Annotated in this window: 54 protein-coding genes, 1 tRNA gene and 4 pseudogenes (2 of these 59 only partly in view); 32 read left to right on the plus strand and 27 right to left on the minus strand. The window is 59.8% G+C overall.

Translation table 11 applies throughout. From position 1 onward, the window contains the following. From AAE029_RS24845 to AAE029_RS24860, 4 genes are all read left to right on the plus strand, one after another. Positions 1–403 carry the 3' portion of an NAD(P)-dependent alcohol dehydrogenase gene (locus AAE029_RS24845; protein ID WP_371075579.1) on the plus strand. Its footprint begins 683 nt before the window's first position, so only the last 403 of its 1,086 coding nucleotides appear in the window; the start codon falls outside the window, past its left edge; the stop codon is at positions 401–403. Positions 404–526: 123 nt separating this feature from the next. Next, positions 527–1,243, plus strand: a complete 717-nt coding sequence (locus AAE029_RS24850; RefSeq protein ID WP_371075580.1) for a thermonuclease family protein — start codon at positions 527–529, stop codon at positions 1,241–1,243. A gap of 69 nt (positions 1,244–1,312) precedes the next feature. Beyond that, positions 1,313–1,576 (plus strand): hypothetical protein, encoded by a 264-nt coding sequence (locus AAE029_RS24855; RefSeq protein ID WP_371075581.1) that lies wholly within the window; start codon positions 1,313–1,315, stop codon positions 1,574–1,576. 129 nt (positions 1,577–1,705) lie between these two features. Continuing rightward, positions 1,706–2,641 (plus strand): D-2-hydroxyacid dehydrogenase, encoded by a 936-nt coding sequence (locus AAE029_RS24860; RefSeq protein ID WP_371075582.1) that lies wholly within the window; start codon positions 1,706–1,708, stop codon positions 2,639–2,641. Here the strand turns inward: AAE029_RS24860 and AAE029_RS24865 are convergent. Continuing rightward, positions 2,635–3,699 (minus strand): LacI family DNA-binding transcriptional regulator, encoded by a 1,065-nt coding sequence (locus AAE029_RS24865; RefSeq protein WP_371075583.1) that lies wholly within the window; start codon positions 3,697–3,699, stop codon positions 2,635–2,637. The genes AAE029_RS24860 and AAE029_RS24865 overlap by 7 nt on opposite strands. Before the next feature lie 194 nt (positions 3,700–3,893). Here AAE029_RS24865 and AAE029_RS24870 point away from each other — a divergent pair, with 194 nt between their 5' ends. The 5 genes from AAE029_RS24870 (at position 3,894) to AAE029_RS24890 (ending at position 11,232) form a co-directional block, all read left to right on the plus strand. After that, the gene (locus AAE029_RS24870) at positions 3,894–6,275 is read left to right on the plus strand and encodes a CaiB/BaiF CoA transferase family protein (RefSeq protein WP_371075584.1); all 2,382 of its coding nucleotides are present in this window, start codon (positions 3,894–3,896) and stop codon (positions 6,273–6,275) included. 4 nt (positions 6,276–6,279) lie between these two features. After that, entirely contained in the window at positions 6,280–7,113 is an 834-nt protein-coding gene (locus AAE029_RS24875; protein WP_371075585.1) for a hypothetical protein, read from the plus strand. 222 nt (positions 7,114–7,335) lie between these two features. Further along, positions 7,336–8,448 (plus strand): mandelate racemase/muconate lactonizing enzyme family protein, encoded by a 1,113-nt coding sequence (locus tag AAE029_RS24880; protein WP_371075586.1) that lies wholly within the window; start codon positions 7,336–7,338, stop codon positions 8,446–8,448. A gap of 27 nt (positions 8,449–8,475) precedes the next feature. After that, positions 8,476–10,074, plus strand: a complete 1,599-nt coding sequence (locus tag AAE029_RS24885) for an ABC transporter substrate-binding protein (protein ID WP_371075587.1) — start codon at positions 8,476–8,478, stop codon at positions 10,072–10,074. Positions 10,075–10,233: 159 nt separating this feature from the next. Continuing rightward, the gene (locus tag AAE029_RS24890; RefSeq protein WP_371075588.1) at positions 10,234–11,232 is read left to right on the plus strand and encodes an acryloyl-CoA reductase; all 999 of its coding nucleotides are present in this window, start codon (positions 10,234–10,236) and stop codon (positions 11,230–11,232) included. An 83-nt stretch (positions 11,233–11,315) separates the two neighbouring features. Here the strand turns inward: AAE029_RS24890 and AAE029_RS24895 are convergent, their stop codons facing one another. Continuing rightward, positions 11,316–11,615 (minus strand): hypothetical protein, encoded by a 300-nt coding sequence (locus AAE029_RS24895; protein WP_371075589.1) that lies wholly within the window; start codon positions 11,613–11,615, stop codon positions 11,316–11,318. 678 nt (positions 11,616–12,293) lie between these two features. Further along, positions 12,294–12,367, minus strand: a tRNA-Cys gene (locus AAE029_RS24900). A gap of 214 nt (positions 12,368–12,581) precedes the next feature. Between AAE029_RS24900 and AAE029_RS24905 the strand changes: the two genes are divergently transcribed. From AAE029_RS24905 to AAE029_RS24915, 3 genes and pseudogenes are all read left to right on the plus strand, one after another. Beyond that, positions 12,582–12,860: a lipocalin-like domain-containing protein gene (locus tag AAE029_RS24905; RefSeq protein ID WP_371075653.1), complete on the plus strand. Its 279-nt coding sequence runs from the start codon at positions 12,582–12,584 to the stop codon at positions 12,858–12,860. A 535-nt stretch (positions 12,861–13,395) separates the two neighbouring features. Continuing rightward, positions 13,396–14,304, plus strand: a complete 909-nt coding sequence (locus tag AAE029_RS24910; RefSeq protein ID WP_371075590.1) for an alpha/beta hydrolase — start codon at positions 13,396–13,398, stop codon at positions 14,302–14,304. Between the two features lie 101 nt (positions 14,305–14,405). Next, a pseudogene (locus tag AAE029_RS24915) lies at positions 14,406–14,684 on the plus strand (LysR substrate-binding domain-containing protein); the annotation flags it as partial. Positions 14,685–14,770: 86 nt separating this feature from the next. Here AAE029_RS24915 and AAE029_RS24920 read toward each other — a convergent pair. Beyond that, positions 14,771–15,031, minus strand: a pseudogene (locus AAE029_RS24920) (alpha/beta hydrolase); the annotation flags it as partial. Between the two features lie 1,086 nt (positions 15,032–16,117). Between AAE029_RS24920 and AAE029_RS24925 the strand changes: the two are divergent. Together AAE029_RS24925 and AAE029_RS24930 are read left to right on the plus strand one after the other, a co-directional pair. After that, positions 16,118–16,585: an Hsp20 family protein gene (locus tag AAE029_RS24925; RefSeq protein ID WP_371075591.1), complete on the plus strand. Its 468-nt coding sequence runs from the start codon at positions 16,118–16,120 to the stop codon at positions 16,583–16,585. An 85-nt stretch (positions 16,586–16,670) separates the two neighbouring features. Next, positions 16,671–16,895 carry a hypothetical protein gene (locus AAE029_RS24930; RefSeq protein ID WP_371075592.1) on the plus strand — a complete coding sequence of 75 codons (225 nt, stop codon included), beginning with the start codon at positions 16,671–16,673 and terminating at the stop codon, positions 16,893–16,895. Between the two features lie 356 nt (positions 16,896–17,251). Here AAE029_RS24930 and AAE029_RS24935 read toward each other — a convergent pair whose 3' ends face one another. The 3 genes from AAE029_RS24935 to AAE029_RS24945 form a co-directional block, all read right to left on the minus strand. After that, positions 17,252–17,434 carry a hypothetical protein gene (locus AAE029_RS24935; RefSeq protein WP_371075593.1) on the minus strand — a complete coding sequence of 61 codons (183 nt, stop codon included), beginning with the start codon at positions 17,432–17,434 and terminating at the stop codon, positions 17,252–17,254. A 403-nt stretch (positions 17,435–17,837) separates the two neighbouring features. Continuing rightward, the gene (locus tag AAE029_RS24940) at positions 17,838–18,326 is read right to left on the minus strand and encodes a sigma-70 family RNA polymerase sigma factor (RefSeq protein ID WP_371075594.1); all 489 of its coding nucleotides are present in this window, start codon (positions 18,324–18,326) and stop codon (positions 17,838–17,840) included. Between the two features lie 164 nt (positions 18,327–18,490). Continuing rightward, complete coding sequence (locus AAE029_RS24945) at positions 18,491–19,207, minus strand: Crp/Fnr family transcriptional regulator (RefSeq protein WP_371075595.1); 717 nt, start codon at positions 19,205–19,207, stop codon at positions 18,491–18,493. A gap of 464 nt (positions 19,208–19,671) precedes the next feature. On the opposite strand from AAE029_RS24945, the gene AAE029_RS24950 reads away from it, so the two are divergent. Continuing rightward, positions 19,672–19,968: a DUF982 domain-containing protein gene (locus AAE029_RS24950; protein ID WP_371075596.1), complete on the plus strand. Its 297-nt coding sequence runs from the start codon at positions 19,672–19,674 to the stop codon at positions 19,966–19,968. Positions 19,969–20,007: 39 nt separating this feature from the next. Here AAE029_RS24950 and AAE029_RS24955 read toward each other — a convergent pair whose 3' ends face one another. The 7 genes from AAE029_RS24955 to AAE029_RS24985 all read right to left on the minus strand — a co-directional run bounded on the left by AAE029_RS24955 (position 20,008) and on the right by AAE029_RS24985 (position 24,513). After that, positions 20,008–20,151: a hypothetical protein gene (locus AAE029_RS24955; RefSeq protein WP_371075597.1), complete on the minus strand. Its 144-nt coding sequence runs from the start codon at positions 20,149–20,151 to the stop codon at positions 20,008–20,010. 20 nt (positions 20,152–20,171) lie between these two features. Further along, positions 20,172–20,765, minus strand: a complete 594-nt coding sequence (locus tag AAE029_RS24960; RefSeq protein ID WP_371075598.1) for a general stress protein — start codon at positions 20,763–20,765, stop codon at positions 20,172–20,174. Positions 20,766–20,793: 28 nt separating this feature from the next. Beyond that, positions 20,794–21,111 carry a PepSY domain-containing protein gene (locus tag AAE029_RS24965; protein ID WP_371075599.1) on the minus strand — a complete coding sequence of 106 codons (318 nt, stop codon included), beginning with the start codon at positions 21,109–21,111 and terminating at the stop codon, positions 20,794–20,796. A gap of 898 nt (positions 21,112–22,009) precedes the next feature. After that, positions 22,010–22,324 carry a multiprotein-bridging factor 1 family protein gene (locus AAE029_RS24970; RefSeq protein ID WP_371075600.1) on the minus strand — a complete coding sequence of 105 codons (315 nt, stop codon included), beginning with the start codon at positions 22,322–22,324 and terminating at the stop codon, positions 22,010–22,012. 747 nt (positions 22,325–23,071) lie between these two features. Continuing rightward, a complete protein-coding gene (locus AAE029_RS24975) occupies positions 23,072–23,233 on the minus strand; it encodes a hypothetical protein (protein ID WP_371075601.1) in 162 nt (53 codons plus the stop codon). 338 nt (positions 23,234–23,571) lie between these two features. Beyond that, positions 23,572–23,721 carry a hypothetical protein gene (locus AAE029_RS24980; protein WP_371075602.1) on the minus strand — a complete coding sequence of 50 codons (150 nt, stop codon included), beginning with the start codon at positions 23,719–23,721 and terminating at the stop codon, positions 23,572–23,574. Between the two features lie 33 nt (positions 23,722–23,754). Next, positions 23,755–24,513 carry a hypothetical protein gene (locus tag AAE029_RS24985; protein WP_371075603.1) on the minus strand — a complete coding sequence of 253 codons (759 nt, stop codon included), beginning with the start codon at positions 24,511–24,513 and terminating at the stop codon, positions 23,755–23,757. Positions 24,514–24,661: 148 nt separating this feature from the next. On the opposite strand from AAE029_RS24985, the pseudogene AAE029_RS24990 reads away from it, so the two are divergent. The 5 genes and pseudogenes from AAE029_RS24990 to AAE029_RS25010 all read left to right on the plus strand — a co-directional run bounded on the left by AAE029_RS24990 (position 24,662) and on the right by AAE029_RS25010 (position 28,408). Beyond that, positions 24,662–26,323 (plus strand): annotated as a pseudogene (locus tag AAE029_RS24990) (alpha-amylase family protein). 201 nt (positions 26,324–26,524) lie between these two features. Beyond that, positions 26,525–26,797 (plus strand): hypothetical protein, encoded by a 273-nt coding sequence (locus AAE029_RS24995; RefSeq protein WP_371075604.1) that lies wholly within the window; start codon positions 26,525–26,527, stop codon positions 26,795–26,797. Positions 26,798–26,904: 107 nt separating this feature from the next. Next, on the plus strand, positions 26,905–27,180 hold the full coding sequence (locus AAE029_RS25000; RefSeq protein ID WP_371075605.1) for a DUF2934 domain-containing protein: 276 nt from the start codon (positions 26,905–26,907) through the stop codon (positions 27,178–27,180). A gap of 160 nt (positions 27,181–27,340) precedes the next feature. After that, the gene (locus AAE029_RS25005) at positions 27,341–27,874 is read left to right on the plus strand and encodes a DUF1003 domain-containing protein (RefSeq protein ID WP_371075606.1); all 534 of its coding nucleotides are present in this window, start codon (positions 27,341–27,343) and stop codon (positions 27,872–27,874) included. Between the two features lie 180 nt (positions 27,875–28,054). Further along, the gene (locus AAE029_RS25010; RefSeq protein WP_371075607.1) at positions 28,055–28,408 is read left to right on the plus strand and encodes a glutathione binding-like protein; all 354 of its coding nucleotides are present in this window, start codon (positions 28,055–28,057) and stop codon (positions 28,406–28,408) included. 656 nt (positions 28,409–29,064) lie between these two features. On the opposite strand, the gene AAE029_RS25015 is transcribed toward AAE029_RS25010, so the two are convergent. Then, the gene (locus tag AAE029_RS25015) at positions 29,065–29,613 is read right to left on the minus strand and encodes a phosphoenolpyruvate hydrolase family protein (RefSeq protein WP_371075608.1); all 549 of its coding nucleotides are present in this window, start codon (positions 29,611–29,613) and stop codon (positions 29,065–29,067) included. A 117-nt stretch (positions 29,614–29,730) separates the two neighbouring features. Here AAE029_RS25015 and AAE029_RS25020 point away from each other — a divergent pair, with 117 nt between their 5' ends. The 3 genes from AAE029_RS25020 to AAE029_RS25030 are packed head-to-tail and all read left to right on the plus strand — an operon-like array spanning position 29,731 to position 33,225. Then, a complete protein-coding gene (locus tag AAE029_RS25020; RefSeq protein ID WP_371075609.1) occupies positions 29,731–30,360 on the plus strand; it encodes a cupin domain-containing protein in 630 nt (209 codons plus the stop codon). Position 30,361: 1 nt separating this feature from the next. Then, the gene (locus AAE029_RS25025) at positions 30,362–31,426 is read left to right on the plus strand and encodes a Gfo/Idh/MocA family protein (protein ID WP_371075610.1); all 1,065 of its coding nucleotides are present in this window, start codon (positions 30,362–30,364) and stop codon (positions 31,424–31,426) included. Beyond that, positions 31,426–33,225 (plus strand): phosphoenolpyruvate hydrolase family protein, encoded by a 1,800-nt coding sequence (locus AAE029_RS25030; protein WP_371075611.1) that lies wholly within the window; start codon positions 31,426–31,428, stop codon positions 33,223–33,225. Before AAE029_RS25025 ends, AAE029_RS25030 begins: the two co-directional genes overlap by 1 nt. A gap of 63 nt (positions 33,226–33,288) precedes the next feature. Here AAE029_RS25030 and AAE029_RS25035 read toward each other — a convergent pair whose 3' ends face one another. The 11 genes from AAE029_RS25035 to AAE029_RS25085 all read right to left on the minus strand — a co-directional run bounded on the left by AAE029_RS25035 (position 33,289) and on the right by AAE029_RS25085 (position 44,657). Continuing rightward, a complete protein-coding gene (locus AAE029_RS25035; protein WP_371075612.1) occupies positions 33,289–33,729 on the minus strand; it encodes an SRPBCC family protein in 441 nt (146 codons plus the stop codon). A gap of 237 nt (positions 33,730–33,966) precedes the next feature. Continuing rightward, entirely contained in the window at positions 33,967–34,797 is an 831-nt protein-coding gene (locus AAE029_RS25040) for a phosphoenolpyruvate hydrolase family protein (RefSeq protein ID WP_371075613.1), read from the minus strand. A 1-nt stretch (position 34,798) separates the two neighbouring features. Then, the gene (locus AAE029_RS25045) at positions 34,799–36,001 is read right to left on the minus strand and encodes a Tm-1-like ATP-binding domain-containing protein (protein WP_371075654.1); all 1,203 of its coding nucleotides are present in this window, start codon (positions 35,999–36,001) and stop codon (positions 34,799–34,801) included. 28 nt (positions 36,002–36,029) lie between these two features. Then, entirely contained in the window at positions 36,030–37,082 is a 1,053-nt protein-coding gene (locus tag AAE029_RS25050) for an ABC transporter ATP-binding protein (protein WP_371075614.1), read from the minus strand. Positions 37,083–37,177: 95 nt separating this feature from the next. Beyond that, a complete protein-coding gene (locus AAE029_RS25055; protein ID WP_371075615.1) occupies positions 37,178–38,026 on the minus strand; it encodes a carbohydrate ABC transporter permease in 849 nt (282 codons plus the stop codon). Beyond that, positions 38,023–38,907, minus strand: a complete 885-nt coding sequence (locus AAE029_RS25060; protein ID WP_371075616.1) for a carbohydrate ABC transporter permease — start codon at positions 38,905–38,907, stop codon at positions 38,023–38,025. The genes AAE029_RS25055 and AAE029_RS25060 overlap by 4 nt, the downstream gene beginning before the upstream one ends. Before the next feature lie 93 nt (positions 38,908–39,000). Next, a complete protein-coding gene (locus tag AAE029_RS25065; RefSeq protein WP_371075617.1) occupies positions 39,001–40,233 on the minus strand; it encodes a sugar ABC transporter substrate-binding protein in 1,233 nt (410 codons plus the stop codon). Between the two features lie 358 nt (positions 40,234–40,591). Next, positions 40,592–41,875, minus strand: coding sequence for an extracellular solute-binding protein (locus AAE029_RS25070; protein ID WP_371075618.1), 1,284 nt, complete (start codon positions 41,873–41,875; stop codon positions 40,592–40,594). Between the two features lie 42 nt (positions 41,876–41,917). Further along, positions 41,918–42,745 (minus strand): carbohydrate ABC transporter permease, encoded by an 828-nt coding sequence (locus AAE029_RS25075; RefSeq protein ID WP_371075619.1) that lies wholly within the window; start codon positions 42,743–42,745, stop codon positions 41,918–41,920. Beyond that, entirely contained in the window at positions 42,745–43,644 is a 900-nt protein-coding gene (locus tag AAE029_RS25080; protein ID WP_371075620.1) for a carbohydrate ABC transporter permease, read from the minus strand. Before AAE029_RS25080 ends, AAE029_RS25075 begins: the two co-directional genes overlap by 1 nt. Beyond that, complete coding sequence (locus tag AAE029_RS25085; protein WP_371075655.1) at positions 43,641–44,657, minus strand: aldo/keto reductase; 1,017 nt, start codon at positions 44,655–44,657, stop codon at positions 43,641–43,643. Before AAE029_RS25085 ends, AAE029_RS25080 begins: the two co-directional genes overlap by 4 nt. Positions 44,658–45,114: 457 nt before the next feature. Here AAE029_RS25085 and AAE029_RS25090 point away from each other — a divergent pair, with 457 nt between their 5' ends. From AAE029_RS25090 to AAE029_RS25100, 3 genes and pseudogenes are all read left to right on the plus strand, one after another. Beyond that, positions 45,115–46,431 carry an extracellular solute-binding protein gene (locus tag AAE029_RS25090; RefSeq protein ID WP_371075621.1) on the plus strand — a complete coding sequence of 439 codons (1,317 nt, stop codon included), beginning with the start codon at positions 45,115–45,117 and terminating at the stop codon, positions 46,429–46,431. A gap of 92 nt (positions 46,432–46,523) precedes the next feature. Further along, positions 46,524–47,501, plus strand: a complete 978-nt coding sequence (locus AAE029_RS25095; RefSeq protein ID WP_371075622.1) for an aldo/keto reductase — start codon at positions 46,524–46,526, stop codon at positions 47,499–47,501. Positions 47,502–47,570: 69 nt separating this feature from the next. After that, positions 47,571–47,747: pseudogene (locus AAE029_RS25100) on the plus strand (LysR family transcriptional regulator); the annotation flags it as partial. Positions 47,748–47,814: 67 nt separating this feature from the next. Here the strand turns inward: AAE029_RS25100 and AAE029_RS25105 are convergent. Beyond that, a complete protein-coding gene (locus AAE029_RS25105) occupies positions 47,815–48,651 on the minus strand; it encodes an endonuclease/exonuclease/phosphatase family protein (RefSeq protein WP_371075623.1) in 837 nt (278 codons plus the stop codon). A 350-nt stretch (positions 48,652–49,001) separates the two neighbouring features. Here AAE029_RS25105 and AAE029_RS25110 point away from each other — a divergent pair, with 350 nt between their 5' ends. The 6 genes from AAE029_RS25110 to AAE029_RS25135 all read left to right on the plus strand — a co-directional run. Continuing rightward, a complete protein-coding gene (locus AAE029_RS25110) occupies positions 49,002–50,741 on the plus strand; it encodes an ABC transporter substrate-binding protein (protein WP_371075624.1) in 1,740 nt (579 codons plus the stop codon). Between the two features lie 144 nt (positions 50,742–50,885). Next, positions 50,886–52,739, plus strand: a complete 1,854-nt coding sequence (locus AAE029_RS25115) for an ABC transporter ATP-binding protein (protein WP_371075625.1) — start codon at positions 50,886–50,888, stop codon at positions 52,737–52,739. Beyond that, complete coding sequence (locus tag AAE029_RS25120; protein WP_371075626.1) at positions 52,736–53,701, plus strand: ABC transporter permease; 966 nt, start codon at positions 52,736–52,738, stop codon at positions 53,699–53,701. Before AAE029_RS25115 ends, AAE029_RS25120 begins: the two co-directional genes overlap by 4 nt. Further along, positions 53,698–54,654, plus strand: a complete 957-nt coding sequence (locus tag AAE029_RS25125; protein WP_371075627.1) for an ABC transporter permease — start codon at positions 53,698–53,700, stop codon at positions 54,652–54,654. Before AAE029_RS25120 ends, AAE029_RS25125 begins: the two co-directional genes overlap by 4 nt. Before the next feature lie 29 nt (positions 54,655–54,683). After that, positions 54,684–55,982 carry an alpha/beta fold hydrolase gene (locus tag AAE029_RS25130; RefSeq protein WP_371075656.1) on the plus strand — a complete coding sequence of 433 codons (1,299 nt, stop codon included), beginning with the start codon at positions 54,684–54,686 and terminating at the stop codon, positions 55,980–55,982. 20 nt (positions 55,983–56,002) lie between these two features. Next, positions 56,003–56,793, plus strand: partial view of an aminopeptidase P family protein gene (locus AAE029_RS25135; RefSeq protein WP_371075628.1) — the beginning only. The gene runs 1,060 nt beyond the window's last position; only the first 791 of its 1,851 coding nucleotides appear in the window; the start codon lies at positions 56,003–56,005; its stop codon lies beyond the right edge, outside the window.

Here is a 56,793-nt window from a genome sequence, read left to right on the forward strand (position 1 = left end):
CACCGTCGACGTCCGCAGCGAGAACCTCGGTGAGCGCGTGAAGGCGGAGACCGGTGGATGGGGCGCCGACGTGATCTTCGAATGCTCCGGCAGCGAACAGGCCTGCCGCCACATCTTCGAGCTCCTTTGCCCGGCGGGCACTGTCGTCTTCGTCGGCATACCGCTCCATCCGATCGCCTACGACGTCGCCGCGGCACAGATCAGGGAGGCTCGCGTCGAGCATGTCTTCCGCTATGCGCATGTCTTCGACCGCTGCGTCGAGATGCTTGCGTCTGGGGCTATCGATGTGACGCCACTGATTACACGGACCTTCGATTTTGCCGATAGCGTCAAAGCTTTCGAAATCGCGGCCTCCGCGCCTGCCGGCGAAGTGAAGATGCAGATCAGAATGCCTGAGCGTTGATCGCACACGATCACGAATAGCCCGCGCTAAAAGCTCGGGCTTTTTATTGCGACGACGAGGCGGTGTTTGCCAACCATTCGGAAACCTTTGCTCCTCGATAATGAGGCGAAAGGAATCGGTCCGATGGCAAAAGCAGCAGGCGGCGCCGGCAGACGGCGCAAATCTTCTGGTAATCACAGAAGCCGAAAACAGGGCGCCAGCATCGTCCCGTGGACAATGGTCGCGCTCCTGGTGGTCGGTGGAATCGTGATCCATGACAATTGGAAACGAATCCGGACGGCGCTTCCGGAATTGACGCAAAAGGTCTCGTCGAAACCCTCGCCAGGTCAGGCGATCCAGCCTCAAACGGCTCGAGCCCAAACGAATGGGTCTCAGACGGGTGGCGGCCAGACGGTCGGGACCAAAGCTGGCGAAAGACCGGTCGCGCTTGCCCCGGCGACGCCTCCGATGCCGGTTCCCGCTGTAAAGACGGTTTCACTTTCGCAAACCACTTCCGCTGCTTTCGGCTTTTGTGGCGAAGGGCCGCACACCAATTGTGTTCTTGATGGCGATACTTTCTGGCTCAAGGGCGTGAAGATCAAAATTGCGGATATAGAGACGCCGGAGCTCAGCTCGCCGCGCTGCGAGGACGAGCGGAGATTGGGGACTGCGGCGAAGGTGCGGCTTTTGAACTTGCTGAATGCCGGGCCTTTCGTCTTGAGGCCGGCCGATCGCGACGACGACAAAGACGGCCCCAAGCTTCGCGTCGTCTCGCGCGAAGGGCGATCGATCGGACAGCAGCTTGTCGCTGACGGTTTGGCGAGACCGTGGAGCGGACCCCGCAAGCCCTGGTGCGCGTAATCTCCCGCATATCGTGAAACTGAAATGTCATTTCAGCGTTATCTCATTTAAATAAAATGGGAGGCTTGAATGATATTCCGGTTCCAATCATCGGAAGGACGAGAGGATTGTGGCCGTGGTCGCAATTCCCTGGCCGTCAAGGTATCCGTCGAAACCGCTCTGGCATCGGCTTACGACATCGACACATCGGAAATGCGCATTTCCACACTCGGACCTTACGTCATTCTAGAGGGTTTTGTCCGGCAGGAGGCCGATCTCTGTCGCGCCATCGAAATTGCCGAAGATGTCGTTGGCAAGGGGTATGTCCGCAGTCGGGTTCTAAGAAGATACTGACCGTCTCGCCCTAAGCCTTTCCCGCCACCCTCCCGTTTCGGCAAAAGTGTTTTTCGCCTGTGTCTGCGTTGCAGCGGAGTGCGGTGCTGCTAGGATCGCCCCGACAACTCCATGGGAGGATGCGCGGCGATGAAGATCCTCATTCAGAGCGATGTGAACGAAGCGAGATTGGAACGTCTTCGCCATAGGGCACCGGAAGCCATATTCGAATTTTGCTCGGGAGAGGATAAGATCGAGGCGGCGATTCCCGATGCCGATGTCGTTGCGGGCTTCGTCTCGCCGTCGGCTCTCCTGCGTGCATCCCGTCTCAAGTGGGTGCACAGCTGGATGGCTGGTCCTGACCTTCAACTCTATCCCGAATTTGTCAAAAGCGACGTGGTGCTGACTTGCAGCAAGGGAAATGGAGCCATTCCCCTTGCCGAGCACGCCATGATGCTCATGCTGATGCTGAACCGAAATGCGCTGCGATGGCTGAAGGCGCAAGAGGAGCGCCACTGGGACCGCTTCGTCCATGGCGAATTGAACGGTCTCACCTGCGGCATCATCGGTGCAGGTTATTCGGGGCAGGATCTCGCCTTGAAGGCAAAAGCGTTCCACATGCGCGTGATCGGTCTTCGCCGTCATGATCGGCCGGCCCCCAATTTCGACAGGTTCTACAGCATCGCCGAGATCGAAGAATTCATGGGGGAAAGCGACTTCGTCGTCGTCACTGCACCGAAGACCATGGAGACGACAGGGATGCTGGGTGAACGCGCGTTTCAGGCGATGAAGAAGACTGCTTTTTACATCTGCTTTTCGCGCGGCGGAATTGCCGATGATGCCGCACTCCTGCGGGCGCTGAGCGAAGGCTGGATTGCCGGGGCCGGGCTCGATGCGCACTCGATCGAGCCGCTGCCGGCCGATAGCCCGTTCTGGACGGCGCCGAATACGATTGTGACACCGCACAACGGCGCCACGAGCAAGGCGACGCCCGAACGCGGTTTCGACTACTTCCTCGACAATCTCAGACGTTATCGTGCCGGCGAAGACTTCATCAACGTCGTCGACAAGGAACTGGCCTACTGAGCGGTCGGGCGGCCGGTATCGGCAATGATCGGACCGGTGGTCCTTCGCAGGACGAGTTCTCCCGATAATCGCCGGACAGTAGCGATCTGGCCGGGTTGGCAGGAGCCGCTCTCGATCATCTTTGCCGTCACGCTGACCATCTCGTCCATGGGCTGGCGAAACGTCGTAAGGGAATAGTGGGGCCAACTCGCCATGGCGATATCGTCGAAGCCGGCAATGGAAACATCCTCCGGCACGCGCAGATGTGCTTCTTCGCGCAACGCATCGAGACCGCCGATCGCCAGGATGTCGTTGGCAAAGAATATCGCGTCGGCACTACCCTTTCCGGCGATCTCCAGCGCCGCGCGACGGCCGGCGTCATAGCTGTATTCGCCCCCGTCTATCTGGCCGCTGAGGATCATGCCAAGTTCCGCGACCCGCGTGATGAAGGCATCCCGCCGTTCCCTGTTGGTGCTGGTATGGCTTAGTCCGGCGACATAGGCCACCCTTCGCCGACCAAGCTCATAAAAATGGTCGGCGATCGCCCGGGCGCCCTCGGCATTGTCACAGGAGACACAGCTTAGATCGGCATCTTCCACCACGCGGTTGATCAGGACGGCGGCGCGGCCTTCAGTCGCCCAACGCAGCGTCGGCCCGGAAAGGATCGTGGCTGAAATGACAATGACTGCGTCGACATTGTATCGCCGCAAAGCCGAAAGCTGCTCTTCCAGGTTCGAACCTTTGGTGATGTTGAACAGCAGGCTCTGAAGACCGATGCGCTGCAATTCCTGGGAAAGCTTCTGGATGAGGGCCGGATAGAACGGGTTCTGCATATCCGACACGACGATGCCGACGATATTCGTCCGGCTTTTGGAAAGCATGCTGGCGATAGCATTGGGATGATAGTCCAGTTCCTGCGCATATCTCAGGATTTTTTCGCGCAGATCCGGAGCAATGCTGGCGCCCGGTGTGAAAGCGCGCGATACCGCCGATTGGCTGACGCCGATCATGCGCGCCAGTTCGCGCGCGGTAATAGGCTTCGGTTTGATCTTCATATCCGGCGAACCAACTTTTCGCACTCTTGATCTCTCCAATTCAGCAGTCAGCACCGTTTGCCGATCCGCTCATTATAATCCAAGTCGATCTCATGCAATTGCGGGATTTGAATTAAAGTGCATATTGCATCCGTATGCAACGGCGGCTAAGCTTCCGGTCGCGCCAGGGAGGAGACTGAGCGCCGGAGACTTGGTGACATGAAGTGGAGGGAGTTCGAATGCCGGCAGCATTGGATGACCTGCGGGTCGTTGATTTTTCCGACAGCATTGGCGGGCAGTATTGCGGACGCCTGTTTGCGGACTTCGGCGCCGAGGTAATTCTGGTCGAGCCGGAAGACGGCTCACCGATCCGGCAGGCCGCGCCGCTTTCAATCGACGGCGACCGAATTTCGCTGCGTTTCTGGCACCTCAATACTGGCAAACGATCAGTGAGCTTGGATAGGAGAATGCAAGAGGGCAGGGGCCGGCTCGAGGCCCTGCTGGCGACAGCCGACGTTGCCATCCTTCCTGAGGATTTCGATGCGCAGGAAGTCGAAAAGGTGAATTCGCGCTGCATTGCCGTATCCATCAGCGCCTTCGGCAAGGATGGTCCGCTTGCCCTATGGCGGGGGCCGGAAATCGTGCTGCAGGCCCTGTCCGGCATGATGAACAACAATGGAGAATTCGAGCGGGAGCCGCTCTATGGCGTGGGGGAACGCGCCTCTTTCGCCGCCGGGATCGGCGCCTATATCGGGGCTCTTGCGGCGCTTCATGCGCGCCATGTCACCAATCAGGGACAGATTGTGAGCGTGGATGCCGCCGAGACCGCCGCCGCCATGTGCTTTCCCTATGTGCTGCGGCACATCTATAATGGCTCTGTTCATAGCAGGCAGGACCAGACGATCCCGGCGGGGCAGGTCAAATGCCGCGATGGCTGGGTTTGTATCTGGGTCTATAACCACCGCTGGCAGGCCGTATGTGCGGCGCTGGATATGCCGGAAATCGAGGCCGATGTTCGCTTTGCAGATCCGGCGATCCGTAGGGTGAACTGGGATGCCCTGTTCGCTATCATCCAGGACAGGGTGGCGGATCTCGATGCAGAAGATCTGGTCGAGCGATTGCAGCAGGCGCAGGTGATTGCCGCCAAAGCCTATCGCCCCTCCGAGCTGTTCGGCAACGCTCATCTCAACCACCGTAATTACTGGCAGAAAGTCGACGGCCGTGTCATCCTCGGACCTCCGTTTCGCATGAGCGAGACACCGCGCAGGGTTCGCTCTGGAGCGCCCGCATTGGGCGAAGCGAACGACATGTCTGCTGCGTCTTTTGGCGAGCGGAAAGCCTTGTCGGCGACAGGAAGGCGGCCATCTTGCCGGCCGCTCGAAGGCATACGCGTGATCGAGGTCGCCACCGCCTGGGCGGGACCGATGGCGGGCCGGGTGCTTGGCTATTTCGGCGCGGAATCGATCCATGTGGAATCACCGAACCGCGTCAACTCCTGGCGCCTGAACAAGGAAAAGCCCAATCCGGTCAACTTTCCGGGCGGTGTGCCGGGCGACAGGCCCTTTGATCGATCCTTCCTATTCAATTCCCAGAACGTGAACAAACTCTCCTGCATCCTCAATCTCAAGACGGACGAGGGGCAGGAGACGCTGCGGCGTCTCGTGGCCGTGTCCGACGTGCTCATTTGCAATTTTCGACCCGGCACGCTTGCCAAGCTCGGGCTCGATTTCGATAGCCTCAGAAAGATCAAGCCGGACATCATCGTGGCGGAATTGCCGGCCTTCGGGCGGGAAGGGCCGATGTCAGGCTATGCCGCCTTGGGCCCGACGATGGAAATGGCAACCGGGATGTCGGCCATGATGGGTTATCGCGACGGTCAGCCGGAAAATACCGGACCCTCCTATCTCGATCCGATCGGCGGCTTCAATGCCGCGGCCGCAATTCTGACGGCCCTGCATTACCGGCAGCGCACGGGGCAGGGTCAGTATATCGAAGTACCGCAAGTGGAAGCCGCCATGCAGTTGATCGGTGCCGAACTGCTGCAGGCGACCGAGACCGGGATCGATCCGGTGCCTGACGGCAACTCTGTCGAGACCATGGTTCCACATGATGCTTTTCCGGCGCTCGGCGACGATCAGTGGGTGGTGGTCGCCGCCGAGAACGAGACGCAATGGCAGATCCTCTGTCGGCTGATCGGCAGGACGGAACTGGCTGAAGATCCGCGCTTTGCAACCCTTGCGGAGCGGTTGCGCAATCGCGATGCGCTGACCGCAATTCTCTCCGATTGGACGCGTCATCACGACAAGCACGAGCTTGCCGCTCTGCTGCAGAATGGCGGAGTTGCCGCCGCACCGGTCGCGACCGCCGCCGATGTCGCCAACAGCGACTATCTTGCCTATCGTGGCTTCTTTACCGAGCTCGAGCATCCCGATGCCGGCCGACACCGCCATCCAGGCCTGCCGATTCATCTGAGCGGTACGCCGGGCGGGCAGGTCCGCGCTGCGCCGCAGTTCGGCGGGCACAACATGCATGTGCTTCAGGAGATTTTGGCGCTATCGCCCGAGGAGATTGCACGGATTACCGCAAGCGCCATGACGACCGTGCCCTTGCCGAATGGTTGAGCCAATGGAACATCCCCAATTCTCCGATGCAGATATTTTCCCGCGCAGCCTGACCGTCCATGTCGTACTCGATCACGATCCTCGCTACAGGGGCTCGATTCACGATGATGCGGTAGCCCGTTCGCGGGGCTATAAAGCTGCCCTGGTCCCAGGCGCCTTCATCTACGGTCACATCAGTCGTGTCGCGATTGACGTCTGGGGCACGGCTTGGGCCGAGCGCGGGGCGATGGGCGCGCGTTTTCGCCGACCAGTTTATAACGGAGACACGCTGACGATCCGTGCTGCTGTTTTGAACGGCGGACCGGAGATGCGTCGTACGGACGTCAGCGCGGTCAACCAGGATGGCGAGGAGGTTGCGACCGGTTGGATCGGTTTGCCCGATGTGCCGCCGCAAGTGCCCGATTTGACCGGCTTTACGGTGCTGCCTCGCCCGGAGATGCCGCCAGTTGTTGGAGCCGGGGAACTTCGGGCCGGCATGCCTGTCACGACCGCTGCGAGGATATTGACGGAAGCGGATTTCCGCGCCTCGCTTTCTGCCTTTGGCGAGCGGCATCCGCTCTATACGGATCCCGGTTTCGTGCATTCCGGCTGTCTGATGCGTCTCGCCATGGGCGACACGAACAACAGCTTCAGGTTTCCGGCCGCGGTGGTGCTCACCGGAGCCGAGGCCCAGCATTTTGCGCCCGTCTATCCCGGGCAGCGTCTGGAGACGGCGGGGCGGATCAGCGACGCCTATCTTCGCAAGGGAAAATACTACTTTGAGAGCGAGGAGTTCTTGCGCGCGGACGGTGTGCCCGTCGCGCGATTTTTCAGAACCTCGATCTATGCCTATGAATGACTTTTCTCATGATTGCTTTTCATTCCGGTACGCGTTCCACGTGCTTGAATACGGATGCAAACTGCGCAATGCTGGTCCTGAGGAAGATGGGACGGCGGGTCTTCGGCGTCATCTGCGGAGGTTGCGCTGATACTGGGATTTAAACGGCTCTGCCGGGCGGCCATGCCTGATTCCGCCCGGATGCATATTCAACAATTCGTTCCGAAATAAAGGATTGTCATCGTGCCGAACCCCACGACCATCAAATCAGTCGAAGCCTTTCAGGTGAGCTGGGAGCCTAATGAACCGCCGGGCCGACGCACCGCTTTCATTCGCGTTACCACCGTCGACGGAATTGTCGGCCATGGCGAGGCATCGCCTATGATGGGCGGCGAACATTCCCTGGGCGTGATCCGCGACTTCGCGCCCTCGCTCGTCGGAGCCGATGCGCTGGATCACGCGGTCCTATACGACAAGCTCCTGCACAAATATGTCAAGCTCGGACCAGAAGGTGCGGTTACGGGAGCGCTGGCGGCGCTCGACATTGCGCTCTGGGACATCAGGGGCAAAAATTTCAACCAGCCGATCTATAAGCTCTTGGGCGGCGCCTGGCGCACCGAAGTTCCTTTCTACGCCTCGATCGGCGGCAATGCTGGGCGTACTGTCGAAGAGACCGTGCGCGTCGTCGAAGCCCGCTGGAAGTCGGAGAAGCCGACAGCAATCAAGATCCGCTGGGACGGCGACCGGACCCGGCAGGACTATGATATTCCCGGCGACATAGCCAAGGCCAGGGCGGTCCGCAAGCTGGTCGGCGACGACTTCCCGCTCGCCTTCGACGCGAACAATCAATATTCGGTCGGTGGCGCCATCCGCGTCGGCAGGGCGCTCGAGGAACTCGGCTACATCTGGTTCGAAGAGCCGGTGCAGCACTATAACGTTCGCGCGATGGGCGAGGTGGCGCAACGCCTCGACATCACTGTCTCTGCCGCCGAGCAGTCCTACACCACTCAGGCGGTGGTCGACATGATCAACGCCGGCGTACGCATGGTGCAGCCGGATATCGTCAAGATGGGCGGCATCACCGGGCTGATGCAGTGTGCAGCCATCTGCCACGCCCATGGAGTGGAGCTGGTGCCGCACCAGACACAGCCGACGATCGCGCATACGGCCAATCTGCATCTGCTCGCAACCATCATGCATCTGACAAAGCCGGCGGAATTCGCCGATCCGTCGACCCGCATGCATGTCGCCTTTGCCAATCCGCCGAAGCCCGTGGATGGCAAATTCGTGGTGCCGTCCGGTCCCGGTCTGGGCCTCACCGTCAATGACGCTGAATTGGACAAGCGGCGTACCTGAAAATTGTCCTTGGAGGAGGAACAGATCATGAGCTTTAAGAGACGCGAATTTCTGGAACTGGCGGCCGCTTCGGCGGCGCTCAGCATGATCGGGGTGGGAGCCGCTCGTGCTGGAAGCAATACGGACGTCATTCGCATCGGCATTGCCGCCGGCGGTCCGCGCACCAGCGACCCGAACCAGACCACGCAAGGATCCGATAACTGGGCGACTGAACAGATGTATGAGCAGCTCGTTCGTCCGGGGGACGGCGATTTCGCGACATCGCCGGATAAATACGTCCCGACCCTGGCAACGGAATGGACCAAGTCTTCCGATGCCAAGACCTGGACCTTCAAGCTGCGCCAGGGTGTGCAGTTCCACAAGGGCTATGGCGAAATGACCGCCGACGACGTGGTGTTCTCCTACAAGCGGGCGATCGCGGATGGCACCAACAAGACGATCATGGCCAATGTTGCCGATGTTGTGGCCAGGGGCCCCCATGAGGTCGACATTCTGCTGAAGACGCCGGACGTAAACCTGCTCGGCACGACGATCTTCTCGAACAATACCTCGATCGTCTCCAAGAAGGCCTATGATGAAATCGGCGCTGAGAAATTCGCGACCGACGCCGTCGGTACAGGGCCCTACGAGCTGACCCGTTTCGATAGCGAATGGGGCAGCGCGATGAAGCGCCATGAGGGCTATTGGGGGACGAAAGCCAAGATCGGCGCCGTTGAATGCGTTTATATCGCTGATACCACCGCCCGCACCCTGGCGCTGCTTTCCGGCGACGTCGACATGATCGAGGCGGTGCGCGCGCCGGGCTGGGTGGATTCGATGCTGCAGCGCGACTCGACCCTGCAGTTCGACATGACGGTGCCGGGTTCGTTCAACACGCTGCACATCAATCTCAACCGCAAGCCCTTCGATAATCTTAGGGTTCGCCAGGCGGTGATGTACGCCATCGACCGCCATGCCGTGGCGAATGCCCTGAAGCCGATGGGCGGCTTCATGGCTGGCCTGCAGCCGGATTTCTTCCCGGCCGGGTTCAAGACCGAGGACCTGCCTCCGGAGCTGCAGTACAACTACGATCCCGATAAGGCGAAAGCGCTGCTCGCCGAAGCTGGCTTCCCGGATGGATTCGACTTCGACAGCAATTGCAGCCAGCGCGAGGACTATTCCTCGACGATGCTGATCGTGCAGGAGCAGTTACGCGCGGTCGGTCTGCGCATGAACTTGAAGATCGGTGATCACACCGCCTATCACGCCGACAACCGCAGCGACAAGAACACGCTTGCCATGCATTCGTCGAGCTATCCGCCGATCCCGACGCAGCTCTACTTCCAGCAATTGTCAGCGAAGTCCGAAGTCAAAGGCGACGGTAAGGGCGGAGGCAACTACAGCCACTATGGCGTCGCGATGCCAGGCATCGACGCACTTCTCGACAAGGCCCTGCAGGCGACCGACTACAAGGACTATGTCGATATCTGCAAGCAGATCGAACTGCAGGTATTGCGCGACCTGCCGCTGATCGGCCTTTCGACGCTTTCCTTCACCGTGGCGCGCAATGCACGTGTCGATCTCGGCTACAAGGTCAAGAGCGGCTATGCCCGCTGGCGCTTCCATCGTGCAACCAAGACCGCGTGATTGCGGAGAGCTAACGTCAGCCGATCCTGTGAATCGGCTGACTTGCCGGTGCCGATCGCGAGCATATCTAATATCCGGATTTGCGGCGGCCGGATGTCGCACCGGTTGACGAAAGGCGTTGCCCGGTCTTTCTTCAATACAGAGGACAGGGAGTACCCGATGAGCTTCAAGGCCCTTCTGACCGAGCGCGATGCCGCGGGCGCCGTGACGTCGAATGTTCAAACACTGGAAGAGGATCGGCTGCCGGACGGCAACGTCACCGTTACCGTGGAGTGGTCCGACGTCAACTACAAGGATGGACTATGCCTCACCGGTGGTGGCGGGCTCGTGCGCAGCTATCCGCATGTGGCCGGCATTGATTTTGCCGGCACGGTGGCTCAAAGCGCGGATCCCCGCTTTGCCGCTGGGCAGAAGGTGGTGCTGACAGGCTGGCGCGTGGGCGAGACCCATTGGGGCGGCTTTGCCGAGAAGGCCCGCGTCAACGCCGACTGGCTGGTGCCACTGCCGAATGGCCTGTCCACACGCGAAGCGATGATCATTGGCACCGCGGGGCTCACCGCCATGCTGGCGATCAACAAGCTGGAGGCAAATGGTCTCAAGACCGGAGCGGGCGAAGTGCTGGTGACAGGTGCGGCCGGTGGCGTCGGCACGGTAGCAGTGATGCTCCTCGCGCGGCTCGGCTACGATGTCACGGCAATCTCCGGCCGGCCACAATTGGCCGAGGAACTGAAGGCACTCGGCGCGAAGACGATCATCACCCGCGAGGAATTCTTCGCGGCACCCGACAGGCCGCTGGAAAGCGCCCGCTGGGCGGCTGCGATCGACTCCGTCGGCGGCGCCACGCTTGGCAAGCTCTTGAAGCAGGTCAAGCAATGGGGCGCCGTTGCAGCGGTCGGCAATGCTGGCGGTGTAGCACTCGAAACCAACGTGCTGCCGTTCATCCTGCGCGGCGTCTCGCTCCTCGGCATCGACAGCTCCATGCAACCCTATGCTACCCGCATTGCAGCTTGGACACGTATCGCTGAGCTATTCGATTTCGAAGCCTATGGCGATTTTGTCCGGGAGATCGGTCTGAGCGATCTGCCTTCCGCCGCTCAGAACATTCTCGCCGGGCAGGTTCGTGGCCGGCTGATCGTGCGGCTTCGCGAGCAAGGATAGCAACTCGCATAGCCACTTCGTGGGCAGGCCGGCCTTCAAGCCGACCTTTGGGATAAACGACTTTTAGGATATGCCATCACCGATCAGTCGCAGCCGCGGCCCTGCGAGTCATGGGAACCGGCGCTCGATTCGGCATTGGAGGTCTTGCAGTCGATCCGCGGATCATTTGGATTGATGCCGGTTGTCGTGCTGTAGGTGAAGTTCGGATCCGTTCCTGGTGGCGGCGCATATCCGGGGCCATTGCCCATCGGTTCCTGGGTGCCGCTGGCATTGTTCATGCCGGGATCGTTGGGCTGCGTATTGGTGCCACTCGCATACTGAGCCATGGCGCTCGTGGCTAGGCCAAGGGTGAGAGCGGACGCGGCAAGAATTCGCAAAAGCATCTTGCTTCTCCTTCGAAATGTTTCCGTACAAGGAGGCTAATCCCTCTGCGTCCGGATTGTTCCGATATTTTGGCTTTCTCATTGGGCGCCTGACATCCAGCTGTCGCAGGTTTACTGACAGGCGTCAGCGACGCTTCGCGCATTGAGCGGGTGCTCGACTTGTCCCAAGCCGATAACGCCGAAATGAACCTTAATAGCCGCCGTTGCTATAATTGGGGCCTATCCCCGACGGCTGTGAGTAGGTTGTATTGCCTGAGCCAGTGCTCGCGCATCCTGAAAGCGTCAAAAGTGCGATTGCTGCGACAAAGAGATACTTCAATATCATTCTCCGGTAACAGAAGGGTGCCAAACCTCACGAAGGGTGCCCGCGGATATTCCATTGAATCATCGGCAATGGCAACGGATGCTTGCAAGCCGCCCGACGCAAATATGATTTCAGTTGTAATGAGGCGACACTGGTGAGACCTCAACAGCAAATCGCTGCCGTCAGAACTGTACAGGTGACATATGGCAAGGAACCAGGGTGCCGATAAACCAAGGATATCGCCACATGTTGGCTGAAGTCGCCGTCGTCGTCTCGAAGCCTGAAGGGGAAGCAGCTTCACGCAACGTGAAAAGGTGCTAATTCAATTCGCACCATTCTTAGGTATAAACTATTGAAATGGTTGTAGGAAATGTTGGAGGCCTCGCCCGGAATTGAACCGGGGTACAAGGATTTGCAGTCCTCTGCGTCACCACTCCGCCACGAGGCCATCCGTAACAGAATTTTGATGTGGTGGCGCGGATTTAGAATGATCCGAAGGAATGCGCAAGAGGCTATTTCTGAAAAACATCCTCGGCGATTTCTGAAATTCTGTTTCCGAGGTGTTCTCCACAGGGATTACTTGCCGGCCTTACCCATACGCTTTTTCGTAGCGTTTAAAACACGCTTTTCCGTTTCCTTCGCATAGCCTCGATAGGCCCGTGGTGTCAGGTGTTTGGAAAGAGCGCGTCCCTATCCTTCGGTCAGTTCCATCTCTTCGATACCGGGTCGAGTCGCCCAACCGGCTCGTTACCACCGTCGACATCGCTTGGTTTGAGCCTTGGGTCGGCAGCGAGCAGGTCAGATACTGCGACTTAGCTGGCGACAGTCTGACGCTCACAAGTGCACCTCTGAATATGCCTAAACAGAATGCGCCGACGTTCGCTGTAGTGACTTGGAGGCGAGAAGTGGCATCGCAAAAACAAACATTCTGCGGCACTTGAGCGCGAAGCATGCTTCACGAAGTTATTTGCGGCAAGTTAACCTGCCCAAAACATCCATGCCGCACTTGAACTTGGCATCAAAATCTTCTTAAATTCCCACATTCCAATTACGGGCTGGGCTCTCGGATTGCCTCACTCAGTTCGAGACGAACGCGGATCGGCCATAGATTTTCGGCTGAAGCGGTCGCTTCTGACCAACCAGAATGCCTTTGTTCCATGGATATCGGTTACGCAATACGGCGGTTTCCATGACGAAGTCTCCGCCGCTCCTCCCACGGCATCGCCGCTATCAGGCAGTGAGACGATATCACGGTTTGTCGCTACCTGGCCCATTGCGGCCATAGCGTCTCGCAAGTGCCAAGTATTATTGACGTGAGATGACGTTCCAGTCCTGCGGGTCTGCGTCCGCGGGGGGCAGCAGTGGCCCAATAAAGGGCGGGGAGACCGCGAACTCATGTTTGCGCTGGGTCTCCAAAGCCAAATTTGAGGTAGGAACTTGCCTGTGTTCAGGCAGGCTTTCGAAAGGACGAACAGGATGACTATCGAGATCCACGCACTGTCCGAGAAAGACGCGGCCGTCATCGCGCAGATACGAGAGGGGCTAAAGGGGGTCAAAGGAACGTTTACGGGTCCTGACAAAAGGCCGGTGTTCGACCAGATGATGAGCGGCTTCGCGCCGGCAGACGGTATAGAATACGAAGATGGCTTTGTGGGAGGGGTGGCCGGAATATGGGTCCGGCCGCAGTCCTGCCGCTCTATTGATCGCGCCATCCTCTACTTCCATGGCGGCGCGTATGTCATTGGCTCTCCCCAAGCTTATGTCAACTTCGTTGGCCAGATAGTGTCACGCAGCGGAATCCCAGCCTTTGCTGCCGACTATGCCTCGGCGCCGGAACACCCGTTTCCCGCCGCAATCGAAGACGCTGCTCGCGCTTACAATGGTTTGATAGAGCAAGGTGTGCGGCAGATCGCGCTGGCCGGTGACTCGGCTGGAGGCGGTTTGGCCTTGGCTCTGCTTTCCCAGGTCAAAGATTCCAACCCGGCGCCGCGCGCGGTGGTCGCTCTTTCGCCCTGGACCGATCTTGCGCTCACCAGCCCGTCCATGCTGACCCGCGACGCTGTGGACCCCATCTGGAGTGCCGCAGCGCTGGCCGAAATGGCGCGGCTCTATCTTGGCGATGTTGATCCCCGCAGTCCGCAGGCATCACCCGTCTACGCTGATCGGCGTGGCTTGTCGCCGCTGCTTGTCCATGTCGGAGATGCGGAAATATTACTCGACGACGCCCTTCGTTATTCAGAGGGTGTCGAAAACGCCGAAGTCCACGTCTGGGAAGGCATGCTGCACGTATTTCCCGCAAGTGCGGGCATTCTCGACGCCGCCGATGCGGCCCTCGAGAGCATAGGGCAGTTCATCGCGTCAAACATGCTTTTCAACCATGACTGAAAGAGGCTGATTGAACCCTTCGCTGACGTATGCCTGAACCGCGACTTGCGGGGCTGCCTAAGCTAACCGGCATGTCTCATCTGGGCGAGCAGTTTCTTGCGGAAAGACTTCGGCGGGCGACCTTCGAGGCGCATGATCTTTCCGGTGACGTCGCCTATAGCTGCGACCACACGCTGTCGCTCGTCTCGCTGGTTGCGGCCGACCTTGGCGCCGGCTTCGTGCCGGAATGGACGCGCGAGCTGCCGAACCGCGGCTTCGAGCTGAAGAAGGTGAGGGGCGTGCACTCCAAGATTGCGCTCGGTGTCGCCTGGAACAAAGAGGATCCGACGGCAACACGCGACGACATCATCGACATCGCACGGTCACTGGCACGGCGGGGAGGTAGGTCCAGATCCGCTGAAATCCTCCCGGACCCGCGTGACTTCCTTTGCGATCTTTGTGATGATCGAGCACCACGTTCCGAAAGCTAATGGCTAAGCGACTGGAGGAAGAGGATGATTTGGTTAACCATGCGATCATCCCACATATCGTTGTGGCCGGACCCGGCGTAGATTTGCATCTGCTTGGGCTCGGGTGCCGCGCGATATAACGCCTCCCCCGACGACAGCGGTATAATGGCGTCGCGCCTGCCGTGAATGAAAAGTTTGGGTTGCCTCACCTCTGTTATTTTTAGATCCGAGCGGAATGGATCCTTGATGAGAAGTGCAACCGGAAAAAATGGGTAATAAGGCCCGTCGTGCGGACGACGGGGCAATGCTGGGGACGCGTAAAGTGGACCGTCGCATGCCAGTGAGCGAACGCTGCACGGCGATCGCAAGGGGCGATGCCGTGTGGATGCGCCGGTCCGGCGTCATAACGTTCCGCACCAGTATTTGTTCCGGACTGCGGCACTCAATGGCGATGTTGAGCGACTAAAAGAAATAAGGGGAAGCTTAGTGGACCATGCCAGGACGCCGGGCGAAATGGGACGCGCGGGGCGGACCGCCGCCCTGTCACCATAGATCCTGTTGGGGCAGCTATCTCTCATGACAGTCGGCGGTCCGGCACCAAAACGCGAAAAAAGAGAATTCGTTCCAGAGGCAGAACACAGTTATAAAAAATGGTTTCAAAATTTAGCCCTGGATTCAGAGCTTCGCGCTCTCGCATTGAAGGCCATAACGAGGATTGACCGCTCCCACGATCTCTTAGCTGGAACTGCGGTATATCTCGGCATCAGTGGCGATCTCTGTTCGCAGACACGCTCAAGAGGAGCCGGGGGCGGTCTTACTTGTGCATAGTAGCAATATTCAAACCACACTATCTTCGTGCATACTCCTCTGGTCTCCCCAACCAATATCGGCACCATCCCTGACGGGCATATGGGAGGCAAGGAAGGGATGAGATGCTCCAGGCCGGGAGGAGCAGTCCTTGGCGCCGCGTCCAGGGCGCTGATAAAGAGGCGGTCTGGAATCGTGATTCCCTTGGCTCCCAAGAACTGATGGAGGTCGCCCCGCGCGCCAGCGCCCGCAACTCAGCACCGGGGAAGTCAGGACAGCCAGCAAAGCTTTCGCGTGCTTGCCGACTTCCTAACGGAAGATGTTGTGCTTGCTCTTCAAAGCGCTGCCGCGGACGACGATACCTGGCAGGACGGGTTCAACATCGCTCCGCTTGAACTGCAGGCGGGGTCTAGGAAATTTTTGGAGCGCCCTCTTGAAACGTAATTTTCCCGAGACCAAATCGATTTCGCCGGCAGCCCAGAAAGGGGGCCGGCAAGCCGGAGACGCAGGTTTCCGACGCGTCTCCATTTCCATGTTGCTTCACGGAGGATGTGGCTATGAGAAACGAATTCGATTTTGCTCCGCTGTACCGGTCCAGCATCGGCTTCGACCGCGTGTTCAATCAACTTAACAACGCCAACCGTCTGGCTATCGACAGCTGGCCGCACTACGACATCGTCAGGACCAGCGAGAACGACTACTGTATCACTTTAGCCGTTGCCGGCTTCGCCGAGGGCGACCTCGACGTTATGCAGGAACAGAACGTCCTTGTGGTGAAAGGCGGAAAGGCAGAGGACAATGCTGGCGAGTATCTTCATCGCGGCATTGCCAGCCGGAGCTTCGAACGACGGTTCGAACTCGCCGATCACGTCCGCGTCGAAAACGCCTCGTTGAAGAACGGCCTCCTTTCCATTGCGTTGAAGCGCGAGGTGCCGGAGGCGATGAGGCCACGCAAGATCGCCATTGGTGGCGACCACCAGTCGCAGGCGCCGCTTACGATCCAGGCCGAGAAGCAGGTCGCCTGAGTGCTTTCGGGTTCACGGTACCGAGCTGAGTTCGAGCTCGCGACGCCGCTTGCGTAGAGCGGCGTCCTGAATTTGGAGAGCTGCAATGGAAACGACGAGCCTGGAGAAGCAGACGGTCTTAGATTCCCGCGATCTCGACATCTGCCAAAAGGTGTTCGACAGCTTGCGCGACAAGGCGGGCGTGCCGAAGGATTCGGAGGAGGCCTCGCGGATAGCAGCGATTGTCGTGGAACTTTACAGAAATGGCGTCCGCAATCCGGACAGTTTGCTAGTCATGGTCGAGGCCGCCCGAGGTCTGTTCGAGAAGTAGCAAGGCGACCGACGATGAGAAGGGTGCGCGCCCATTCGCGCCCTTCTCGGGAAGTCTCGTGAGTGGCGGCGGCGTCAATAGGACAAAGGCACCTCGGACAGCTTCCAAAGGTTCCATGCTGCCGCAGCGAGTAGCGCTAAGATGAGGAAAAACAAGATGAGCTTCGCAGTGCGGCCTTTCATAGACCCGAATTAAGGCGCACACCGGCCCACGGCAATCGGACCAAAGTCCGAGACTTCACCACGTTCGAAGCGTCGCTCGCCGTAAACAACGAAGTTGCACCATAAAGCGTAGCCGAGCAGCCTTCGCCGTTGGCCGTTTCGAGCGGAGTGCCTTTGCGTTGATCGCGGGAGGCACTATCGCCATCTCGGCTTCCGCCTTGCATTATGCAAGAGTTCGCACGCTGTGGCGAATGGGCCAAATAGCTGAAGCAAACGAGCCTCTTCCGCTGAATCGATCTCACATCGTTTGCAGAATTCCGTGACAGACCACACCCTGGAGATCGCCCTGCTGGCATTCTTCGGCTCAACTCGCTCCATCTAACGCCTCCCACACTGTTGCTGGAGGCGGGACTACCAGAATATAATTTAGCAAAAAATAAAATAAGACAATCGGACGCCAACCGTACGCTGCCAGACGAAACCATCGAATGGCGTTGCAGCTACAGAAGGGGTTTTCAGGCAACCTGCGAGCATTTCAAGACCGACGGAGGCCAATCCTGAAGCCCCCAGAAGCATTCGCAAACTGCCCTTGACCGGGACGAAGGGCTAGGAAGGCACGCGCTGAAACGGCGGATAGGTCGTCAGCATCGTTTGAAGGAGCGGCGAGGCGGCTCATTCGGCATCGTCGATTGACGATCAGAACCTTTCGATATCGAACCATCGCAACCCTTCCAAATTGCGCGTAAGAGCGTGAAAAAGTAGCCGTGTCGAACTTTAATCTTCAACGAGAGCCAAGCTCTGTCAAAAGATCGCGCCGTGCTCGATTGACGCGACTTTTTACTGTCCCGATACGGCAACCACACAGTTGGGCTATCTCCTTGTAGCTCGTGCCGAGTGTCACCAGTACCAAAGCACGGCGCCGAGGTGCCGGCATTCGTCCTAACGCGCTGCGAAGTTCATTCTGCCGGATCGACCATTCCTGTGTAGGTGGAGTGGAGACATCTTGGAAGTCACGGTCTGGTCCGACTGGTTCGCGCAGCATCTTCCTATATTTTGTGCAAAACGAATTGCGCATAATGGTGAACAGCCACGACCTCAGGGCGGTGCCGGGCGCGTAAAGATGAATAGAGGCCAAGGCCTTCAGCAAGGTCTCCTGCACAAGATCATCCGCGTCGTCTTCCGATCTGTGGAACCTACGCGCGAAGCATTTCAGCGCGGGTGTCAATGCGACGATCTCTGTTTCGATCGCTTTTCTTTGGGCTTCGTTCATGCTTGATACTGCGGGTTGGGGCATGGCATCGTCCTCGTTCGATGTCAGGAGAACCCGCGGCAACATCAATGGTTGCTGTACGTCAGCGTACGGACGGAAGAATTGAGAAATCAGCTTTGAACGACGCCCTACGCGATTTGCCAAAACAATGTCAGGGTAAGACGTCAGCGGAGCGGTCCGATCAGCCGCCGATATTCTTCCTCCGGCTTTCCATAGGCGTCCGCGGCGAATTCTTCCAGCGCCTCTCTGTTGCGCACGATGATGTTGCCGCGTTCCGATCGGATGAAGCCGTTGCCCTCCAGGACGTGCAGGGCCGTTGTTACGCTGGGCCGCCTGACAGCGAGCATTATCGCGATGAACTCATGTGTGAGGGCTATCTGGTCGCCATCAACGCGGTCGTGGCACATCAGGATCCAACGTGCCAGCCGTTCGCTGATCTCATGGACTGCGTTTGAAAGAGCAGTAAAGGAAACCTGTGTCGCAAGCACCTGTGCTGCTCTGTGAAGCAATTTGGAAAATTCCGGATTATCGTCCATGAGTCGAAGAAAGCGAGAGCGGGTCAAGCGATAGGCCTGGCCGGGAACCTGGACAGAGACCTCTGGAAGAGAACGATCGGCGCCAACGGCAGCCGATGTCGGGGCAAACCCGTCGCGCCCGAACAATCCCCCTTCGGCTTGATTGCCTTCTGGCGAAACCGTGATGACGGAGCCAATCCCGGAACACGGAAAATAGACGTATTCAATTGGACTATTTGCGGCGACCATGAGGAATCCGCGCGGAATGTCGACCGCCAGGAGGTGCGCCGAGACTTCATCGAACTCCCGCTGGGGCAGCAACGATAGAATGCGGTTTCCAATTGAGGACTGCTGTGGTGAAGACATCGACCTTCCTCTATTAAACCTGCCCCACGTGGTGGTGTTTTAGCGTCGGACTTGGCCGCCAGGACAACCCGCCGGCGGCCCGAGAAGAAGGGCGTAACCAATCCCGGTCTTATAGAATAGACCCAATCCCTACACACCGCCACCGTCCGCTGTTCGCGCATTCTTTTCAACGAAGCGTGCGCTGCCGTGCGCCAAACGGAGGCAAGCCCGTTGGTCAGGCCAACTATACTCTTGCACTAAGACAGGACGAGAGGATGGCCGTCGTGGCGGCCGTCGATATCAATGTGACGATGAATACAGTCGGGATCCTCACGCTCCATCGGGACTGGCCACCTCAATTGTCCGACCTGTGATCGCGCGAGTGAGCAGGCCCAGCGGCGGCTTTGATCATCTTGAAGATCTTGACTTCAACGACTAATTTTTTGGTCAGCTTCAATCCCGATGAGCCAAGACAGGAGGTAAAAATGGCGCTCAATCTGTTTGAACGGCCGATCTACATCAAGCAGAAGAACTACATGCAAGAGATCGGATGTCTCGACGACGTCTTTGACCTTTTGGAGGAATGGCCGGAAGGGCGGAGGGATCTGTCCTATGAGACGCTCGTTACGAAGTGCCGCGAGGCTGCGTGCGGGAGGTTCCCGATAGCAGCTGTCCGCGAAAATTTCCGGCGCTTCGTAAAGAAGGCAGGCATGCTGGCTGAAATTGAAGATGTTCCCAATTTCGCTACCCTTCCGACCAACCGAAATGTCGGCAACTCTTAGCGTTTCCGCGGCCGGCGACCCGGCGGGCTGTGAGACCGACTAGGAGACGGCGCTTGTAACAAGTTCCTCGTCCATCGGGTCCTTGCTGATGATCGCATCATGGGTGGATTCCACGATCATGACGAGCTGGTTCGCGGCGCGCTCGGACGGTTGGCGCGTGGGTTTCGAAGGGCCGGGGAGCAACGACCCTTCGTCAACTTATGTTATGGCAGCGGTTGCCGCCAACGGTCACGCTCTCGATCGATGTCCGCAGAACTATAGGGATCCAGTGTAGGGTCGAAACGAGTCCAGCCTTCCTCGGTATAGGCGCGGCGTCTTTCATACGGGTCTACATAGTTCGACCGCTTCAAGATAGCGTCGGCCTCTAAGGCGAAATCGTCGCTCACTCTGGCGGTGACCAACGTCCCGCCGCGACGCACTCCCTCGGCATAGAGATTGGCGTCTTCTTCGGGCACTCCGGACGAAGTCAGAGCGCCAATGATGCCACCCGCCGCGCCACCCGCAACGGCGCCCGCCGCTGCACCAGCTGCGGTCGCAGCCAGCCAGCCGGCAGCAACCACAGGGCCGACGCCGGGAATGGCCATAAGACCGAGTCCGGTCAGCAATCCACCAGCGCCGCCAACGACTGCACCCACGCCGGCGCCAGTACCTGCGCCCTCGGCGGCATTGGAGCGGTCGCCGGAAACATTGTTAGACACGATGCTGATGTCGTTCGACGGAACACCGGCAGCCTCGAGCTCGTCGACCGCCAGTCGAGCGTCTTCGTAATCATCATAAAGTCCTGTTACAGTTCGCATGATACTGTTCTCCTATTTTGTCGATGCGCTACTGAGCGACAATATTGCCTTGGTAGTCCAAACCGACCGAGACGGATTTGCCGTCTTTCATCGCCGTTGCCTGCCAGATGCCCTGGTCAGTAAGTTTCAGGCCGGTGACATCCGAGTATCCCGCCTTTTCGATCCGCTCCTTGGCCTGGCTCTCGGTGAAGCTATTGGCGCCTTCTACTGGAGCGGTCGGATTTGTGCTGTCTGGCGTTGCGATTGCCGGCGTGTTGCCTTCCGACGTTGGTGGTTTCGCCGTTTGCGCATGGGTAGCCAACGCTGACGCGCCAAGTACGGCGGCAGCCAAGATTATTGTTTTCATGGGGTGATTTCCTCTTTTGGGGATCGCTTGACAATCCGTGAAATGAAAACCGTGCAGATCACTATTTGTTCCGGTGAGCGACGGCGCAGACTTACATTCTATGATCCAACTCGGTCTAAGCCTCTCCTAGAGCGGGATGCCGAAAAGTGTGCGCGGTTTTCGGGCGACATCCCGCTCTAACTTTTTGATGTAGAGACGGATTCAGATTTCAGGTCGATTCGACCTGAAATCATCCGGCTCTAGCGAAGACACAGTGCCGATCAGGACGCGGCCGCAAAGGCAACGCGATCCTGCAGAGCCGCAATTGCCGCGCGACGCAAGGCCGCCCAGGATTGAGCCCTGCCTGGCACTGCTGTGGCCGAAGGTGTCGACCGATTCCGATTGGATTACCAGCGCCTGTCGAAGGCCGCCAAAGACACTGCCTGAACGACCAAAAGTTGGCCCTTCAGGCATCACTCACGCGTCTGCACTTCGGCTATTTGGGGGCGGGACTCCCATCCGGAGCTACTTTGGATCGAGCCCTTGGCAATCTTGCTCATTTGTCGAGCTTGCAAAGCGCTCGGCGAGGCCAGGACCGCCTACCTCGTTCCAGATGCGCGTCCGCAATCGACTGGTACAATTCGAATAAGCGCACCTGCCCTTCAGACGCGAGGCGATACCAGTCTGGGTTCGCCAAGATAGCGGGGTGAGAGCGCAGATGCCGATAAACCGATTCCGTAAACACGGAGGCCATCTGCAGGGCTTCATGACACCCGAAGGATCCTGGCGCGTATCGGTCCCTCAACTCGTCTATCGTGACTTCGTGATTGTCAGCAGCGTCGGCGAGTTCGCGCAGGCGATGCTGTTCTAGTTCTTCTGGAGTGAAGGCTGCGGGCGGCTTGTTCATGGCGTTCTCCTTCTAGCCACCGCTGCCTGGACCCGCATTCTTCATTTCAGGATACTGAAGCGTCTGACTTTCGTCGACATCGATCGAGGTGCCAACAGGCGCGGTAAGACGTATTCCAGGTCCGCCGGCGCCAGAATAGCTGCCGTCGAGGAAGGTGATTCCAGCGCTTTCCAAAGCTCGCTGTAAGGCATCCATCGTCGACTGCTTTGCATCGGATCCGTTTTCTATCCGATTGACCGTATTGGCGGTCACGCCGGCTTTGGCAGCAAGGTCACGTACACCCCAGCCGAGCGCTGCCCGCGCCATTTTTACCTGCACCCCCTTCATTTGTGTATCCTGTACAAGTGCGTGTTGAAAAGAGGCAAATCGCTCCTTTGATGATCACACTGTACAAACACGGTTAGACAAAATCAAACGAGAGCGCACGCGGATCCCAACGTCATGCTGCGCGCCAAATCCTTATGAACTTAGGGGGCTTCCGCGCTTGAAGGATTAAGATGTCGACGAGATGCAATGGGGGCGCAGCAGACCGGAAGGTTTATAGGAGATCAGTCGCGGCGGACCGTCGCTCTCGAAAAATAAGTGCGCCCATTGGATGCGGCGACGAAGCCGGCGATCTCCACAACCGAGAAGCCGGAGAGACTATCGGCCGAATGCCTGAGAAAATGTCCCTCGGCGATTGAGAGCGGTTGCGTGTAAATCCATCGTGTTGAGCCTTTGCGTCGCGGCCCTAACGATAGAAGAGCGTCGAAGACCGCTCTCTTGTAGGTTGGCCGCTCGACTAAGGCGTCAGATTCTTTCTCGGATAACGCCGAGAAGGGAACCTTGTCGGGCGCCTGGGCCTGCTTCAGATGTGTGATATCGCCGAACGCTGGCGCAATCATTTCGATCGGTGCCAGGCCTCTTCATCATCCATGTCGACAGGTTCAGCAATGACTATGCCGCGAGCTTTCTGCGTCATCGCGCCGGCCCGCCATGTCGGTTGATTTGATATTAAGTCGCTTGACTTGATATTTGGTCGATCGACAGGTCAGGCTTCCGCAAACATGATCTCCGTCCGACTGTCGACGGGCTTTATAGCTCTCGGGAAGCAAACAGCGCGATAAGCGTCAGAATGGCCGCTGCGACCGATAGGGACCACAGGACTGCCTTCAGCCGGGGATTGCTCCGGATTCGTGTAACGACATCTGGTGCCGGTGGCACATCGCCGGGCTTCCGATCGAGATACTTTGGCATGATTGGCTCCTGGACGCAGGACAGAACGTTCTTTGGCGATTCCTGTTCCAGCAGAATATCGATGATCGATAGGATCATCGGATTGTTGATCAAAGTTCGTCATTGTCCAAATGAGCGGCGCCGCTCGCGCACGGCGTCCGGCATATGAAAGCAGTTTCGGGCTTTGGCGGCGGCGCGCGTCTTGCATATGCCCCCATCGGTTAGGAAGCCGGCGTTCCGATCTGAAGTCGGGCGGGCGCTCTTTAGCTGGGCTAGCCGGCTGCTGAATACGCCATCATCGCTTACGCATACTGGCTAGTGATGCACGCTGCCGCTCAAGGCGCATCAATGAATTTGGGCTAGTGGCGCTTGAAGTACTGCACCTCGCGCTCGTGCTTCTCGGCTTCCTCACGTGACTTGAACGTGCCGAGATTCCTACGCTTCTTGGTCTTTGGATCTACCTTTCGCGAGTAGAGACGATACTCGCCGGATTTCAACTGGCGGATCATGGTAACCCCCTATGTCGTCCATTGCAGAAATTCCTACCGATTGCGCGGGAAGCTCTGCTCCTGCCGCAATTCTTCCAGCTCCTGCGATTGTCCAAGATCGCGCTCAACGAGATTCTCGGATGCCTCATCCACTGTGCGCTGATGTTCCGTAGGAAGTATGTCGTCCCGCAAATCCTGATCGAGCGGCACATCTTCCTCAAGGTCGTAGGCGCGAACTCTGGGTGAACGTGCGCTGGCTCTCCGGGCATACCTGCCGATTGAGGTGGCCGATCCTGCGGCATCTGCGGCGAAAACGTCATCACTCGCGGCGCCGGCCTGCAGGGCGCGGTCAGCATCCCTTATCCCGCCGACCCGGCTGGTATCAGCATCGGGCTCGTTCGACTTTCGCGCGTTCCAGCCCTCCGTACGCCAGACGTCCGCACGTTCGTCCATGTCGATGGAGCCTTCGTCATCAAGGATGTCGTGGGCCGTGTCGTAGGTTGCGTCGTCCACGTCGGCAGATACCAGAAAGCCACCGCGGCGCAGGCCCTCAGCATATAGGGCCCGATCCTCCTCCGGAAGCAGCCAGTCTCCAAGCTTCGCCCAGAAGCCCCCTCGGTCGTGGCCGACGACTTCCGCCTTGTCGCTGTCAGCCTCATATCCGGGCATAAGTCGCACGTTCGTGACACCTGCATCCTTCAGCCGCTCAATAGCACTCTCGGCATCGCTTTGGCTGTCGAAGAAGGCCGTCAGCGTGCTCTGGCCGCGGCCGCCGGCGAAAGGCATCGAATTGTCGTTGTGCAGATCGCTCATTGGATTCCTCCTTACTCCTTCTGATCCGCAAACGACCGGAGGTGCTGGATGTTCCTGGCGGAACTATCGCGGCGACGGTTTCCGAACCTGCCGATGGGAACAAAGTCAGCAGCGACGCAATTGTCACTCGAAATATTCGGAGACCATCATGATCAATGACCTCTGGTACAAGAACGCCGTCGTGTACTGCCTGTCCGTGGAAACCTTCATGGACGCCAACGGCGACGGCGTCGGCGATTTTCAAGGCCTTATGCGGCGCTTGGATTATCTGTCTGGTCTCGGGATCACAGCCATCTGGCTGATGCCCTTCCAATCGTCACCCGGCAAAGACGACGGGTATGATGTGACGGACTACTATAACATCGATCCGCGCTACGGCACCCTCGGCGATTTCGTCGAATTCACGCACGGCGCCAAGCAACGCGGCATCCGCGTGCTGATCGACCTGGTCGTCAACCACACTTCGGACCAGCATCCTTGGTTTCAGGAGGCCCGCCGCGATCCAAAATCGCGCTATCGTGACTGGTATGTATGGTCAAAGAAGAAGCCGGATCACGCCGACCAGGGAATGGTCTTTCCCGGTGTGCAGAAAACTACCTGGACCTTTGATGAGAAGGCGAAGGAATACTACTTCCATCGGTTTTACGAATGTCAGCCTGACCTCAACACTGCCAATCCGCAGGTGCAAGCCGAGATCCTCAAGATCATGGGCTTCTGGATCCAACTTGGTGTTTCAGGGTTCCGTATGGACGCCGTGCCTTTCGTGATTGCCGAAAAGGGGGCGGAGGTAAGGAAGCCAATCGAACATTTTGCAATGTTGCGGACTTTCCGAGAGTTTCTGCAATGGCGTCAGGGCGATTCCATCATTCTTGCAGAAGCCAACGTTCTGCCCGAGACCGATCTCGACTATTTCGGCGACGACGGCGACCGAATGCATATGATGTTCAATTTCCAGGTCAATCAGACGCTTTTTTACGCGCTCGCCAGCGCAGATATTGGCCCTCTCGTCGAAGCGCTCAATGCCACCCGCACGCGACCCGAGACGGCGCAATGGGGACTGTTCTTGCGAAATCACGACGAGCTTGATCTCGGTCGACTTTCCCCCAAGCAGCGCAACGCCGTCTTCGCCGCTTTTGGCCCCGAGAAGAACATGCAGCTCTACGATCGTGGCATTCGGCGACGCCTGGCTCCAATGGTCGATGGAGACCCGGCAAGAATTCGCCTTGCGTACAGCTTGATGTTCTCGCTCCCAGGCACGCCGGTGCTGCGATACGGTGACGAGATTGGCATGGGGGACGATCTCGGCCTTCCAGAACGAAACTGCGCCCGCACGCCGATGCAATGGTCGACGGAACCGCAGGCGGGCTTTACGAAGAGCGATAAGCCTGTTGTCCCTGTGATCGCAGAGGGCCCCTATGGCTTCCAGCACATCAATGTTGCCGACCAGCGGCGCGACAATGACTCCATGCTGAATTGGACGGAGCGGCTGATCCGGATGCGAAAAGAAGCTCCCGAGATCGGTTGGGGAAGGTACGCCTGCCTTGAAACAGACAACGATGGTGTCCTGGTCATCCGCTACGACTGGTGAAACAACTCCGTTCTGATCGTTCACAACTTGAATTCACGGCCGGTAGAGGCAAGGATCAATCCCGAAATCGGTGATCTTGGCCGCATACTGATTGACATCGCAGATGGAACGAACAGCGAGGCCGACGATCACGGCGAGCACTGCCTTTTTCTGGAAGCCTATGCTTACAAATGGTTCCGGGTCGGAGGTCTTGATTATCTGCTTCGCAGAACCGAACTCTGAAATCAGTGTGAAAGGTCCAGGCCTCGCGTTTCAGCCATGCCGATGTGGAACAGTTTGTCGCTCGACACCGCATACAGATGGAACCCATGTCTTGCATGGTCCGGACTCCATAGCCATATCAGACGTGACCACTTCCACGACTTCCAACCAACGATGCGCCTGCGTTACTCGCCATGAGTTCCCGTGCGCAAAGGAGACGTTATGCATGTTTCGAAGAGTCTGAAGGAGATGAATGTGCGGGAGCGGGCGGACCTGATGTCGGCCGTTGCCGACGCGCTGGAGGCCGCCGCAGACGAGGCCGGGGAGGAAGGCGACGCGCGTGCAGTTGCGAATTCGCTGTCGCTTGCATGCAGCCTTCGCGGCAGTACCGATCTCGCCGTGCGTGACCTTAAGGTGGCCGAGCTGTTGCTCGAGCAGGGGATCATGTTCATGCACCTCCTGAACATCCGAAAGAACGAGGGCCTGCTCCACTAAGACGGCAGATTTTTTCTGTCGTCACGCCGAGAAGGGAACCTTGTCGGGCGCCTTGACTTAGGAGAGGCGGACCGGCTCCGAGGTTAGTGCCGGTAATGGAGGACGCAATGAGCGAAGAAGAAATCAGAAAGGCGGCGCACGCCAAGTGGGAGGCCGAAGGCCGCCCGGAAGGCCAGCACGAACGCCACTGGCGCGAGGCTGAGAACGAGGCGCGGGCGAAAGCCGGCGAGCTTCCGCAGACGTGGTCGTCAGACCATGGCGGCGGCGTCACACCGCCCTCGGGCGAGGAAGGGCAAGGCGGAAGCACGTCCGACGTCATTCCCTCAGGAGGAAACGGGCCGGGCAGCTTCAAGCCCGGCGAGGTCGCGTCCGAGAACAAGTAGGCGAGGTGCGCCGCTCCAGTACAAGACGAGCGAGCGGCTCCTCGCGTGGATGGACGAGGGGAGATGCGGGCTTTCGATGGCTGAGGAAGCGAACGGGCGCAGCGCGCAGGGAACCAAGCTGTGTGGCTGGAGTTCAGACCGTCAGGCGAGGAGCCCAGCCATGCCAATGTCGTCTTCAGCTACTTCTTCGACCGTCTCCAGGCGCCTCGACCGAAACATCGAGGCCTTGCTGGAACGACGGCAGGAGGAGGTGCGGCATGCTTCGCTGCAGGATCGTGTTGCAGGAGCCATCACCCGCTTCGCTGGATCCATGACCTTCGTCTACATCCATGCGATCGTCTTTGGCGCGTGGATCATCGCGAACATTGGTCTGCTGCCGGTCGTGCCGGCGTTCGACCCGTCGCTCGTGATCCTGGCGATGGTCGCATCGGTGGAGGCCATCTTCATCTCCACCTTCGTCATGATCAGCCAGAACAGGATGGCCGAAGCCGACGACAAGCGCGCTGACCTGAACCTGCAGATATCGCTGCTCGCAGAGCACGAGGCGACCCAGCTCCTGACGATCGCCTCCGCAATCGCCGAAAAGCTCGGTGTCGATCTGGACCAGAAGGAGGAGATCGAGGAGCTGAAGGAGGATGTCACTCCGGAAGACGTTCTCGACACCATGGAAAGGAAGTTCCAGGACGGCGGCTGATCAGAGGCGCTCGACGGCAGTGGCATATCACGGATTTCCGTCACGCCAACCTTCCCACGCGTTCCTTGGCAAGCGGAGCGCAAGAGCGGCGGCAGTCGGTCCCGCCTCGGCCTTCGGCCCGCTCCGCTGAGGCTCCTGCGGCTGCCCTTCTTTCATAACCCGTATGAAGAGGCGCAATGCTTGGAATGGCTGAGCTGGTTATCCATTCAGGTCTCAGGGGCGGCGTTCGAGCAGGTGTGGCACCCAGATCGCTTTGCCCTCGATCCCAACACTTATCGCGAGGTGGTCACAAAAGGCTGGTGGACGACTGAAGATCATTTCGACCGGATCGAGGAACGCCTTTCAGATCAACGAGAGTGGACGGTTCGATCAGGATACAGCCTTGCTGACATCTATCTTCTCGTGTTCTGGCTTTGGGGAGAGCGCATCGGGTTTTCAATGGCTGGTCGTTGGCGCGCTTGGACACGCCTTATGGGCAAGATAATGTCTCGTCCCGCCGTACGTCGCGTCATGCTAATTGAAGGGTTGGATTGACCGACCGCTCCAACGCATGATGGTCATGCGTTAGCAATCGCCTTATCGGGTGGGCATCGCGCCCCGCTCAAGCGCCTGCCGGCTGAGCAGCCCGCGTCCTCCAACCGCTCAAAATCGGGCAATTCGCGCAACGTCTCAAGGCCGAACACCGACAAAAAATGCTTGGCGTCACATACGTGTAAGGCGCGCCAGGTGTGGGGCTACGTGACCTGGGTTTCTCAGCATCGTATCGGCTAATCTCGCCCGCGAACTGACGGCAATAGTGGACACATTGGCGACTACGTGCTGAGGACAGAGCGCGTGGTGGTGTAAGAAAAGATGTGGCTTCTATCGTGCGGTTTGACAGGCCTAGTTTGGCGGAAAGCTTGATCTGTGAAAACTGGCGCGTCAACAAACGCCTTTCTTACCTGAGGCCTTCCTGTTTCATCACTGTCCACCCAAATGGATCATCGGAAACGATCGCTCCTAAATAAAACCCAACAGACATTGGTCTCGCAACGGCTCAAGCCTTTGCGCCAGGGCGTTGTCGTTACTAGGCGGAATGAAGGACGGGCAAGAGAAGCACAGAAGAGCCTTCCAGAGGCAAGCTGCAGGAATTGGTTTCCATGCGATGTAACCGATAGAAAGGCGGTGGAGAGAGGGTCACTATCAATGTCTCACCGACCGGCCGGGGAAATCAGGGGAATATTGCGGTCTGCTATTCCACTTTTGAGATCGAGGACGAATTCGCATCCCACCTCGACCATTTTGGCGCTGATCTCCGGCACCGTCGCGACGCCACCGATCCGAAGACCGCGGTCCCGTGCCAATGCCAGCATGGCTATCTCGCGATTCATGCCGCTCCCGAGATCGTCAAGCGCGCGCGCCATCGACCCTCGAAAGGTACCGGTTGTCGGTAGGTTGACCATCCCCGAAATTCCGGCGGCCATGACATTGGAAAAGAGCTTGTCCAGTTGTCGGAACGGATCGACGAGACATGCACCGACAAAGTCGGGCTTCCGCGGTGCGCTGCGAAAGGGCTGGGATGCGATCGCGTCGAGCAGCACGGCATTCGCATCATGAATGGGAAGCGAGGCGATCCAAAGGCTCGACTTGTGCGGCAGGCCTTCGAGCCATGGGCAGAATATCCACTCAACCTCAGGCTCGCTGGGGCCGTTTGGCGGCCAGGTCGCTGTGATGGTGCGGGCGGAACGGGAGGGTTTCATCGGCGCGGATACCCAATTTTACACACAGGGGGGCAATGAATTGTCTTTTCCTATCATGCTTGCAGGGTAACAATTCTAAAAAATTGCTCAGGAGTCGAGTGAACCGGGAGGAAAATTGTGACTTTGTTCCGCAGCGGCGAGACGCCACCGCATTGGTGCGAGCTCAGGACCTTTTATATTTACAATCTGGCGATCGGCGAAACCGTCGCCTGCGCGCCAGAAGGCACCCGCGACCGTCTCCTGATCACCAATGGGACGTGTCAGATCCTGACCGACAGCAGCTCCCAAGTGCTTAAGGAAGCGCAGTTTACCGATCTTCCGGAGGGTAGGGCCTACAAGGTTGTCGGCAAATCGGAGGGCGCCCAGGCGGTCCGGCTGATTGGGCGGTGGGGGAGTGAGCTCGGGGGATGTGGGGTATTCCGTACCCAGAACATGCCCGACTGGGTGAACAAGGGCGACCCCGTTTCCTATCCGAAGCAGACCTCGGTCGATTCGCATTATCACGATTGCGACGAGTACTGGATCCTGCTGGAAGGGACAGGGGAAGCCGTCGTTGGCGGTACGCACTATTCGATGCGCCCCGGCGACTGCGTCCCTATCGGCATGGGACACCACCACGACTTTCCCAATGCTGCCGAGCCTATCAAGGCCGTATATTTCGAGACCACGCTCGAGGGAAAAAAACGCGTCGGACATCTATGGAACCACACCCATGGCCAAGCCGAACCGAAACGGGAGAGGGTATGATATGCCGAAGAGACTGATTCATGTCGGCGTGGGGACGTTTGGCCGACGCTGGTGTTCCGAATTTCTTGCCGCCAATATCGCCGATGGCACGGTCGAGGTCGTCGCGGTCGTGGATGTCGATGAAGCCGCTCTGGAACTTGGGCGCCGCACGCTCGGCCTGCCCGAGAACCGTTGCTACACCGATCCGGAAAAAGCCTTCGCCGAGAACGACGCCGATTTCTGCACCATCGTCGTGCCGCCGAACTATCATGAGCGTATCGTCGATATCGCCATTGCGCATGGGGTGGACATTCTCTGCGAAAAGCCGATCGCCGACACGATGGCCGCATCGCTTCGCGTCGCCCGCAAAGTCAAGGCCGCGGGCCGCAAGATGGCCGTGACAATGAGCCATCGCTTCGACCAGGACAAGACGACCCTCCGATCGATTATCCGATCCGGAGGGCTCGGCAAGGTCAACACGGTCAGCTGCCGCTATATGGCGGACATGCGCTCCCACATGGGCTGGGGCGCCTTGTTCCGGCATACGATGCAGGATCCGCTGATGATCGAGGGGGCGGTTCACCATCTCGATATCGTCGCCGATTTCGCAGGTTCGCGCTGCCAGACCATGTACGCCTCGACCTGGAAGCCGAGCTGGGCAGAATATGCCGGTGATACCGACGGTATCGTGGTGATGACGTTCGAGAACGGCGTACGCGGTATCTACGAAGGTTCTTCCAGCGCGGCCGTCGGCATGAACGACTGGTATTTCGAATATGTGCGGGTCGAATGCGAAGAAGGAACCGCGATCCTCAACAATCGCGAGATCGAGGTATTCCAGCGGCAGGCGCTGAAGCGCCAGCGCAGCCGGGAGGGCAAGGGGCAGAAGATCCAGCTGATCACTCAGCCGAAATGGCTGAATACCTGGCTGATCGAACGGTTCTGCCATTGGCTGGATGGCGGGCCGGAAATGGAAACGAACGTTGAGGCCAATGTGCAGGCCAGTGCGTTGATCTTTTCGGCAATCGAGAGCCAGAGGACCGGTAGCGTCATAAACGTGCCAGAATTTATCGATCGCCATTCCTAATGAACGAACCGAGGAACCGGGCTGACAAGAATGCCCTCCGGGCACGTATCCGCCCGGGCCATCGCAGCGGTTTTCTCGTCGGGGCCGCCATCGGAACCGGGATGGCGGCCAACTTTGCTGTTCGCGGCGGCGCGGACTTTCTGCTGGCGCTTAGCGCCGGGCGTATCCGCAGCATGGGTGAATCCTCACTCGTCGCCATGCTGCCGATCCACGAATGCAACGGCTTCGTCATGGATTTCGCCAATCGGGAAATCCTGCCGAGGGCGACGGTTCCCGTGTTCTTCGGCGCTTCCGCTTTCGATCCGAGAGGCAACCTTCAGGACATCGTCGACAAGGTCATCGAGCACGGCTTTTTCGGCATAGCCAATTTCCCGACCGCAATCCTTCTCGATCCCGAGTTCCGCGATCTGCTGGAAGATGCGGGGCTGGGTTTTTCGCGTGAGCTCGAAATGCTGTCGCTCGCCCATGCGGCGGGGCTCGCCACCATCGCCTATGTCCATACCGGGGCGGAAGCGGAGCGCGCTGCCGCCATTCCGGTGGATGTCGTCAACGTCGATCTCGGATGGAACAAGGGCGGCGTCGCCGGTGTATCGACGGAGGTTCGGATCGAGGAAGCTGCGCTTCACGTCGCTTCCGTGGTACGTCGCATCCGCGCTATTTCCCCCCACACCCTATGCATGGTGGAGGGCGGTCCAATCGTCAGCCCGCGCCACCTCGAAGAACTCTGCCGTGTCGCCAGGGTCGACGGCTATATCGGCGGCTCGACGATCGACCGCGTGCCTCTGGAGACTGCGATCGAGATCGTCACCGCAAGCTTCAAGACGATCGAGAGCCTGCGGGATCGCGTTGAACGGCTGGAACATAACGGGTTGGGCAACGCGTTGCCGTCACCTCTGCTTGGCCGATCCGACGCGGCCGCCGAGCTGCAGGCCATCTATCACCGCCTGCAGATGACGGACCTGCCTGTGCTGATCGTCGCCCAGCCGAGGAGCGGCGCACGTGAGGTCGCCGAGGCCTTGCATGCGGAAAGCGCCCGGCGTCATCGTGACCTCGTCCTGGTGAACCTCGGCGGCAAGACGGAAGCCACTCAAGCGCTGGAACTCTTCGGCGGCCTTCCGGGTGCCGTACCCAACCTCGTCAAGGCCCGGCTGGGATGGCTGGAGGTCGGCCACAAGGGCACTCTCCTTCTTCATGACGTGGAAATGCTCTCTCTCGATCTCCAGCACGCGCTTGCCGAAGTGGTGAGGACAGGCAGAATACGCCGGCTCGGGGAGGAAACGTCACGAGCAACCGACGTCCGGCTTATCGCCATCATGAACCCTGCGCATGCGAATACGGCGGCGGCGCGCAGCTTTTTCGAGCAGTCGGGCTTCGCAACGATCGTTCTCGCACCGCTCAACGAGCGATTGGAGGATCTTCCGATCCTGATCGAGACTGCTCTTGCAAAGATCAGGCTGCGCACGCGAAGGCCCAACCTGACGCTTGAACCGAGTGCGTACCGGCTGTTGCTCGAATATAGTTGGCCGGGCGACATCGCCGAGCTGCAAACAGTGCTCGAGACGGCGGCGCTGAGTGCCGGCGGCGATGTCATCTCGCCTCTGCAGTTGGAAGCACTGGTGCCGGCGAGAAAAGCCCTTCCGGCGTCGGCCTTCGCCTCCGAGCGCGACTGGATCCTCGATGGTCTGCGACGTAACCGTTTTCGCCGCGGCGCAACGGCTCAGTTCCTCGGCGTTTCCCGCAAGACGCTGTACAATAAAATGTGCCAGTACAATCTGACGCGGCTCAAGGAAAGCGATTGACGGCAGCAGGTCAGCCTCGCGAGATGGGCGTTCTTGCGAGGCAACGCCGTTCGAATAATCGTCCTAGCGCGTCCCGATGGCCTCCTCGAGCGCCTTGATGCCGGCGGCGAATGTGTCGCGTCCCACCTGCTGACTGATACGGGCTTCATGCTCCTCCGACACATCGAAGGTCGCATGCCATTCCACGAATGTCCTGTTGCCCTCGGTGACCGGCATGCAGTGGAATGTCGCCACATAGTTCTGGATGGGCATAGGGGAGATGAGGATGTTGTAGGTGAAGGAACGATCGAGATCGCTGAACGACAGCAGCTGCTCCCGCAGATTACCCCCGTTAGTCAGATTGAAGTTGCGAATGCAGCCGACCTGATCGCTCGGACGACCCTCCTCGATGACGCTTTCGGCGATCAGCGGGTGCCATTCGCCATGGCCGTTGAAGTCACGCGCATAGGCCCAGACCTTGTCAACGGGCGCGTCGATGATGCCGCTTACGTAAACTCTTGCCATTCTATTCCTCCGTGCTTTTTCTATCGAATTTTGGCCGATCGCAGGACGGTTTCCTGGATTGTTCGGTCCTAAGCGTTTTTCTTGGTGGCGGATCGCTTGCCCGAGAAAACCTCCTCTGCCGAGCATGTGTCCGTCGTCGGATGCGCTAGAGCGGGATGCCGAAAAGTGCGAGCGGTTGGCTGAAATCCCGCTCTAACTCTCAGATTTCAGGCCGATTGGGCCTGAAATCATCCTGATCTAGCGCCTGATGTCCTTGAAGCGCCGCGTCTGCTCCACAAGGGCGATTTCTGTCGGCAAGCGTTCCATGCTGCTGGCGCCATAGAAGCCATGGCATTCCCGGCATCTCTCCAGGATGAACGCGGCATCTTCGGGCGCCGAAACCGGGCCGCCATGGCAGAGCACGATGACGTCGTCGCGAACGGCGAGGGCTGCCTTTGCGATGGCAGACACGCGCTCCGCCGCCTCGTCGAGCGTCATGGCAGTCTCGGCGCCGATCGAACCACCCGTCGTGAGGCCCATATGAGCCACGATGATGTCGGCGCCGGCATCGGCCATCATCCGGGCCTGGTCCGCGTCGAAGACATAGGGTGTCGTCAGAAGGTCCTTGCTCCTGGCCAAGCGAACCATATCCACTTCGAGCCCGTAGCTCATCCCCGTCTCCTCGAGATTGGCGCGGAACACGCCGTCAATCAGACCGACCGTCGGAAAATTCTGGATACCGGAGAACCCGACCGCCTTCACCTGATCGAGGAAATAATCGAAGTTGCAGAACGGATCGGTCCCGTTGACGCCGGCAAGGACCGGCGTGTGCGAGACCACGGGCAGAACTTCGCGCGCCATCTCCATGACGATTTCATTGGCGTTGCCATAGGCCAGCACTCCCGCAAGCGACCCTCGGCCGGCCATGCGATAGCGGCCCGAATTGTAGATGACGATGAGGTCGATCCCGCCGGTTTCTTCGCACTTGGCGGATAACCCGGTTCCGGCACCCCCTCCGATGATCGGGATACCGTCTGCAATCATCGAATGAAACCGCTTCAGCAACGTCGTCCGTTCGATACGCGCCATTTTAAGCCTCGGATGCAATATTCCGGAATGCTGCAACTGCTGTGTCTGCAAATTCCGGGCTGTTGATATGATGGGGAAGGCGGAGCAGAATCCGTTTGGGGGTCGCTCGAAGAGTGTTTTCGATCGCCGCGAATAAGGCCGCGTCGGCCTCCGGATCCCAAAACGGCTTGCCGGGCGCGTCGAGTGCCGACACGCCGCCCTCAGGGATCAGAAATCTCACCGGGCCTTCGCAGGCATTGAGCTTGTCGGCAATCCAGCGGCCCATGCGGGCGTTCTCATCGGGCGTCGTCCGCATCAGTGTAATCTGCGGATTGTGCTCATAGAGATTTCGGTCCTGATAAAGATCCGGAACGGTTTGCCTGTCGGCAAAATTCACCATGTCGAGCGCACCGCATGAGCCGACATAGGGGAGCCGAGTGCGGGCGATGGCGCCGAAACGATCCTCGGTGCAGGGGAAGATCCCACCCATCAGGAGGTCGCAAACCTCTGTCGTGGTAATATCCAGAATGCCGTTCACCAGATGGGAGTCGGCAAGTTTTTCCATGGATTGGCCGCCGGTTCCGGTCGCATGGAACACAAGGCAATCATAGGTTTGCTTGAGACGGTCGACGATTTGCGTGACGCATGGGGTCGTCACTCCGAACATCGAAAGTCCGATCGCCGGTTTGTCTTCCTTGACATCCACCGAGGCGCTCGCCATGCCGGCAATGGCATGTGCCGCATTGGCGAGAATTGCGCGCGAGATGCGGTTGAGGCCCGCAACGTCGGTGACGGAATACATCATGCAGATGTCGCTCGGCCCGACATAAGAGGCAACGTTGCCGGAGGCGACCGTGGAAAGCATCAGCTTCGGCAACCCGATGGGAAGGGCTCGCATGCCGCGTGTAATCAGGGCGGTGCCCGACGAGCCGCCAAGACCAATCACCCCGCCGATGTCGTCGCGCGAGAGAAGAAGGCGCTCGAACGCCTCCGCCATCGCACTCACCGAGCGCCCACGATCGCCCGTAAAGACAGCGGCTTCTCCTTGAGGATGGCAGGATGCCACCTCGGCGGCGCTGATGTCGGCAGAGCCCGTTCCCGGTTCGCCGGTCGATACGTCCACCAGGACGGGCGGAAGGGTATTGCCCCGCGCAAGCTGCCGCTTCACATAGGCAAGCTCGTCCCCCTTCGTGTCGCAGGTGCCTGCGATATAGATGCGTTTCAGGCTCATGCTGCCCCCTTTCTCCGGATGCTCACAAACGCTTGCCGCTCTTCTCGTCGAAGATGTGGACCAGGGCCGAATCGGGCATGATGCGGATCGTGTCGCCTGGACGGGCCTTGATCCTTTCCCGGAAGATGCAGATCACCTCCTGGTTTCCGAGTTTCCCGACGATTTGCATCTCCGATCCGGTTGGCTCGACAACCAGGACCGTGGCCGGCGTACCTTCCTCGCTCAGAACGAAATGTTCCGGTCGAACCCCGTACACGGCCGGTCGTCCCGCTGCCGCCGGCGGCGCAGATTTGAGGGGAAGGAGAATTCCATCGGTAGTCCGGAAGCCGTCGGGCTCGACGCTGCCCATCAGGAAGTTCATGGCGGGCGAGCCGATGAAGCCGGCAACGAACTGGTTCACCGGGCGATCGTAAAGTTCGAGAGGTGCACCGATCTGCTCCACGATACCGTCGTGCATGACGACGATCTTGTCGGCCATCGTCATGGCTTCGATCTGGTCGTGCGTGACGTAGACGGTGGTCGTTTTCAGCCTCTGGTGGAGGGCTTTTATTTCGCCGCGCATCGAAACGCGCAGCTTGGCGTCCAGATTGGACAGCGGCTCGTCGAAAAGGAAAACCTGGGGATCGCGGACGATCGCGCGGCCCATGGCGACGCGCTGGCGCTGCCCGCCCGAAAGTTCACGCGGGTATCGTTCGAGAAGTTTCGAAAGACCGAGAATGTCGGCCGCTCTGTTGACCTTCGCGTTGATTTCGCTCTTCGGCGCCTTCTTGAGCATCAGCGAGAAGGCCATGTTGTTTGCGACCGTCATATGCGGGTAAAGCGCGTAATTCTGGAACACCATGGCAATATCGCGTTCCTTGGGAGGCTGGTTGTTGACTACCCGCGAACCGATGCGGATCTCGCCGTCTGTGATGTTTTCCAGCCCCGCGATCATGCGCAGCAGCGTCGATTTTCCGCAGCCGGACGGACCGACCAAGACGACGAACTCGCCGTCATTGACCTGGATATCGACGCCATGGATCACCTTCAGCGCACCATAGGTCTTCTGTACATTGCGGATATCAACTTCAGCCATACTACCCCTCCCAAGGTCTCGATCGATTGTCATGCCGTTTTGCCGCGACGTGACGATTCCAAATGGCGGCCTGTCTCTTCATCATGAACCGCCTGTTATTTCAGAGCGCCGGCGGTCAGACCGGCAACGATCTGTCGCTGCAGAAGCAGGAAGACCGCCAGGATCGGAAGCACAAAGACCGAGGAAAAGGCCATTACCCGATGCCAATCCGCGTATTCCGCCCCGACAAAGCTGTAGATGCCGACGGTCGCGGGCTGGAGCTCCTGTTCGCTCAGCAAAGTCAGCGCGTAGACGAACTGGCCGTAGGCCTGCACGAAGGAGAGGGCGCCTACCACGATGAGCGGCACCTTCATGATCGGCAGGACGATGCGCCAGAACGTCTGGAACTGATTGCACCCGTCGACGCGCGAGGCCTCCTCGAGTTCGTAGGGAACCTGGCGAAACATCGGCCGCAGGATAACCAGGGCGAAAGCAAGTGTTTTTGATGTCGTCGCAAGCACGACCGCGACCTGTGTGTTCAGTATGTCGAGCGAGCGGAAAATGATGAACATCGGGGTTGCCAGCAGCGCTTCGGGGAAGACCTGAAGCATCAGCACCAGAACCAGAGCCAGATTGATGAGACGCGACTTCAGGCGGCTCATGGCATAACCGCCCATGGAGCCAAGAAGCAGTGTCAGCACCGTCACCGGAAGGGCGATCGCCACACTGTTGCGAAGGTATCGACCGATGTTCTCGCGTTGGAAGACGTAGTAGAAGGAATCCAGCGTCGGATTGCTCGGCACCAGCGTTGGCGGCTTGGCGAAGATCTCGGTTGAGGTCTTGAGGCCTGACGTGAACATCCAGTAAATCGGAAACAGGTAGAGCGCGACACCGATCAGGGCGATTGCCGTATGGCCCATGCCGCCGAACGGCAGATCACCGAGCCGCTTTGACTTTGCGATCATCCGATGGCCTCCTTCTTGAGCGTGCGCACGTAAATGAGTGCTACCGCAAATACGATGACGAAGGAGAAGCTGCCGATCGCCGATCCGATGCCGAACTGGAACTGCTGGAACGAGAACTGGTAGGAAAGGAGCGGCAGCACGTTGCTGGCGTCGAGCGGTCCGCCTTGGGTCATCGCAAAGATGAGGTCGAAAGCGCGCATCGTGTAGATCGTCACGAGACAGGCGACAGCCAAGAGAGCCGGCGTGATGGCTGGAAGGGTGATGTAGCGGAAACGCGCGAACGAGCCCGCCCCATCGAGGCTGGCGGCCTCGTAGTGCTCCTTCGGAACGGTGGTGAGCGCTGCCGCAATCAGGATCATGCTGAACGGCATGCCGAACCAGATATTCGCAATCGTGACGGAGGTCAGCGCCACCGACGGTTCCGAAAGCCAATGAATTGGCGAGCCGACGAGACCGAGTGCCGAGAGGACGTGGTTGACGACACCGTATTCGGTGGCGAACAGCCACTTCCAAAGAGCGCCCACGACGAGAGCCGGAAGCATCCACGAAGCAAGCAGCAGGCCGCGTAGCGTATGTGCTCCGGGGAACTGCTGCGAGAAGAATATCGCGACCGCTAGGCCGATCGAAACCTGCACGATGACATTGATGCAGACGAACAGCAGGGAATTGACGAAGACCTTCTGGAAGGACGGATCCGCGATGACCGTCCTGTAGTTCTCAAGCCCGACAAAGGGGCGCAGGAATTCGACGATGTTGCCGAGATTGACCTCCTGGAAGCTCATCATGACATTGTAGACGACCGGAAAGCCGACAAAGGCCAGGAGATAACAAACCGGCGCTGCCAGGAAAAAATACAGTAGCGGCGAGCGAGCATTATCCATGACGCAGCTCCGAAATCATGCGGGAGAACTCAGGCATCCGCACCGGATTGCGGGTACCCTCGATATGCGCGGTACCGTCGATCCATGCGGGCCTCAAAGAGGTGTCTTGGCCAGGATCGGCTGGATTTTCTGGGCAGCTTCCTTGAGCGCCTGATCGGCAGGCTTGGCGCCAGTTATCGCCTCCTGCATCGCCGTCTGGATCGCGCGGGAAATTTCCGGCCATTGCGGATGGGGACCACGCGGGAGGGCGAACTGCATCTGCTCCCGGTAGATCGAGTAAGCCTGTGGCCATTGCGGATCTTGAACGGTCACATCCGTGCGCGGCGCAAGGCGGCCGGTCTTCCAGCCTTCGTTCAGGAACTGCGGATTGGACATGAATTCGATGAAGCTGAAGGCGCCGTCGACCTGCTTGGCTCCCTTGGGGGACACAAATATGTAGCCCCCGAGAGCGGACGCATTGACGTTCTTGTCTTCCTTTACCGGCAGCAGCGTCAGGCGCCAATCGAACTTGGCTTCCTTCTGCATCCGCGGCAACTCCCATGGGCCGCCGAGCACCATGGCGGTGTTGCCTGCCATGAACGTATTGGCGACCTCGTATTGCCGTTGGTTGATCACGTCCTTGGAAGCGATGCCGTCTTTGACCATGTCGGCCCAGAACTGCAGGGCTTTTGCGGCTTCAGGCTGATCGAGCTTGTCGACCGATCCTCCGGCCTGTGTCAGGAACGGCAGCCATTGGAAGACGCCTTCTTCGGCCTGCAGGGCGCAGAAGCCGAAACCGTAGACGCCCTTGGCGGGATCCCGCAGCTTTTCGGCGGCGGCGCGAAGCTCGGACCAGGTCTTCGGTGGCTTGTCGGGGTCCAGGCCCTTGGCGCGGAACATGTCGGCATTGTAGTAGAGCGCCAGAGTATTGGCGTCGCGCGGAACGCCGTAGATCTTGCCCTTCCAAGACCCGGCAGCCCAGGGACCGGGGAAATAGATATCCGGCTTGATGACCTTGGATTTGGCAACCCTGTCGGTCAGGTCGGTCAGCGTTCCCTGCGCCGAGAAGCTCGCGACCACCGGATTGTCGAGCGTTACGAGATCCGGGACCGATCCCGTCGCGGTCGCCTTGATCAGTTCGGTCACGACCTGGGTGCCGGGCACGATGCGGGCTTCAATGCGGTATTCGTTCTGGGATTCGTTGAATGCCTTGATACCGCCGTGAATCATATCTGTTTCGAGATTGAAGACATGCCACAAGGTGACCGTCTTCGGCTCGGCATGGGCAACATTCATGGATAGGCATGTCATGAGAGCCGTGAGGCTCAGAAATGAACGTCTCTTCATTGAATTTCCTCCCGATTGGCGGCACCTTTTGATGCTCGCTCACTTTGAGTATCCGCGGACTGCAATTGACCTCCAATTCGAATTTCCCGCCGCGTGAGTAAAAACGGGTAATTCTGTGCGCCGATCCTCCAATCTTCGATGATCGCATCACGGTCCCCTGAATGGTTCCCCCGGACACACGTTGTCGCCCGGGTTAGGGGGCGGATCATGGTCCTTCGCGGCCGGACGCGTGGGTAAATTCTGGAGACCTGGACCTGCCATCAAGCGTGACGTAGGCCGGCGCCAGTCAGCCCGCCCGCAATGGCCTTCAATTGCCATTGCGAGCGGTCTACCGGCGTCGACGGCGCTTGGGAGGCGACTACTTGAGGTATCCGCGGCGCTTCATGAACTGCGTGGTTTTTGCCTGCAGGTCGGCGACGGCCTGTTCCGGCGTTTTCGTTTTGGCGCAGGCGGCGTTTGCCTCATCGGCCACCATCAGTAGAACCTGCTCGGCTTCCTTGACGGGAATATAGCCAAAAGTCTCGGCCGAGAAGGCTTTCGCGAGGGCAGGGTAGTGGGTGAATTTCGCCCCAAGCTCTGCATCCTGAAGGACAGACAGGCGCGCCGGCGAGGTGCCGACGGCAGCCGTGCGCTGAACGATCGCTTTCGACGTCAGCCAGGCTACGTAGAGCCTTGCGGCCTCCGGATTTTTCGCCTTGGCGTTGACGCCGATCGACGTTCCTCCGAGCAGCGCGCCGCCGGGAGGCATGACCGCGCCGAACTTGCCGGCCACCGTCGACTTGGCGGGATCCGACAGAGCGCCGAGACCGCCGGCCCACATCACCGCATGGGCGGCTTTTCCCTGCTGGAATGAATTCAGCACTTCGTTGTAGTCCCAGGTCAGGTTGCCGGGAGGGCTGATCGGCTGCAGCTGTTCCGCCATGAACTTGACCGCCTTGAGGCTCGCCTGGTTGGCAAGGTCGGGATTGCCGGCCTTGTCGAAGAATTCGCCGCCGAAAGCGTGTTGCAGCAGCGACCACATGACATAGCACTGCGGTGTCTTGCCGGCCGGCAATGCATAGCCATAGACGCCCTCGGACATGGTCTGCTTGCCGCGCGCGACGATGTCTTCCCAGGAGGTCGGACCTTCTTCCGGATCCAGTCCCTTGGCGGCATAGATCGCCTTGTTATACAGCATGAAGGCAACGTCGCCGAGGATCGGCAGACCGACGAGCTTGCCGTCGTGCTTGCCATAGACTTCCAGCACTTTGGGTGAATAGTCGGCAAGGTCCAGCGCCGGAGCGCCCTTCACGTCCTTCTCGAGATTGGTCAGGTCAGCCAGGAAAGGAGCCAGATCGGCTTTCCACTGATAGACGAACAGGCTGACATCGTAGGCATTCGTGCCGCTCGACCAGTCGAGCATCAGCTTGGCGTAGTGATCGCTCGGCGCGATGCGCGTGACGTTCAGCTTGATGCCGGTTGCGTTGGTGAATTCCTCCCCCAATTGCACCGTGGAATCGAATGGAGGACTTGTGCGCGACATGATGTTCAGCGTCGTGCCCGCATAGGTCTTCGGAAGGTCCTGGGCGCGTAGCGGCAGGGCTGCGCCTAGGAATCCGGCGGCTGTCGCCAATGTGAACTGGCGTCGGTTCAGGTTGGTCATGGTCGTGTTCTCCCTTCTATTATTGCTTGTTGATGTTGCTCACTATCCCTTCACCGCGCCCATGGTCAGGCCTCGTACCAGGTATTTCTGCATGACCACGGCGAAGACGACGACCGGTGTCGAAATCATGACGGCGGCGGCGCCGATCGCTCCCCACTGGATGCCGTACTCGTTACGGAAACCAATCACCGCAAGCGGTGCGGTGGCGGCATCGGACTGGGTCAGGGCGAGCGCGAACAGGAATTCGTTCCACGCTGCGATGAAGACAAAGACGCTCGTTGCCACGAGGCCACCCTTCACGAGCGGTAGGACGATGCGCATGAAGACCTGCAGTTCCGAGCAGCCGTCGACGATTGCGGCTTCCCGCAGCTCTGCCGGAATCTCCCGAAAGAAACCGCGCAACAGCCAGATCGCGAAAGGCAGGTTGAACGCGCAGTAGACGATCACCAGGGTCAGTTTTCGGTCCAGTATGCCCACCTTGGCGGCCGCGAGGTAGATCGGGATCAGGATCGCGATCCCCGGCACCATGCGGGCGAGGAGGACAGCGGCGAGAAAAACACCGCTTCGCCTGTTGAGATGCGCCAGGGAATAGGCTGCGGGTGCCGCCAGGCAGACCACGGCGATCGTGGCGGGGATCGAAGTCAGCAGGCTGTTCAGCAGATATTTTTGGAAATTGCTTTCCAGGAAGATCGTGCGGAAGCCATCGAGCGTCGGCGTGAAGACAAACCGCATCGCCAAAGTGTCGATCGGGTTGCGGAAGGCCGTCAGGACCATCCACGTGTAGGGAAACAGATAGACCACGGCGATGACGACCCAAAGGATCGTCATTGCCAGGCGTCGGATTGAGTTGTTGGACTGTCCGGCCACCATCACCGGTCCCTCATCGCTGTCTTGAACAGACGCCAGAGCAAGGGGGAGCTCGCGACGATGACGATGACGACGAAGATCCAGGCGATCGCCGTCGTCCGGCCGATGTCGAAGGCCGAGAAGCCGACTTTGTAGGCGAAGATGGTGATGGTCGTCGTGCGGTCGCCGGGCCCTCCGCCGGTGAGCAGCCAGATCTTGTCGAAGTCGCCCATCGCCGCGATCGCACGAAACGAGGTTGCGATCAGCATGTAAGGAACGAGATGCGGCAGCGTGATGTATCGAAAGAGCTGAATATTGGTCGCGCCGTCGACCTTCGCGGCCTCGACGGCGTTCCGATCCATGGCCTGGAGACCCGCCAGAATAACGAGCATAAAGAACGGCGTCGTCTGCCAGACATCCATGATGATTATGGACGGCAGCGCCATGTCGAGGTTGAGCCAGGATACTTTCGGCAGATGAAGCGCGGTCAGGAAGGTATTGAAGACGCCGCTATCCTCTTCGTAGAGAAGCTTCCAGAAGATGCCGATCACGGAGGGCGTGATGACCATCGGGATAATCATGATGGAGCGGAAGAACGACTGGGCATAGAAGTCGGCATCCAGCAGCAGGGCAAAGATCGTGCCGAGCGTCAGGCCGCAGCAGATCGACACGAGGGCGTAGATGACCGTGACGCGAACCGCCGACCAGAATTCCGGGCTGGACATCACGTCGGTATAATTTTCGAGGTCGATGAAGATGTTCTCACTACCCGGGCTGGTCAGCACCCAGGCGGTGAAACTGGCCCTCAGCGCGAAGAGCATAGGGCCGAAATAGATCAACGTCAGAACGATGGCGGCGGGTAGTAGGAATAGAACCGCAACGCCCCGACCTCTCATGGCAGCCTGGAACGAACTGATATTCATGCGGGGACCGCTCCGGTTCGACCGGTGACCGGGTAGAGCGGGTCTGTATAGCCCGGCGTGGAGCTGTGGCCGGGCGGCACGAGCGCATCGATCAGCGCATCATCTCCATCACCAGGGCCTTCGGCCACTGCGTCGAGGTAGGTCGTCCATTGCTCGAGGGTCCGCGGACCAGCGATGACGGCGGTGATGGTCGGATTTGCAAGTGCCCAGTTCAACGCAAAACCGATGGCGGTGCGCCCTTGCGACAGCGCATGGGTCCGGACCTTCTCGGCGATGGCCAGCGATTCCGGCCGGAACTCGGTCTGCATCATGCGGGTATCGTTGCGGCCAGCCCGCGACGACGGATCGGGCGCCTGCTCGGCGCAGTACTTGCCGGTGAGCACGCCGCGAGCCAGCGGGCTGTAGGATACCACGCCGATGCCGAAATTGGCGCAGGCCGGGAGATATTCGACCTCGGCGACCCGCGTCATGGCATTATAAAGCGGTTGCGCCGCGACTGGGTAGGGGACGCCAAGCGCGTCGCAGGTGCGGATCATTTCGACGATCCGCCATGCGCTGTAGTTGCTGAAACCCCAGTAGCGGATCTTTCCCTGCGTGATGAGGTCGCCGATGGTTCGGATCGTCTCTTGCAGCGGCACGCGCTGGTCGTCCCGATGCAGATAGTACAGATCGATCCAGTCGGTGCTCAACCGCTTCAGGCTTGCATCGGCAGCCTGGATCATCCAGCGGCGGCCGAGGCCGTCGCCATTGGCGATGCCGGGACTGCGCGCGCCACCGACCTTAGTCGCCAGCACCCAATGCGATCGATCCTTGGCGATGGCCTTTCCGAGGATTTCCTCGGAGCGGCCATCTGCATAGCTGTCGGCGGTATCAATAAAATTGACGCCGTGCTCCCGGGAGTATTGAACAATGCGATCCGCTTCGGAATCATCGGTCTGATCGCCGAACATCATCGCGCCGAGACATACCGGGGATACGGTCAGGCCGCTGCGGCCCAGTCGTTTCTGGATCACGAAGTTTCTCCAGAATAGGATGTCGCGCAGCAACAGGCTCCCCTGAACGAGGGCATCATCTGGCTCATAGTCTCTCCTCCCGCAAAGTCCATCGAACTGGCTTCGGGAAGCTAGGGCACTGCCCGAGACCTCACAATCCACATGACCGCCACGGCTGGGTAATATTGAGTAAGGCCGGCGACCGGACCGGAGGGTGGGACGCTGCGGCAACGGGCCAGCCTTCGCTCGTCCGTTCTGCGCAGCAACAAAATGATGCGCTGCGGAATCTTGCGGCGTCGGAATAGAATCCCAAGGGCGCGGCGGCCCGGAAGCAGACAGCCCAGCTACGTCGTTCGGGCCGATGTCTTTACCCAACTTTACTCAAGGCCGCGATCATTGCGCGTTGCGCTCCGTGCGGCATCTATCGCTATCTTCTCGGGAGCCGGGCGAAGAGGACGCCAGGCCTTGGGAGGAGAACATGGAACAGATAACTCGGCGTGGTTTTATCGGCGCGGCCGCTGTCACCGTCGCAAGTCCTTACATACTGCGTTATGCGCATGCACAGGGAACCGCTGCTGAGGAGGTCACGCGGGGGCTGCCGCGGACCTATGCGGGCCGGTCGCTCAGCATTACCTGGGGCTCGACGCCAGCCTATGCGCAGATCAGCGCCTATTGCAGCCGTTTCAGCGAGGCCACCGGGATCGAGCTGAAGTTCGTACCGCTGCAGCAGGCCGACCGCTATCAGAAGATGGTGCTCGACGCGACGAGCAACACCAATAGCTTCGACGTTTCGATCACCGCTTATCAGTGGAAGGACGAGATCGCTCCCTATTTTGTCGATCTCTCCAAGATCGACCAGGAGATCAAGGGCATTCCTCCTCTCGATTTGGCGGATTACCCGCAACGGGCGCTTGATGCTTATTCGCGCGTCGGCGACAGGCTGGTCACGCTGCCGCTGCTTGGCGATGCGTCGCTGCTCGTATGGAACAAAAAGGCGTTTCAGGAAGCGGGATTGCCCGATACGCCGCCAGCGACCTGGGATGCCATCTATAATGGCGGCGCCAAGCTGGTGGGCGGATCGCGCTACGGTTTCAACATGCCGGCCGGCAAGAGCATCCAAACGGCTTGCGTCTGGATTACCCTGTTCCATGCCTATGGCGGCAGCTATTTCGATCAGAAGGGTGCTCCGACCTTCGACAGCGAGGCGGGCGTGAGGGCGACCCGTTTCATGGCGACGCAGCTCGGCAAAGTCAGCCCTCCGGGAAATCTCACCTGGGATTTTCCCGAGATGATCAACAGTGTGGCCAGCGGCCAGTCCGCCCAGGGCTTCATGTGGGGCGGGGGGCTGAGCACTCTGTTCGATCCCGCCAAGTCGTCGGTCGCCATGACGCTCGGTTATTCGCCGACGCCCGAGGCGGTGCTTCTGGGTGGTTGGGGGCTAGGCATCAATGCCAAAGGCCGCAATGTCGATCCCGCAAAGCTCTTTCTCGGCTGGCTGACCAGTGCCGCCGTCTCGCGGCAGATCGCTCTCGTGAGCGGTTCGCCCTGCCGCACATCGACCTTCACCGATCCCGATGTCGTCGCCAAATATCCGGGCGTTCCGGCGATCCTGCAGGGCATGCAGGGAAAGGTGGCGACCTATCCGCCCATCAAGGAAGCGGAACAGCTCAACATCATCATCTATGATCAGGTGAATGCAGCCTGCGCCGGTACCAAGACGCCGGAACAGGCGACCGCCGACATTCAATCCGGCGTTAGCACCTTCATGCGGCGGCGCGGATATCTGAAGGGCTGAGACAGAACGCTCGCGACCAAGACGAAGCGCCGACCCGATACCGGCGGCGCCCGTCAGGCAAGCGCAGCGATTGATTACCGGCGGAGCGACATATGGCAAACGAGACAATTCGACTTTGGACTGGCGTGACGGTTCCCCGGCTCGGCATGGGATGCTGGGCGATCGGCGGCCCATATCATTCGGGCGAAACCGCCTTGAGTTGGGGTAGGGTGGACGACCGGGAGTCGCACGCGGCGATCGAACGCGCGCTGGATCTGGGCATCCGCTTCTTCGATACCGCATCGAGTTACGGCGCCGGGCATTCCGAACAAATCCTGGGAGCGGCCCTGAAGAACCGTTCGGACGTCGTGATCGCCACGAAGTTCGGCAACGTGTTTGATCCGTCTACAAAGCAGGCGCTTGGTGTGAATGCCACGCCAGCCTTCATTCGCGAATCCACCGAGCAATCACTGCGGCGGTTGCAGCGTGATCGTCTTGATCTTCTCCAGTTCCATCTGAACCGCTACTCGGTGGAGGAGTCCTTGGCCGTGTTCGACACGCTCGACGAGCTCGGTCACGAAGGCAAGATTACCGCCTATGGCTGGAGCACCGACGATCCGAAAGGGGCGGAGGTATTTGCCAACCGGCGAGGTTTCGTCGCCGTTCAGCATAATCTCAATGTTCTCGATCCGGCGCCTGAGATGATCGCCCTGGTGGACCGCCTCGGCCTGATATCGATCAATCGTGGACCATTGGCGATGGGGCTGCTGTCCGGCAAGTTCGATCACACCAAGCTACCGGATAACGACGTCCGCAGTTCGGACGCCGTCTGGTTGCGATACTTCAAGGATGGATCGGTTCGCCCCGAATTCCGCCGCAAGCTCGATTCGGTGCGCGAACTCCTACGCTCCGACGGACGAACCCTGGTCCAGGGAGCTCTCGGCTGGATATGGGCGACGTCATCACGCACGCTTCCGATTCCCGGCTTCCGAAACGTTGCCCAGGTGGAAGAAAATGTGGGGGCGCTTGCGAAGGGACCGCTTTCGGCAGCTGTGATGGCGGAGATCAGGACATTGATTGAACCGGACTGAACCGACGTTTGGTGCAGCACTTCGTATGGATCAAAGTGCAAGATTTCGGCAAGCTCCAGAAGCGCGATGGAATGGACGCGCGAGCTGTCGAACCGCGGCTTCGAGCTCAAGAAGGTGAGGGGCGAGGATTTCAAGATTGCGCTCGGGGTTGCCTGAACAAACAAGATTCTACCCCCAACGCGCGACGACATCATCGACATCGCAGGATCGCTGGCATGGCCCGGGAGGGCCACCACGATCGGCTGAGATCGGGAAAGTCCACGCTGCTCGTGGGCAGTGGGCAGTCGGCAATCCCGCTTTCGGCATAAAACGCTCAGGCTTCGAGTCCGACTTCGACATCGACCACGACCCCGAAGTGATCGCTGGCCCAGACGCCGTCAACCGGCGTGTTGAATGCGAGCGTTGCCGATTGAACGAACGCATGCGCCTCGGGATGGGCGTCCCACGAGCCGACGAATACGTAGTCGAAGCGCTTCCGCTGGCAGGGCTGCTTGATGATCTGATTAGCGCCGACAAGCGCATTGGGGTTGTCGATGGCCCAGGTGTAGCCCGGACCATCGCCGGCCACCGCCCAGGCATCATGATAACGGACGCTGCGGCCATCTAGCGATTGCAGACCTGACAAGTAGCGTATGCTCGCGGCATCCGGGGTAGCGTTGAAGTCGCCGGCAATGATGGTTGGCAGGTCGCGGCGATGGCGCGCATCGAGATCGGTGATCGCTATAGCCTGCCGTTCGCGCGCTACCTCAGCGTCGAGCCGCCACGCGGCGGTCGCTCCAATGAAAAGCAGTTCTCCCAATTGGGGCAAGTCGACGACAACAGCCAGCGTCGCCCAGGGAACGTCGCCAGTACCTGCCATGCGCAAGTCGAGCGCCTCAACTGCCCGATGTGGCCATCGGGTCGCGATCGCGCTGCCGCCATAGCGGTCGGAAAACGGGGGACTGAACGTCTGGACATCCGCTTGATGCGTGCAGTGAAGACTCAGACCTTCGAGCATGCGATCGAGCATTCTGACATCCCGCGTCTGGACCACTTCCTGGAATGCAATCAGGTCGGGGTCGATTCGACGCAGTTCGCGGTTGATGATTTCGAGCCGCCGAGCGGCACCTTCAGTATTCCAAACGTTGAGTGTCACAACCCTTATACGCATCGCAAGCTTCCTCCTTCACTGCGCGGAGCAGCATTGGAAAATGGGCTCCTTGATAAGCGCTGATCTGTTTCTCTAACGCATCTTGACACAATCGGCTCCGCACCGGGGCCCTTCGTCTCGTGATCCGCCAGGTCCTGGGTGATGCCACACGACCCTGCCCACAGGGTACCCTGCCCCGGCCTGCAAACTGAGACAGGGTTCGTCACAATGATGAGGTCAGAAATCCTACTTTGTGTTCAGTTTGTCGACAATTCTATTGACACCTGAGGCTGTATCGGCAAAATTCTGCTCAATCGTGTCGCCACCTCATCGAGAGCGCCGATCAATTCCAATAATTAGGGAACAGATTCATGGCCTACCGTCGGAAGACAACAGCATTGCCTTTTGCTCTCATCTTGTTGGCGACCTCATCGACACTGTCTCTGGCGGCCGAGCCGCAGACCGGCGGAGTTCTGAGGATCGTCGGCACGGCCGATCTCGATCACTTCGACCCCACGTCGGCAGCGTTGGTCACGACCAACAACTTTCTGCGTGCCGTGAGCCGTCAGCTCGTAAGCTATGAAGCGTCCACCGACGAGAATGTCCGCATCGAGCCCAAGGGCGATCTTGCGACCGAAGTGGCCCAACCGACCGATGGTGGCCTGACCTACACCTTCACGCTGCGCGACGGGGTGACCTGGAATACGCCGTCCGGTGCCCGGGCGGTCGTCGCCCAGGATTTCGAGCGCGGTGTGAAGCGCATGTGCAATCCTGCTCTCGGCTCCGCCGCGCTGACCTACTATGTCGACCTGATCAAGGGCATGCGCGCATTCTGCGACGGTTTTGCGAAGGTCGCCCCCACCGTCGAGGCGATGAAGGCCTATATCGAAGGCAATGACATTGCTGGCATAGAGACCCCCGACGACAAGACGATCGTCATCCGCCTGACCGAAAGCGCTGGCGACTTCGTCTACATGCTGTCGCTGCCGACGGCGGCGCCGGCGCCGGTGGAAGTGCTGGACTACATGCCCGACGGCCCGGAATACCGTTCGAACTTCATCTCCAGCGGTCCCTACACCGTTGCCGAATACGTGCCGGACAGCCGCTTGCAGCTCGTGCGCAACCCGGCCTGGAAGGCGGAGTCTGATCCGTTGCGCAAGGCCTATGTCGATGAAATCGAGATCACATTCGGCATTCAGCCGGACGCCGCAATCCAGCAGTTGCAGGCCGGCGACGGCGACATGACCTACGACATCATCATCCCCCCGGCGACGCTGCACATGCTGAGTACCGGCGGCGACGAGAAGCTGATGACGATGTCGGTCGGCCGTACGTCGTTCATCTTCATCAATACGGTTTCCGACAACAATAAGGGGGCACTGAAGGACCTGCGCGTGCGCCAGGCGCTCCAGTATGCGATCGACAAGGCCGCCATCGTCCAGCAGTGGGGTGGCGCCGCCGCCGCGCAGCCGCAAAACGGCATCTTCGGCCCCGGCGTGCTCGGCTATCACGAATTCGATCTCTACCCGTCCGAAGGCGCCAAGGGCGATCCGGCAAAAGCCAAGGCGCTTCTTGCAGAGGCCGGTTTCCCGAACGGCATCAAGCTCAAGATGCCCTTCCGCAACCAGAACGCCGAGCCCGCCATCGCCCAGACGATCCAGGCCAGCCTGAAGAAGGCCGGCATCGACATCGAGCTCATTCCGGTCGCGCCGTCCGATTACTATTCGAAGTTCATGACCAATCCCCGCAATACGAAGGAAGGAAACTGGGACATCGCTCCGGTCGGCTGGTCGCCGGACTGGGTCGGCGGTGCGGCACGCTCGGTCTTCCAGCCGCAGTTCACCTTCAACGGCACGCACCAGACCTATAATTACACCGACTACAATAACGCCGAGGCCAACAAGATCGCCCAGCAGGCGATCAATGCCACCACCTCGGCCGATGCCGGCAAGCTCTGGGCTCAGGTCGACGAACTGGTGATGAAGGATGCTCCCGTCGTGCCCTACGTTTCCGAAAAGATCATTCTCTATCGCGGCGAAGCCGTCCAGAACTTCCAGCCATACGCGCTCGGCGCCCAGGGTGACTGGACCAACGTCTGGCTCGACCGCTGAACATCATCGTGCTGCCTCGCCGGCAGCGTTCGTCGAAACCGCAGATCAGACGCGAGCGATCGCGTCTGATCTGTCATATCGAACTTTCCTTTCCGCAAGACCGGCCGCCGACTGCAGGCCATGCCGGCTCCGAGGGAGTGGTCAATGCCAATACTTCAAGCGTGTAACCTTACCATTCGCATCCCGACGGAGGATGGTGTCGTACAGGCTGCCCGCAATGTGTCGTTTGCGGTGGGAGAAGGGGAGTTCTTCGGCATCGCCGGGGAGTCCGGCTCCGGCAAGAGCGTGCTGACGCAGGCGGTCATGGGCCTGCTGCCGAATGCCGAGATCACCGGCGAAGTGCTTTTTCAGGGCGCCAATCTGCTCGACCTCAGCCCGGGCGAGATGCGCAAGGTGCGCGGCGCCAGGATCGGCATGATCTTCCAGGACCCGCTTTCCAGCCTGCATCCCTATTATACGATCGGCGCCCAGATCACCGAGATGATCCATGCCCATGAGCGCGTGTCGCGCGACGAGGCGAAACGGCGGGCGATCGAACTTCTGGAACGGGTCGGCATTCCGAGTGCGGCGTCCCGTTTCGACAGCTATCCGCATCAGTTTTCCGGCGGCATGCGCCAGCGCGTGATGATCGCCATGGCGCTGGTGCTCAATCCGCCGCTCGTCATTGCTGATGAGCCGACGACGGCGCTCGACGTCACCGTGCAGCAGCAGATCATCGACCTGATCAACGAGATGCGCCGCGAACGCGGCACCACGGTCATCATGATCACCCATGACCTCGGGCTTTTGTCGAGCGTCGCGGACCATGTCATGGTCATGTACGCCGGCAACCGCATGGAGATCGGCAGGAGCGAAGCGCTGTTTACCGCGCCGGCTCATCCCTATACGGCGGGCCTGCTCAACTCGTCTCCGGCGAACTATACGCCCGGAGCCGAGCTTGTGCCGATCCCCGGACGCCCGCCGAGCCTCATCCATCTGCCGCGCGGCTGTGTTTTCCGCACCCGTTGCCAGCATGCGGCCGCCCAATGCGCCAATCCGCCGCCGCTGCGGATTTTCGAGGAGGGGACGCAGAGCCTCTGTTGGCTGGAAGCCGTTCCGGCGGCGAAGCCCGCGGCCAAGACCGCTCCGGTGTCCGCGGCGACCGGGGCGGCGAAGGGGCCGGCCCGTGTCGTGGAGGCGCGCGATGTGCGGCTCAGCTACAGTCTCGGAGGCATCTTCGGCGGCGCAAGAACGCTCGACGTGCTGAAGGGTATCGATCTCGATCTCTACAAGGGCGAGACGCTCGGTCTTGTCGGCGAATCCGGCTGCGGCAAGTCGACGTTCGCGCGTGTGCTGGCGGGGCTCATCTCGGCGACCGGCGGTTCGGTGCGTTTCGAAGGGAGGGCTCTCGAAAGCCTTTCCGGCCGCGAGTGGCGGGAGATGCGCAAGCGCGTCCAGCTCGTCTTCCAGGACCCGTTCGGTTCCCTCAATCCGCGAAGGCGGGTGAGTTCCATCATCGGCGAGCCGTTGCGCATCCACAATGTCTGTTCCGGCGAGGCGCGCAAGCGCGCCGTGCAGGGCCTCATGGAACGGGTCGGCCTCAACCCCGAACACTACAATCGTTTCCCGGCCGAGTTTTCCGGCGGCCAGCGCCAGCGCATCGGCATCGCCCGGGCTTTGGCGCTCAATCCGGAACTCATCATCTTCGATGAGCCGGTCTCGGCGCTCGACGTTTCCATCCAGGCGCAGGTCCTCAACCTGATGCGCGAGCTGCAGCGGGAGCTGAAGCTCACCTACCTTTTCATCTCCCACGACCTCGCCGTCGTGCGCCATGTCTGCGACCGCATCGCCGTGATGAACAAGGGCCGGATCGTCGAGCTGGCCGATGCGGAGACGATCTACACCAACGCCAGTGACCCCTATACGCGTGAACTGATCGCGGCCTCGTTCCATGAGCCGCGCAAGGGGGCGTCATCTGCCCGGCGCCTGGTGGACACCATTCCGGGAGAAGTTGTGTGACGGTAGAAATCCAGGAAGAAGAGGCGCGCGCCGTCGTGCAGCGCAGCCCGTGGGAACTGACCCTGCGGCGGTTCATTCGGGACAAGGCAAGCGTGGCGGCGTTCGTCTTCATCCTGCTGCTGGTGGTGTTTGCGGCATGCGCACCGCTGATCGAGGCCGCGATCGGGCATTCGCCCATCGAGCAGTATCGCGAAACCGGCCTGAGCGACATGGGCCTGCCGGTCGCGCCGGACGGCGAATTCCTGCTGGGGACTGATCATCTCGGGCGCGATGTTCTCGTCCGGCTCGCCTATGGCGCCCGCGTGTCGCTGCTTGTCGGCGTGCTCGCCTCGCTTGCCGCAGCCTTCGTCGGCCTGACGGTCGGCATGCTTGCCGGCTATGTCGGAGGTGCAACCGACATGGTGCTGAGCCGCATCATGGATCTGGTCATGAGCGTGCCCTTCCTGCTCTGCGCGCTGGCGCTGGTGTCGGTCTTCGGCCCGAGCCTGGGCTTGAGCGTCGGCGTCATCGTCTTCTTTAGCTGGACGACGATGGGGCGTGTCATCCGCGCCGAGGTGAATTCTTTGCGCCGGCGCGAGTTCGTTGCGGCAAGCCGGTCGCTGGGCGCCGGGCCGGTCTCCATCATGGTCCGTGACATTCTGCCCAATCTCAGCGTGCCGATCATCGTCTACACGACCATGATGATCCCGAGTTCCGTGGTGTTCGAAGCGACGCTTTCCTTCCTCGGGCTCGGCATCGTGCCGCCGACCCCGAGCTGGGGCGGCATGCTGGCGGATGCCGCCGCCAACTCCATCTACCTCGTCGCCTGGTGGCTGGTCATCTTTCCGGGCGCAGCACTCCTCCTGACGACGCTCGCCTTCAACATACTCGGCGACGGCCTGCGCGATGCGCTCGATCCCCGAGCGCGGCCGGTCCGGATGAGCCGGTTCCGCAAGGCGGGCAGAAAGGGGGGCCGCGCATGATCGGTTTCCTCGCAAAGCGGTTTCTCTTTTCGGCTTTCGTGCTTTTCGCCCTCAGCCTGTTCGTCTTCTTCCTGTTCTTCGTGGCGCCGGGCGATCCCGCCCGCGTGATTGCCGGCGAGAAGGCGACCGAGGCGCAACTGGTGCAGATCCGTATCAATCTCGGCCTCGACCGGCCCATGCACGAGCAGTACGTGAAGTTCGTCGGCAAGGCCCTGCAGGGCGATCTCGGCTTCTCCTACCGCAACCAGCAGCCGGTGACGAAGCTCATCGCCAACCGCATCCCGGCAACCGTTTCGCTTGTCATCGGCGGTGTCGTCTTCTGGCTGCTGATCGGCATCCCGATCGGCATCATGTCCGCCCGCCATCCGGGCGGGTTCAGGGACAGGCTGGGGCAGGGTTTCATCCTGATCGGGTTGAGTTTTCCGACCTTCGTGCTCGGCATGCTCTCGCTCTACGTCTTCTATTTCCTTCCCAAGCAGGCCGGTTTCACCCTGTTTCCGGCCGGCGGCTACAAGCCGTTCCTCAGGGATCCTCTCGTTTGGGCGTGGCATCTTTTCCTGCCCTGGATGACGCTCGCGCTGGTCACAGCGGCCGTCTATGCGCGGCTGACGCGTGGCAACCTGCTCGAGGTTATGGGTGAGGACTACATCCGGACGGCCCGTTCAAAGGGGCTGTCCGAGACCACGGTGGTCTTCCGGCATGGCCTGCGCAGCACGCTCACGCCGCTTGTCACGCAGCTCGGCGCCGATATCGCCATCCTGCTCGGGGGCGCTATCGTCATCGAGCAGATCTACGGCCTTCAGGGCGTCGGAGCGCTTGCCGTTCAGGCGGTGAAAAACCAGGACAGGCCGATCATCATCGGCGTGGTGCTGCTTGGCGGCCTGTTCATCGTTCTGATGAACATCGTCGTCGATCTTCTCTATGCGGTGCTCGACCCAAGGGTCAGACAGTAAGGGTCAGACAGTAAAGGATAAAAATCATGGTGGTTTCCGAATACATTATTCCGGGCATGTTCATTCGCGATCATCTGGTGCCGGTTCCGCTCGACTGGGCAAAACCGGACGGTGAGACGATCGAGGTCTTTGCGCGTGAAGTCTGCGATCCGGTTCGCAAGAATGAGAAACTGCAGCTGCTCGCCTTCCTTCAAGGCGGGCCGGGCGGCAAGTCGCCGCGTCCGGCGAATGGCGGGCCCCCCTGGCTGACGGAAGCGATCAAGACCCACCGCGTGGTGCTGCTCGATCAGCGCGGCACCGGGCGCAGTTCGCGGATCGAAAGCACCACCATGGAGCGTTTCGGCAGCGATGGACAGGCGGCGGCCGATTATCTCGCCTGCTTCCGCGCCGACAGCATCGTTGCTGACTTCGAACATATCCGGAAGACCGTTTTTGAGGGGCGGCGCTGGGAAACGCTCGGCCAGAGCTATGGCGGGTTCCTGACGCTCACCTATCTTTCCAAAGCGCCGGAAGGCCTGTCCGCCTGCTATGTCACCGGCGGGCTCGCCGGCCTCGATGCCACTGCGGAGGACATTTATCGCCGCACCTATCCGCGCGTGGCGGCAAAGACGAAGCGTTATTACGAACGCTATCCCGAGGACCGTCAGCGCGTCGGCCGCATCGCGGACTTCCTTGCCGCCAACGATGTCCGTCTGCCCGATGGCGACCGGCTTTCGGTTCGCCGCTTCCAGACCCTCGGCATCGATTTCGGCATGGCGCCGGGCTTTGAAAATATCCACTGGATGGTCGACGAAGCCTTCTCCTCCGCCGGTGAGCACAGGCTTTCCGATCTCTTCCTCGCGTCGGTCATGAATGCCACGTCCTATGACGGCAATCCGCTTTTCGTGGTGCTGCAGGAGAGCATTTATGGGCAGGGGCGCGGTACGACCAATTGGGCGGCGGAGCGCGTCCGGGCCGAATTCCCGCAATTTGCCGAAACACAGCGGCCGCTGACCTTCAGCGGCGAGATGATGTTTTCCTGGATGTTCGACGAGATCCGGTCGCTGCGGCCCTTCCGCGCCGGCGCCCTGGCGCTCGCCGCGCGGGAGGAATACAGCCACCTGTACGATCCGGCGCGTCTCACGTCGAACGAGGTTCCGGTGGCCGCGGCAGTCTATTTCGACGACATGTATGTGGATGCGGGGCTCTCGCTCGATACCGCTTCGCGGGTCGGCAATCTCGAAAGCTGGGTCACCAACGAGTTCGAGCATGACGGCGTGCGTCAGTCGCCGCGCGTCTTCCGCCGGCTGGTGGACATGGTGAAGGAGCGGGGCGGCCCGCGCTCCTGATGTATTCAACGGAGGCTTCCATGAGCCAATCCCTGTCCATCCAGGCCCTGTCCGTCCGGGCCCTGTCCATCCAGGAGCGTCTGGCCGCGCTGCGCGGAGAGCTTGCAGGCCGCGGCTACGACGGTTTTGTCGTGCCCCGCGCCGACGCCCACCAGAGCGAGGTCGCGGCACCGCGTGACAATTGCCTCGCCTTCATTACCGGCTTCACGGGTTCTGCCGGCCTCGCGCTCGTCCTTGCCGACAAGGCGCTGATCTTCGTCGACGGCCGTTATGAGATCCAGGTGCGGCGAGAGGTCGATGAGGCGCTTTTCGAAATCCGGCATCTGCACAATCAGCCGATCGACCGCTGGATGCGGGAGAATGGCTTTGCCGGCATGCGTATCGCCTTCGATCCGATGCTGATCAACAGCGAGCTCTACGACCGGATGGCCCAGGCGATGGCATCGGTCGGCGGCGCTCTCGTGCCTGATGATGCCGATCTCTTCGACCGGGTCTGGAAAGACAGGCCGCAAGGGCCGCTCGGACCGGTGCGCGCCATGCCCGTTTCCGTTGCCGGCGAAAGCTCCGACGACAAGAGGAAGCGCGCCGGAGAGGCCGTGCGGCAGGCCGGCGCTGTGGCGCTTGCGGAAAATCTGCCTGATAACATCGCCTGGCTGCTCAACGTGCGCGGTTCCGACGTTCCGATGAACCCAGTGCCACATTCCTATCTGCTCTTGGAAGCGGATGGCCGCGCCGAGTGGTTTGTCGATCGCCGCAAGCTCGGCAACGACCTCGGGCATTTCGAACTGGATGGCGTGCAGCTCAGCCCGCC

The sequence above is a fragment of the Sinorhizobium sp. CB7 genome, from assembly GCF_041357635.1.
Lineage (GTDB): Bacteria > Pseudomonadota > Alphaproteobacteria > Rhizobiales > Rhizobiaceae > Rhizobium.

Excerpts from the sequence above, each read along its gene's own strand:
- AAE029_RS24850 (WP_371075580.1), top strand. The coding sequence starts at position 527 with ATGGCAAAAGCAGCAGGCGGCGCCGGCAGACGGCGCAAATCTTCTGGT.
- AAE029_RS24855 (WP_371075581.1), top strand. The coding sequence starts at position 1,313 with ATGATATTCCGGTTCCAATCATCGGAAGGACGAGAGGATTGTGGCCGT.
- AAE029_RS24860 (WP_371075582.1), top strand. The coding sequence starts at position 1,706 with ATGAAGATCCTCATTCAGAGCGATGTGAACGAAGCGAGATTGGAACGT.
- AAE029_RS24870 (WP_371075584.1), top strand. The coding sequence starts at position 3,894 with ATGCCGGCAGCATTGGATGACCTGCGGGTCGTTGATTTTTCCGACAGC.
- AAE029_RS24875 (WP_371075585.1), top strand. The coding sequence starts at position 6,280 with ATGGAACATCCCCAATTCTCCGATGCAGATATTTTCCCGCGCAGCCTG.
- AAE029_RS24885 (WP_371075587.1), top strand. The coding sequence starts at position 8,476 with ATGAGCTTTAAGAGACGCGAATTTCTGGAACTGGCGGCCGCTTCGGCG.
- AAE029_RS24890 (WP_371075588.1), top strand. The coding sequence starts at position 10,234 with ATGAGCTTCAAGGCCCTTCTGACCGAGCGCGATGCCGCGGGCGCCGTG.
- AAE029_RS24895 (WP_371075589.1), bottom strand. The coding sequence starts at position 11,615 with ATGCTTTTGCGAATTCTTGCCGCGTCCGCTCTCACCCTTGGCCTAGCC.
- AAE029_RS24910 (WP_371075590.1), top strand. The coding sequence starts at position 13,396 with ATGACTATCGAGATCCACGCACTGTCCGAGAAAGACGCGGCCGTCATC.
- AAE029_RS24925 (WP_371075591.1), top strand. The coding sequence starts at position 16,118 with ATGAGAAACGAATTCGATTTTGCTCCGCTGTACCGGTCCAGCATCGGC.
- AAE029_RS24930 (WP_371075592.1), top strand. The coding sequence starts at position 16,671 with ATGGAAACGACGAGCCTGGAGAAGCAGACGGTCTTAGATTCCCGCGAT.
- AAE029_RS24935 (WP_371075593.1), bottom strand. The coding sequence starts at position 17,434 with ATGGAGCGAGTTGAGCCGAAGAATGCCAGCAGGGCGATCTCCAGGGTG.
- AAE029_RS24940 (WP_371075594.1), bottom strand. The coding sequence starts at position 18,326 with ATGAACGAAGCCCAAAGAAAAGCGATCGAAACAGAGATCGTCGCATTG.
- AAE029_RS24945 (WP_371075595.1), bottom strand. The coding sequence starts at position 19,207 with ATGTCTTCACCACAGCAGTCCTCAATTGGAAACCGCATTCTATCGTTG.
- AAE029_RS24950 (WP_371075596.1), top strand. The coding sequence starts at position 19,672 with ATGGCGCTCAATCTGTTTGAACGGCCGATCTACATCAAGCAGAAGAAC.
- AAE029_RS24960 (WP_371075598.1), bottom strand. The coding sequence starts at position 20,765 with ATGCGAACTGTAACAGGACTTTATGATGATTACGAAGACGCTCGACTG.
- AAE029_RS24965 (WP_371075599.1), bottom strand. The coding sequence starts at position 21,111 with ATGAAAACAATAATCTTGGCTGCCGCCGTACTTGGCGCGTCAGCGTTG.
- AAE029_RS24970 (WP_371075600.1), bottom strand. The coding sequence starts at position 22,324 with ATGAAGGGGGTGCAGGTAAAAATGGCGCGGGCAGCGCTCGGCTGGGGT.
- AAE029_RS24975 (WP_371075601.1), bottom strand. The coding sequence starts at position 23,233 with ATGCCAAAGTATCTCGATCGGAAGCCCGGCGATGTGCCACCGGCACCA.
- AAE029_RS24980 (WP_371075602.1), bottom strand. The coding sequence starts at position 23,721 with ATGATCCGCCAGTTGAAATCCGGCGAGTATCGTCTCTACTCGCGAAAG.
- AAE029_RS24985 (WP_371075603.1), bottom strand. The coding sequence starts at position 24,513 with ATGAGCGATCTGCACAACGACAATTCGATGCCTTTCGCCGGCGGCCGC.
- AAE029_RS24995 (WP_371075604.1), top strand. The coding sequence starts at position 26,525 with ATGCATGTTTCGAAGAGTCTGAAGGAGATGAATGTGCGGGAGCGGGCG.
- AAE029_RS25000 (WP_371075605.1), top strand. The coding sequence starts at position 26,905 with ATGAGCGAAGAAGAAATCAGAAAGGCGGCGCACGCCAAGTGGGAGGCC.
- AAE029_RS25005 (WP_371075606.1), top strand. The coding sequence starts at position 27,341 with ATGCCAATGTCGTCTTCAGCTACTTCTTCGACCGTCTCCAGGCGCCTC.
- AAE029_RS25015 (WP_371075608.1), bottom strand. The coding sequence starts at position 29,613 with ATGAAACCCTCCCGTTCCGCCCGCACCATCACAGCGACCTGGCCGCCA.
- AAE029_RS25025 (WP_371075610.1), top strand. The coding sequence starts at position 30,362 with ATGCCGAAGAGACTGATTCATGTCGGCGTGGGGACGTTTGGCCGACGC.
- AAE029_RS25030 (WP_371075611.1), top strand. The coding sequence starts at position 31,426 with ATGAACGAACCGAGGAACCGGGCTGACAAGAATGCCCTCCGGGCACGT.
- AAE029_RS25035 (WP_371075612.1), bottom strand. The coding sequence starts at position 33,729 with ATGGCAAGAGTTTACGTAAGCGGCATCATCGACGCGCCCGTTGACAAG.
- AAE029_RS25040 (WP_371075613.1), bottom strand. The coding sequence starts at position 34,797 with ATGGCGCGTATCGAACGGACGACGTTGCTGAAGCGGTTTCATTCGATG.
- AAE029_RS25050 (WP_371075614.1), bottom strand. The coding sequence starts at position 37,082 with ATGGCTGAAGTTGATATCCGCAATGTACAGAAGACCTATGGTGCGCTG.
- AAE029_RS25055 (WP_371075615.1), bottom strand. The coding sequence starts at position 38,026 with ATGATCGCAAAGTCAAAGCGGCTCGGTGATCTGCCGTTCGGCGGCATG.
- AAE029_RS25060 (WP_371075616.1), bottom strand. The coding sequence starts at position 38,907 with ATGGATAATGCTCGCTCGCCGCTACTGTATTTTTTCCTGGCAGCGCCG.
- AAE029_RS25065 (WP_371075617.1), bottom strand. The coding sequence starts at position 40,233 with ATGAAGAGACGTTCATTTCTGAGCCTCACGGCTCTCATGACATGCCTA.
- AAE029_RS25070 (WP_371075618.1), bottom strand. The coding sequence starts at position 41,875 with ATGACCAACCTGAACCGACGCCAGTTCACATTGGCGACAGCCGCCGGA.
- AAE029_RS25075 (WP_371075619.1), bottom strand. The coding sequence starts at position 42,745 with ATGGTGGCCGGACAGTCCAACAACTCAATCCGACGCCTGGCAATGACG.
- AAE029_RS25080 (WP_371075620.1), bottom strand. The coding sequence starts at position 43,644 with ATGAATATCAGTTCGTTCCAGGCTGCCATGAGAGGTCGGGGCGTTGCG.
- AAE029_RS25090 (WP_371075621.1), top strand. The coding sequence starts at position 45,115 with ATGGAACAGATAACTCGGCGTGGTTTTATCGGCGCGGCCGCTGTCACC.
- AAE029_RS25095 (WP_371075622.1), top strand. The coding sequence starts at position 46,524 with ATGGCAAACGAGACAATTCGACTTTGGACTGGCGTGACGGTTCCCCGG.
- AAE029_RS25105 (WP_371075623.1), bottom strand. The coding sequence starts at position 48,651 with ATGCGTATAAGGGTTGTGACACTCAACGTTTGGAATACTGAAGGTGCC.
- AAE029_RS25110 (WP_371075624.1), top strand. The coding sequence starts at position 49,002 with ATGGCCTACCGTCGGAAGACAACAGCATTGCCTTTTGCTCTCATCTTG.
- AAE029_RS25115 (WP_371075625.1), top strand. The coding sequence starts at position 50,886 with ATGCCAATACTTCAAGCGTGTAACCTTACCATTCGCATCCCGACGGAG.
- AAE029_RS25125 (WP_371075627.1), top strand. The coding sequence starts at position 53,698 with ATGATCGGTTTCCTCGCAAAGCGGTTTCTCTTTTCGGCTTTCGTGCTT.